Annotated in this window: 48 protein-coding genes and 2 tRNA genes (1 of these 50 only partly in view); 40 read left to right on the top strand and 10 right to left on the bottom strand. The window is 73.0% G+C overall.

All coding sequences use genetic code 11. The features are described 5' to 3' along the window. The 7 genes from ppdK to ACVCAH_RS29685 all read left to right on the top strand — a co-directional run. Window positions 1–134, top strand: partial view of a pyruvate, phosphate dikinase gene (ppdK, locus tag ACVCAH_RS29715; RefSeq protein WP_447139540.1) — the 3' end only. It extends 2,575 nt beyond the left edge of the window; the window shows 134 of its 2,709 coding nt (coding positions 2,576–2,709); its start codon lies beyond the left edge, outside the window; its stop codon occupies window positions 132–134. A gap of 236 nt (window positions 135–370) precedes the next feature. After that, window positions 371–721 carry a VOC family protein gene (locus tag ACVCAH_RS29710; protein WP_447139539.1) on the top strand — a complete coding sequence of 117 codons (351 nt, stop codon included), beginning with the start codon at window positions 371–373 and terminating at the stop codon, window positions 719–721. 12 nt (window positions 722–733) lie between these two features. Further along, on the top strand, window positions 734–2,032 hold the full coding sequence (locus ACVCAH_RS29705) for a deoxyguanosinetriphosphate triphosphohydrolase (RefSeq protein ID WP_447139538.1): 1,299 nt from the start codon (window positions 734–736) through the stop codon (window positions 2,030–2,032). 10 nt (window positions 2,033–2,042) lie between these two features. After that, entirely contained in the window at window positions 2,043–2,879 is an 837-nt protein-coding gene (locus ACVCAH_RS29700; RefSeq protein ID WP_447139537.1) for a siderophore-interacting protein, read from the top strand. Window positions 2,880–3,035: 156 nt separating this feature from the next. After that, the gene (locus ACVCAH_RS29695; RefSeq protein WP_447139536.1) at window positions 3,036–4,667 is read left to right on the top strand and encodes a BCCT family transporter; all 1,632 of its coding nucleotides are present in this window, start codon (window positions 3,036–3,038) and stop codon (window positions 4,665–4,667) included. 118 nt (window positions 4,668–4,785) lie between these two features. Continuing rightward, entirely contained in the window at window positions 4,786–6,687 is a 1,902-nt protein-coding gene (gene dnaG, locus ACVCAH_RS29690) for a DNA primase (protein ID WP_447139535.1), read from the top strand. After that, window positions 6,687–7,223, top strand: coding sequence for a hypothetical protein (locus ACVCAH_RS29685; RefSeq protein WP_447139534.1), 537 nt, complete (start codon window positions 6,687–6,689; stop codon window positions 7,221–7,223). Before dnaG ends, ACVCAH_RS29685 begins: the two co-directional genes overlap by 1 nt. A gap of 65 nt (window positions 7,224–7,288) precedes the next feature. Here ACVCAH_RS29685 and ACVCAH_RS29680 read toward each other — a convergent pair whose 3' ends face one another. Next, window positions 7,289–8,314, bottom strand: coding sequence for a TAXI family TRAP transporter solute-binding subunit (locus ACVCAH_RS29680; protein WP_447139533.1), 1,026 nt, complete (start codon window positions 8,312–8,314; stop codon window positions 7,289–7,291). After that, window positions 8,311–10,416, bottom strand: coding sequence for a TRAP transporter permease (locus ACVCAH_RS29675; protein ID WP_447139545.1), 2,106 nt, complete (start codon window positions 10,414–10,416; stop codon window positions 8,311–8,313). The genes ACVCAH_RS29680 and ACVCAH_RS29675 overlap by 4 nt, the downstream gene beginning before the upstream one ends. 411 nt (window positions 10,417–10,827) lie before the next feature. Between ACVCAH_RS29675 and ACVCAH_RS29670 the strand changes: the two genes are divergently transcribed. Beyond that, on the top strand, window positions 10,828–11,760 hold the full coding sequence (locus ACVCAH_RS29670) for an ABC transporter ATP-binding protein (RefSeq protein WP_447139532.1): 933 nt from the start codon (window positions 10,828–10,830) through the stop codon (window positions 11,758–11,760). A gap of 95 nt (window positions 11,761–11,855) precedes the next feature. Further along, complete coding sequence (locus ACVCAH_RS29665; protein WP_447139531.1) at window positions 11,856–12,386, top strand: hypothetical protein; 531 nt, start codon at window positions 11,856–11,858, stop codon at window positions 12,384–12,386. Window positions 12,387–12,572: 186 nt separating this feature from the next. On the opposite strand, the gene ACVCAH_RS29660 is transcribed toward ACVCAH_RS29665, so the two are convergent. The 3 genes from ACVCAH_RS29660 to ACVCAH_RS29650 all read right to left on the bottom strand — a co-directional run bounded on the left by ACVCAH_RS29660 (window position 12,573) and on the right by ACVCAH_RS29650 (window position 14,374). After that, window positions 12,573–13,481 (bottom strand): hypothetical protein, encoded by a 909-nt coding sequence (locus ACVCAH_RS29660; RefSeq protein WP_447139530.1) that lies wholly within the window; start codon window positions 13,479–13,481, stop codon window positions 12,573–12,575. Further along, complete coding sequence (locus ACVCAH_RS29655; protein ID WP_447139529.1) at window positions 13,478–14,002, bottom strand: SigE family RNA polymerase sigma factor; 525 nt, start codon at window positions 14,000–14,002, stop codon at window positions 13,478–13,480. The genes ACVCAH_RS29660 and ACVCAH_RS29655 overlap by 4 nt, the downstream gene beginning before the upstream one ends. Before the next feature lie 126 nt (window positions 14,003–14,128). Then, window positions 14,129–14,374: a flavin reductase gene (locus ACVCAH_RS29650; protein WP_447139528.1), complete on the bottom strand. Its 246-nt coding sequence runs from the start codon at window positions 14,372–14,374 to the stop codon at window positions 14,129–14,131. A gap of 429 nt (window positions 14,375–14,803) precedes the next feature. Here ACVCAH_RS29650 and ACVCAH_RS29645 point away from each other — a divergent pair, with 429 nt between their 5' ends. Beyond that, window positions 14,804–15,607, top strand: coding sequence for a helix-turn-helix domain-containing protein (locus tag ACVCAH_RS29645; RefSeq protein WP_447139527.1), 804 nt, complete (start codon window positions 14,804–14,806; stop codon window positions 15,605–15,607). Continuing rightward, window positions 15,598–15,786: a DUF397 domain-containing protein gene (locus ACVCAH_RS29640; RefSeq protein WP_447139526.1), complete on the top strand. Its 189-nt coding sequence runs from the start codon at window positions 15,598–15,600 to the stop codon at window positions 15,784–15,786. Before ACVCAH_RS29645 ends, ACVCAH_RS29640 begins: the two co-directional genes overlap by 10 nt. 118 nt (window positions 15,787–15,904) lie before the next feature. Here the strand turns inward: ACVCAH_RS29640 and ACVCAH_RS29635 are convergent, their stop codons facing one another. Both ACVCAH_RS29635 and ACVCAH_RS29630 read right to left on the bottom strand, forming a co-directional pair. Beyond that, complete coding sequence (locus tag ACVCAH_RS29635) at window positions 15,905–16,243, bottom strand: hypothetical protein (protein WP_447139525.1); 339 nt, start codon at window positions 16,241–16,243, stop codon at window positions 15,905–15,907. Then, window positions 16,240–16,557 carry a PadR family transcriptional regulator gene (locus tag ACVCAH_RS29630; RefSeq protein ID WP_447139524.1) on the bottom strand — a complete coding sequence of 106 codons (318 nt, stop codon included), beginning with the start codon at window positions 16,555–16,557 and terminating at the stop codon, window positions 16,240–16,242. Before ACVCAH_RS29630 ends, ACVCAH_RS29635 begins: the two co-directional genes overlap by 4 nt. Window positions 16,558–16,728: 171 nt before the next feature. On the opposite strand from ACVCAH_RS29630, the gene ACVCAH_RS29625 reads away from it, so the two are divergent. From ACVCAH_RS29625 to ACVCAH_RS29520, 22 genes are all read left to right on the top strand, one after another. Next, the gene (locus ACVCAH_RS29625; RefSeq protein ID WP_447139544.1) at window positions 16,729–17,529 is read left to right on the top strand and encodes an ABC transporter permease; all 801 of its coding nucleotides are present in this window, start codon (window positions 16,729–16,731) and stop codon (window positions 17,527–17,529) included. An 11-nt stretch (window positions 17,530–17,540) separates the two neighbouring features. Next, complete coding sequence (locus ACVCAH_RS29620) at window positions 17,541–18,350, top strand: ABC transporter permease (RefSeq protein ID WP_447139523.1); 810 nt, start codon at window positions 17,541–17,543, stop codon at window positions 18,348–18,350. A 153-nt stretch (window positions 18,351–18,503) separates the two neighbouring features. Continuing rightward, the gene (locus tag ACVCAH_RS29615) at window positions 18,504–19,553 is read left to right on the top strand and encodes an LLM class flavin-dependent oxidoreductase (RefSeq protein ID WP_447139522.1); all 1,050 of its coding nucleotides are present in this window, start codon (window positions 18,504–18,506) and stop codon (window positions 19,551–19,553) included. Then, window positions 19,546–20,577: an LLM class flavin-dependent oxidoreductase gene (locus ACVCAH_RS29610; protein WP_447139521.1), complete on the top strand. Its 1,032-nt coding sequence runs from the start codon at window positions 19,546–19,548 to the stop codon at window positions 20,575–20,577. Before ACVCAH_RS29615 ends, ACVCAH_RS29610 begins: the two co-directional genes overlap by 8 nt. Window positions 20,578–20,628: 51 nt before the next feature. After that, a complete protein-coding gene (locus ACVCAH_RS29605) occupies window positions 20,629–21,324 on the top strand; it encodes an NADPH-dependent F420 reductase (protein WP_447139520.1) in 696 nt (231 codons plus the stop codon). A gap of 159 nt (window positions 21,325–21,483) precedes the next feature. Further along, complete coding sequence (locus ACVCAH_RS29600; protein ID WP_447139519.1) at window positions 21,484–22,497, top strand: YihY/virulence factor BrkB family protein; 1,014 nt, start codon at window positions 21,484–21,486, stop codon at window positions 22,495–22,497. A 359-nt stretch (window positions 22,498–22,856) separates the two neighbouring features. Continuing rightward, window positions 22,857–24,035, top strand: a complete 1,179-nt coding sequence (locus tag ACVCAH_RS29595; RefSeq protein ID WP_447139518.1) for an ROK family protein — start codon at window positions 22,857–22,859, stop codon at window positions 24,033–24,035. Then, window positions 24,032–25,630, top strand: coding sequence for a sugar ABC transporter ATP-binding protein (locus ACVCAH_RS29590; RefSeq protein ID WP_447139517.1), 1,599 nt, complete (start codon window positions 24,032–24,034; stop codon window positions 25,628–25,630). Before ACVCAH_RS29595 ends, ACVCAH_RS29590 begins: the two co-directional genes overlap by 4 nt. Further along, window positions 25,627–26,754 (top strand): ABC transporter permease, encoded by a 1,128-nt coding sequence (locus ACVCAH_RS29585; protein WP_447139516.1) that lies wholly within the window; start codon window positions 25,627–25,629, stop codon window positions 26,752–26,754. Before ACVCAH_RS29590 ends, ACVCAH_RS29585 begins: the two co-directional genes overlap by 4 nt. Before the next feature lie 125 nt (window positions 26,755–26,879). Next, window positions 26,880–27,935, top strand: a complete 1,056-nt coding sequence (locus ACVCAH_RS29580) for a substrate-binding domain-containing protein (protein ID WP_447139515.1) — start codon at window positions 26,880–26,882, stop codon at window positions 27,933–27,935. A gap of 53 nt (window positions 27,936–27,988) precedes the next feature. After that, a complete protein-coding gene (locus ACVCAH_RS29575; RefSeq protein WP_447139543.1) occupies window positions 27,989–29,200 on the top strand; it encodes a Gfo/Idh/MocA family protein in 1,212 nt (403 codons plus the stop codon). Window positions 29,201–29,779: 579 nt separating this feature from the next. Beyond that, window positions 29,780–30,940 carry an inositol-3-phosphate synthase gene (locus ACVCAH_RS29570; RefSeq protein WP_447139514.1) on the top strand — a complete coding sequence of 387 codons (1,161 nt, stop codon included), beginning with the start codon at window positions 29,780–29,782 and terminating at the stop codon, window positions 30,938–30,940. Beyond that, window positions 30,924–31,832, top strand: a complete 909-nt coding sequence (locus ACVCAH_RS29565; RefSeq protein ID WP_447139513.1) for an SCO3242 family prenyltransferase — start codon at window positions 30,924–30,926, stop codon at window positions 31,830–31,832. Before ACVCAH_RS29570 ends, ACVCAH_RS29565 begins: the two co-directional genes overlap by 17 nt. Next, a complete protein-coding gene (locus ACVCAH_RS29560) occupies window positions 31,829–32,773 on the top strand; it encodes a sugar phosphate isomerase/epimerase family protein (RefSeq protein WP_447139512.1) in 945 nt (314 codons plus the stop codon). Before ACVCAH_RS29565 ends, ACVCAH_RS29560 begins: the two co-directional genes overlap by 4 nt. A gap of 134 nt (window positions 32,774–32,907) precedes the next feature. Beyond that, window positions 32,908–33,528: an EboA domain-containing protein gene (locus tag ACVCAH_RS29555; protein WP_447139511.1), complete on the top strand. Its 621-nt coding sequence runs from the start codon at window positions 32,908–32,910 to the stop codon at window positions 33,526–33,528. After that, window positions 33,528–34,394, top strand: a complete 867-nt coding sequence (locus tag ACVCAH_RS29550; RefSeq protein WP_447139510.1) for a TatD family hydrolase — start codon at window positions 33,528–33,530, stop codon at window positions 34,392–34,394. Before ACVCAH_RS29555 ends, ACVCAH_RS29550 begins: the two co-directional genes overlap by 1 nt. Beyond that, window positions 34,394–35,578 (top strand): metabolite traffic protein EboE, encoded by a 1,185-nt coding sequence (gene eboE / locus ACVCAH_RS29545; protein WP_447139509.1) that lies wholly within the window; start codon window positions 34,394–34,396, stop codon window positions 35,576–35,578. The genes ACVCAH_RS29550 and eboE overlap by 1 nt, the downstream gene beginning before the upstream one ends. Before the next feature lie 76 nt (window positions 35,579–35,654). Continuing rightward, window positions 35,655–37,076: an alkaline phosphatase family protein gene (locus ACVCAH_RS29540; protein WP_447139508.1), complete on the top strand. Its 1,422-nt coding sequence runs from the start codon at window positions 35,655–35,657 to the stop codon at window positions 37,074–37,076. Next, complete coding sequence (locus tag ACVCAH_RS29535; RefSeq protein WP_447139507.1) at window positions 37,073–38,140, top strand: polyprenyl synthetase family protein; 1,068 nt, start codon at window positions 37,073–37,075, stop codon at window positions 38,138–38,140. Before ACVCAH_RS29540 ends, ACVCAH_RS29535 begins: the two co-directional genes overlap by 4 nt. Before the next feature lie 298 nt (window positions 38,141–38,438). Then, window positions 38,439–41,309, top strand: a complete 2,871-nt coding sequence (locus tag ACVCAH_RS29530; RefSeq protein ID WP_447139506.1) for a PQQ-dependent sugar dehydrogenase — start codon at window positions 38,439–38,441, stop codon at window positions 41,307–41,309. Window positions 41,310–41,385: 76 nt separating this feature from the next. Then, window positions 41,386–43,500 carry a ThuA domain-containing protein gene (locus ACVCAH_RS29525; protein WP_447139505.1) on the top strand — a complete coding sequence of 705 codons (2,115 nt, stop codon included), beginning with the start codon at window positions 41,386–41,388 and terminating at the stop codon, window positions 43,498–43,500. A gap of 560 nt (window positions 43,501–44,060) precedes the next feature. Next, window positions 44,061–45,068, top strand: coding sequence for a sugar phosphate isomerase/epimerase family protein (locus ACVCAH_RS29520; RefSeq protein WP_447139504.1), 1,008 nt, complete (start codon window positions 44,061–44,063; stop codon window positions 45,066–45,068). A gap of 64 nt (window positions 45,069–45,132) precedes the next feature. On the opposite strand, the gene ACVCAH_RS29515 is transcribed toward ACVCAH_RS29520, so the two are convergent. The 3 genes from ACVCAH_RS29515 to ACVCAH_RS29505 all read right to left on the bottom strand — a co-directional run bounded on the left by ACVCAH_RS29515 (window position 45,133) and on the right by ACVCAH_RS29505 (window position 50,311). Next, entirely contained in the window at window positions 45,133–46,206 is a 1,074-nt protein-coding gene (locus ACVCAH_RS29515; RefSeq protein ID WP_447139503.1) for a sugar phosphate isomerase/epimerase family protein, read from the bottom strand. A gap of 117 nt (window positions 46,207–46,323) precedes the next feature. Then, window positions 46,324–49,653: a ThuA domain-containing protein gene (locus ACVCAH_RS29510; protein ID WP_447139502.1), complete on the bottom strand. Its 3,330-nt coding sequence runs from the start codon at window positions 49,651–49,653 to the stop codon at window positions 46,324–46,326. Window positions 49,654–49,894: 241 nt separating this feature from the next. Further along, window positions 49,895–50,311, bottom strand: a complete 417-nt coding sequence (locus ACVCAH_RS29505; RefSeq protein WP_447139501.1) for a hypothetical protein — start codon at window positions 50,309–50,311, stop codon at window positions 49,895–49,897. Window positions 50,312–50,591: 280 nt separating this feature from the next. Here ACVCAH_RS29505 and ACVCAH_RS29500 point away from each other — a divergent pair. From ACVCAH_RS29500 to ACVCAH_RS29470, 7 genes are all read left to right on the top strand, one after another. Beyond that, window positions 50,592–50,664 (top strand) — tRNA-Asn (locus ACVCAH_RS29500). 184 nt (window positions 50,665–50,848) lie between these two features. Further along, on the top strand, window positions 50,849–52,963 hold the full coding sequence (locus ACVCAH_RS29495) for an MMPL family transporter (protein WP_447139500.1): 2,115 nt from the start codon (window positions 50,849–50,851) through the stop codon (window positions 52,961–52,963). Beyond that, window positions 52,953–54,191 carry an NAD(P)/FAD-dependent oxidoreductase gene (locus ACVCAH_RS29490; protein WP_447139499.1) on the top strand — a complete coding sequence of 413 codons (1,239 nt, stop codon included), beginning with the start codon at window positions 52,953–52,955 and terminating at the stop codon, window positions 54,189–54,191. The genes ACVCAH_RS29495 and ACVCAH_RS29490 overlap by 11 nt, the downstream gene beginning before the upstream one ends. 46 nt (window positions 54,192–54,237) lie before the next feature. After that, window positions 54,238–55,191 carry a hypothetical protein gene (locus ACVCAH_RS29485; protein WP_447139498.1) on the top strand — a complete coding sequence of 318 codons (954 nt, stop codon included), beginning with the start codon at window positions 54,238–54,240 and terminating at the stop codon, window positions 55,189–55,191. Then, a complete protein-coding gene (locus tag ACVCAH_RS29480) occupies window positions 55,188–56,879 on the top strand; it encodes a M16 family metallopeptidase (RefSeq protein ID WP_447139497.1) in 1,692 nt (563 codons plus the stop codon). The genes ACVCAH_RS29485 and ACVCAH_RS29480 overlap by 4 nt, the downstream gene beginning before the upstream one ends. A gap of 63 nt (window positions 56,880–56,942) precedes the next feature. Beyond that, a tRNA-Ile gene (locus ACVCAH_RS29475) sits at window positions 56,943–57,019 on the top strand. 113 nt (window positions 57,020–57,132) lie between these two features. After that, a complete protein-coding gene (locus ACVCAH_RS29470; RefSeq protein WP_447139496.1) occupies window positions 57,133–57,435 on the top strand; it encodes a hypothetical protein in 303 nt (100 codons plus the stop codon). The last annotated feature ends 54 nt before the right edge of the window (window positions 57,436–57,489 follow it).

The following is a 57,489-nucleotide window of genomic DNA, read 5'->3' as shown; positions in this document are numbered from 1 at the left end:
GCGACCCGGAGTCGGTGCACTTCTTCCACGAGGTCGGGCTGGACTACGTCTCCTGCTCGCCGTTCCGGGTGCCGGTCGCCCGGCTGGAGGCCGGCCGGGCCGTGGTCGAGACCGCCGGCTCCGACAGCCGCTGACCCTCGATCCGTACGCCCCCGGCGGCGGACCCGGTTCCCGGGCCCGCCGCCGGGCGGGTTTCGGCGCCAGGTCGGTCACGTTCCGCATCCGTGACGCTACCGATGCGCACCGCTGTCCCGCGATCCCGTGACCGTCGGCGATCGGCCGGCAACTCTCGTCTGATCGGGGGTTGTGGGCGTCCGGACGGCACGTCGCGGGCGCGCCGTGGCGGCCGTCCGGGCGTACCCTGATCGACATGAGCAGCGCCTGGGAGAGCCTGACCGTCGATGCCCGGGACCCGGCCCGTCTGGCCCATTGGTGGGCCGAGGCGCTGGGCTATCAGGTGGTCACCGAGAAGCCGGACGAGGTGGAGATCCGCCAGTCCGCCGACCGGCTGCCCGGCATCGTGTTCGTGTCGGTGCCCGACGGCAAGGAGGGCAAGAACCGGCTGCACCTCGACCTGCGCCCCAGCGACCAGGAGGCCGAGGTCGAACGCCTGGTGGACATGGGTGCCCGGCACGTGGACGTCGGGCAGGGCGACGTCGGGTGGACCGTGCTCGCCGACCCGGAGGGCAACGAGTTCTGCGTGCTCCGGCAGCGTGACTAGGCCGGTGGCCGGTTGAGCGGCCGGCCCGGGCCCGGCCGGCCCGGTGCGGACGATCCGCCCGACGCCCGGCGCCGGGTCGAGGAGCCGCCGAAGGACTCCGGCTACGGCCGGTCGCCGTACGAGCGGGACCGGGCCCGGGTGCTGCACTCGGCGGCGTTCCGGCGGCTCGCCGCGAAGACCCAGGTGCACACGGCCGGCACCGACGATTTCCTGCGCACCCGGCTCACCCACTCGCTGGAGGTCGCCCAGATCGCCCGCGAGATGGGCGCCCGGCTGGGCTGCGACCCGGACGTGGTGGACACCGCCGGGCTGGCCCACGACCTCGGCCACCCGCCGTTCGGGCACAACGGCGAGGCCGCGCTGGACCAGCTCGCCGCGACCTGCGGCGGCTTCGAGGGCAACGCGCAGACGCTGCGCGTGCTGACCCGGCTGGAGGCCAAGGTGCTGGCCCCGGACGGCTCCTCCGCCGGGCTCAACCTGACCCGGGCGTCGCTCGACGCGGTCGCCAAGTATCCCTGGCCGCGCCGTCCCGGGCAGCGCAAGTTCGGGGTGTACGCCGACGACCTGCCGGTCTTCGCCTGGCTGCGCGCGGGCGGCCCGGGCGACGACCGGCGCTGCCTGGAGGCCCAGGTGATGGACTGGGCCGACGACGTGGCCTACTCGGTGCACGACGTGGAGGACGGCATCCACGGCGGCTACGTCACGCTGCACCCCCTGCTGACCGATGCCGACGAGCGGGCCGCCCTCTGCGCCGACGTCGCCGCCACCTACTCCGGCGAGTCCCCGGGCGACCTCGGGGAGGTGCTGGTCGACCTGCTCGCCGACCCGGTGCTCGCCCCGCTCGCCGGATACGACGGCAGCCACCGGGCGCAGGCCGCGCTGAAGGCCACCACCAGCGTGCTGACCGGCCGCTTCGTCTCCGCCGCGGTGGCCGCCACCCAGCAGCGGTTCGGCGCCGGCCCGCACCGGCGGTACGCCGCCGACCTGGTGGTGCCGCGCTCGATCCGGGCCCGGTGCGCACTTCTCAAGGGCATCGCGCTGCGGTACGTGCTGCGCCGTCCGGGCGCGCGGAGCCGGTACGAGCAGCAGCGCGAGATCGTCGCCGATCTCGTGGCCGTGCTGGCCGACCGGGCGCCGGACGCGCTCGACCCGGTCTTCGCGCCGCTCTGGCGGGCCGCCCCGGACGACCCCGCCCGGCTGCGGGTGGTGGTCGACCAGGTGGCCTCCCTCACCGACCCGGCGGCGGTGGCCTGGCACGCGCGGCTGGTGGGTGGTGGTGCCCCGATCGGGGGCGTCATCAACTTAGGCTAACCTAACTGGTATGACGGAGCGCGCCAAGAAGGTCACCACCGCCCGGGTACTGCGCACCGCGCGGCCCACCCCGCACCTGATCCGGCTGGTGCTCGGCGGCGAGGAGCTGGCCGGCCTGCCGGTGGGCGAGTTCACCGACCACTACATCAAGATCCTGTTTCCGGTGCCCGGGGTCGACCACCCGGACCCGGTGGACCTGGCCGCGATCCGTCGTGACCTGCCCCGCGAGCAGTGGCCCCGGCTGCGCGCGTACACGGTGCGGGCCTGGGACCCGCTCGCCGGCGAACTGACCGTCGACGTGGTGCACCACGGCGACGAGGGGCTGGCCGGCCCGTGGGCGGCCGGGCTGCGCCCCGGCGACCCGGTGCGCTTCGTCGGCCCCGGCGGCGCGTACGCCCCGAGCCCGGACGCCGACTGGCACCTGCTGGTCGGCGACGAGAGCGCGTTGCCGGCGATCGCCGCCGCGCTGGAGCGGCTGCCCGTCGGCGCCCCGGCCGTCGCGCTGGTCGAGATCGCCGACCCGGCCGACGAGCAGCGGCTGCTCAGCCCCGGCGCGGTGCGGCTGAGCTGGCTGCACCGCGGCGACCGGCCGGTCGGCGAGGCGCTAGTGGCCGCGGTCCGCGCGCTGGAGTTCCCGCCGGGCGACGTGCACGCCTTCGTGCACGGCGAGGCGACCTGGGTCAAGCAGCTGCGCCGGCTGCTCCGGGTGGAGCGGGGCGTCGCCCGGGAGCGGCTCTCCATCTCCGGCTACTGGCGCCGCGGCATGGACGACGAGGGCTGGCGTTCCACCAAGCCCGAGTGGAACCGCCAGGTCGAGGCGGAGGAGTCGGCAGCCGTCGCCGCCTGACCGCCCCGCCGCCCGCCCACGGCCGCGGGCGGGCCACCGCCTCGCCCGCCGGCCCCGGGGCCACTCCCGCCCTCGTCCGGCGCTGTCACGGGGCTGACGTTCCCGCGATAACCACCGGCCGCCCCCGTTCCTCAGCAGGATGGGACGGGGGTGCAGATGACCGAGCAGCAGGAGCCGGTGCGACCGGGTTCCGTCGACCGGACGGTGCTGGCGCTCGGCGTCGGCGGGGTGCTGGCCGTGCTGGCCTGGGGCACGCTGGCCCAGAACTCGCTGGCCGACTTCGGCGAGTCCGGCCTGGCCTGGGTGATCAGCACGTTCGGCTGGTTCTTCGTGGTGGCCGCCGACGCCTTCCTGGTGCTCTCGCTGGTGATCGCGGCGACGAAGTTCGGGCGGATCCGACTCGGCGCCGACGACGACGAGCCGGAGTTCAGCACCCTGGCCTGGGTGTCGATGATGTTCAGCACCGGGATGGGCATCGGGCTGATCTTCTACGCCGTCGCCGAGCCCATCGAGCACTACGCCGCCCCGCCGCCGGCCACCGGGATCGAGCCGAACACCGGGGCGGCCGGTGCGGCGGCCATGCGGTACACCCTCTTCCACTGGACGCTGCATCCGTGGGCGATCTATGCCGTGGTGGCGCTCGCGCTGGCGTACTCGACGTTCCGTAAGGGGCGCGAGAACCGGCTCTCGGCCGCTTTCCAGCCGCTGCTCGGCACCCGGACCGAGGGCCCGATCGGGCGCGGCATCGACCTGTTGGCTGTCTTCGCCACCGTCTTCGGCTCGGCGACCAGCCTCGGTCTCGGCGCGCTCCAGGTCGCCGCCGGACTGGACCTGGTGACTCCCGCGCCGGACACCGTCGCGGTGGAACTGCTGGTGATCGCCGCGCTCACGCTGGCCTTCGTGATCTCTGCCTTCTCCGGACTGCACAAGGGCATCAAGTGGCTCTCCACCACCAACGTGGTGCTGGCCGTGGCGCTGATGGTCTTCGTGTTCGTCGCCGGACCGACGATCTACACGCTGGAGGTGCTGCCGGCATCCGTCGGCGACTACCTCAGCAATCTGGTCACCATGTCGACCCGCACCGGCGCCTTCTCCGATCCGGCCTGGCTCGGCTCCTGGACGATCTTCTACTGGGCCTGGTGGATCTCCTGGGCGCCGTTCGTCGGCATCTTCATCTCCCGGATCTCCCGGGGGCGTACGGTGCGTCAGTTCGTCGCGGGGGTGCTGCTGGTGCCCAGCGGGGCCAGCGTGATCTGGTTCGCGGTGATGGGCGGCAGCGCCCTGCGAGTGCAGGCCACCGGTGCCCGGGACCTGGTCGCCGACGTCGGCCAGGGCACGGAACGCGCGCTCTTCGGCCTGCTGGAGGCGCTGCCGCTGGCGGGGCTGACCACGGTGGTGGCGATGGTGCTGGTCGCCCTCTTCTTCGTCACCGGCGCCGATTCGGCGGCACTGGTGCTCGGTTCGCTGTCCTCGCGGGGTTCGCTGCGCCCGCACCGCGCCCTGGTCGTCGTCTGGGGGGTGCTGATCGGCGCGGTGGCCGCGGTGCTGCTGCTGGTCGGCGGACTGGACGCCCTGCAACAGGCGACGATCATGGTGGCGCTGCCGTTCGTGGTGGTGATGCTGGGCCTGGCCGCCGGTCTGGTCAGGGACATGTCCCGCGACCCGGCGGTCAATCCGCCGGCCCGCAACCGCCGCTACGGCCTGGCCGCCGCGATCCGGGCCGCCCGGTCGTACCAGGAGGAGGACCCGCCGCCGGTGCGGCGCTACCTGCGCCGCCGCCCCCGGTGACGGGCGGCCGGCGCCCCCGGCCGGGCCGGCCGCCCGGCGTCGTCGTCCGGAGCGGCGTGGCGGTGGGCGCCACACCGGGGCGTCCCCCGGCGGCGGAGCGTCGGCCCGGCAGGGCAGGATGTACGCCGAGGGGGTGGCGGACATGGCTGGGCGGATCCGGGACGAGGACATCGCGCTGGTCCGGGAGCGCACCTCGATCGCGGACGTGATCTCCGAGACGGTCACCCTGAAGTCGGCCGGCGGTGGCAACCTCAAGGGCCTCTGCCCCTTCCACGACGAGAAGAGCCCCTCGTTCAACGTCTCGCCGGCCCGCAACGTCTGGTACTGCTTCGGCTGCGGAGCCGGCGGCGATGCGATCAAGTTCCTGATGGACGCCGAGCACCTGAGCTTCGTCGAGGCGGTCGAGCGGCTCGCCGCCCGCGCCGGCATCCAGTTGCGCTACGTCGAGACCGACTCGGCCGCGCCCCGGGCCGCCCGCCCGCAGCACGGGCAGAAGCAGCGCCTGGTCGCCGCGCACGCCGCCGCCGTCGAGTTCTACCGGGCCCAGCTCGGCACCGCCGCGGCCCGGCCGGCCCGGGAGTTCCTCGCCCGCCGCGGCTTCGACAAGGCCGCCGCCGAGCGGTACGGGTGCGGATTCGCCCCCGACGCCTGGGACCTGCTCACCAAGCACCTGCGCCAGCAGGGCTTCAGCCACGACGAGCTGGTCACCGCCGGGCTGTCCCGGCCGTCGCGCTCCGGCTCGCTGATCGACCGGTTCCGCCGCCGGCTGATGTGGCCGATCCGGGACCTCACCGGCGACGTGATCGGCTTCGGCGCCCGCAAGCTCTTCGACGACGACGACGGCCCGAAATACCTGAACACCCCCGAGACGCCGATCTACAAGAAGTCGCACGTCCTCTACGGCATCGACCAGGCCAAGCGGGAGATCGCCAAGCAGGGCAAGGTGGTCGTCGTCGAGGGCTACACCGACGTGATGGCCTGCCACCTCGCCGGGGTGCCCACCGCCGTGGCGACCTGCGGCACCGCGTTCGGCGCCGACCACATCGGGGTGCTGCGCCGGCTGCTGCTGGACACCGACGCGGTGGCCGGCGAGATCATCTTCACCTTCGACGGTGACGCGGCCGGGCAGAAGGCGGCACTGCGGGCGTTCGAGGACGACCAGCGCTTCGTCGGGCGTACCTTCATCGCGGTCAGCCCGGACAACATGGACCCGTGCGACCTGCGGCTGGCCAAGGGCGACCTGGCGGTGCGCGACCTGGTCGCCCGCCGCGAGCCGCTGGTCGACTTCGCGCTGCGCCACGTGATCAACCGGTACGACCTGGACACCGTCGACGGCCGGGTGGAGGCGATGCGCCGGGCCGCCCCGCTGGTCGCCAAGATCAAGGACCGGGAGAAGCGCCCGGAGTACGTCCGCAAGCTCGCCGGCGACCTCGGCATGGAGATCGAGCCGGTGCAGCGGGCCGTGCTGGCCGCCGCCTCCGGTCAGCCCGGCCAGCCTGGCCGGGCGGCCGCGCCGTCCCGGCCCGCCCGGCCCGAGCCGGCCGTGGACAGTCCGCAGTCGATGGTGGAGCGCGAGGCGCTCAAGCTCGCCCTCCAGGAGCCGGTGCTGGCCGGGCCGATGTTCGACGCGGTCGAGGCGGCGGAGTACCGCCAGCCGGTGCACGCGGCGGTCCGCGCCGCCGTGGCGGCGGCCGGTGGGGCCGCGGCGGCGACCGGCGGCGCGGTCTGGATCGAGTCGGTCCGCGACGCCTGCGAGGACCTCGCCGCCCAGGCGCTCGTCGGCGAGCTGGCGGTGGAGCCGCTGCGGATCGACGGCGAGCCGGATCCCCGCTACGTCTCGGTCACCATGGCCCGGTTGCAGTGGGGGTCGGTGACCGCCCGGATCAGGGAGCTGAAGTCCCGGATCCAGCGGATCAACCCGGTCAACAACAAGGACGAGTACTTCGCGCTCTTCGGCGAGCTGCTCTCGCTGGAGCAGCACGCCCGGGCGCTGCGCGAGCAGGCCGCGGGAGGGCTGTGATGGGACTGTTCAACCGGAAGCCGAAGCTGCCGGCCGCCGCCCGCCCGCCGCTGGCCGCCGACGAGCGGATGCTGGCCTGGGCCGCCGCCGGCAACGGCGAGGGCGACGGGGTGGTGGTGGCCAGCAACCTCGGGCTCTGGCTGCCCGGCCGGGGGCACCGGCTGGGCTGGCACGACATCCTCAAGGCGGTCTGGTCCGGCCGCGAGCTGACCGTCACGCCGGCCGAGCGGGTCGCCGAGCGCGACGGCTACCTGGTGGTCGCCGACTGCCCGGCCGAGACCTACCTGCTGCTGGATCCGGGGGAGCTGCCGCACCAGGTGCGCGCCCGGGTGACCCGTTCGGTGGCGTACACCCAGCACCACCCGGTGCCCGGCGGCGCCGGCCGGGTCGCCGCCCGCCGGGTGCCCGGCGTGGACGGCCTGACCTGGACGGTCCGGTTCGACCCCGGCACCCCGGTCGACGACGACGCGGTGCTCGCCGAGACCGACCGGCTGGTCGCCGCCGCCCGCGCCGCCACCGCACCCACCGACGGCTGACCGGTCCCGGCCGTCCGGCGCCGCCGGGCCCGGCTGGATGCGGCACCGGGCCCGGCGGCTGAGGGTCAGCGGGCGCCGAGGTCCCCCAGCGCCTTGTCCGCGCCGCGGTGCAGCGGTACGGGGTCGGTCCGGCGGGCGGTCTCCAGGCTGATGCCCTTCGCCGCCGGGTTCGCCTGAGCCAGCGCGTCCTTGCGGTCGAACACCGTCCTGGTGATCGCGCAGGCGACGTTCGCGTCCAGGTCCTTGCGCACCAGCAGCACGTTCGGCACCACGATGGTCGGCGTGTCCGCCGCCGTCCGGTACACGTCCTTGCCGATCGTGCCGGCCTGGTAGGCGGGGTTCAGCTCGGCCATCTTCGGCAGCAGTGGCGTGATGTCGAGGAACGTCACCTGGTCACCGGCGGTGGTGAAGAGGTCGGTCAGCCCTCCGGTGGGCACCCCGCCGGACCAGAAGAAGCCGTCGATGGTGCCGTCCTTGACGCCCTGCACGGTCTTGGCGAGGTCGAGCCGCTGCGCCTGGACGTCCTTGGCCGGGTCCAGGCCGGCGGCCGTGAGCAGCCGGTTGGCGATCACCTCGGTGCCCGACTTGGGGGAGCCGGTGGAGATCCGCTTGCCCCGCATGTCCGCCACCGAGGCGATGCCGGCGTCGGCCCGCACCACGACCTGGGTGTAGTTGTCGTAGATCCGGGCGAGCGCCTCGACCGGCTGCGGGGCGGTGAAGTTCTCCTTGCCCTGCACCGCGTTGACCGCGGTGTCGAAGAGTGAGAAGGCGACGTCGTACTGGCCGGCGACCAGCTGCTCGATGTTCTGCACGGACGCGCCGGTCTCGGCGGCGGTGCCGGTCAGCTTCCCGCCGGTGGCCCCGGAGAGCTGGCCGGCGAGGGCGTTGCCGACCACGTAGTAGACGCCGGTCGCGTTCCCGGTCGCGATGCCGACCCGGGTGTCTGCGGTCACCTCGCAGGTGACCTCGCTGGCGGTGTCGTCCTTCGCCGCGCCGCCCTGCCGGCCGCCGCAGCCCGCGACGGCCGCCGCGGCGAGGGCGAGCACGCTCACGCCCGCCACCAGTCGAACCCTGTTCCCGCTCACTGTCATACCTCCCTGACCTCCGGTGTTCCGGCGCGCGGCCCAGCGGCCCGGCCGGCGGTTCCGCGTCGTACCAGCACGCCCGTGGCCGCCACCGCGGCCAGCGCGACGCCGACCGCCACCGGCACGGGTTCGAGCCAGAGCAGGGTCACCCCGGCCGCCGCGCCGAGGACGCGCTCCGGGACGCCGGCCGGGCCGACGCCGGGCAGCCAGCCGCCCGCCGCGACGGCCAGCACGGCGACGCTGAGCGCGACGACCACGCCGGCGACCGCGATCCGGCGCGCGCCGCCGATGCCGAGCAGCCCGAGCCCGGCCGGGGTGAGCACGAAGGCGATCGGCGTCAGGTAGGCCGGCAGCGCGTAGCGCAGGGTCTGCCACATGGTCGGCACCAGCCGGCCCCCGGTGACCGCGGCGGCCGCGACGGCCGCGAGCGCGGTCGGCGGGGAGACCTCGGACAGCACCGCGAAGTAGAAGACGAACATCGCCACGGCCGGCGTCGCCACGCCGAGGTCGAGCAGCGCCGGTCCGATGATCACCCAGCCGATCACGAACGAGGCGGTGACCGGCACGGCCAGGCCGAGCAGGCTGAGCGCGACGGCGGCGAGCACCGCGGTGAGCGCCAGCACCAGGGTCGGGTCCGAGGCGACCACCTGCGCGCCGCTCACCAGCAGCGCCGCCGCCTGCGGCCCGAGGCCGGTCTTGGTGGTGGTGGCGGTGATGATGCCGGCGGCGGCGCAGACCGCGGTCACCGCGAGCACCCCGCGTACGCCACCGACCAGGGCGGCGCCGAGCCGGGCCGGGGTGAGCCGGTGGCCACGGTCCAGGAAGGACAGCGCGGCGGCCAGCACGGTGGCGAGCACCACCGCCCGGGTGGCGGAGACGCCGACGGCGAGCAGCACGACGATGGCCACCAGCGAGGCGAAGTGGTAGCCGAACCGGCCGAGCAGCCGCCACGGCGAGGCGGCGTCGATCCGCACCGGACGCACCCCGGAGCGGCGGGCGTCGATCTCCACGGCCAGCAGGATGCCGAGGTAGTACAGGACGGTCGGCACGGTCGCCCAGCCGAGCACCTGCAGGTACGACACGCCGAGGTACTCGGCGATGATGAACGCCGCCGCACCCAGCGTCGGCGGCGAGAGGATGGCGCCCACCCCGGCCGCCGCGAGCATGCCGCCGGCCCGCTCCGGCGGGTAGCCGGCCCGCCGCAGGATCGGCCAGGTCACCGCGCCGATGCTCACCGTGGTCGCGGCCCCCGAGCCGGAGACGGTGCCGAGCAGGAAACCGGAGGCGACCGCCGTCCGCCCGGCGGCCGTCCGCGACCGGCGGAACGCCGCGGTGGAGAGGTCCACGAAGAACCGCCCCGCGCCGGAGAGGTCGAGCACCGCGCCGTAGATGGTGAAGAGCACGATGTACGAGGCGGCCACGTCGAGCGGGGTGCCGTAGAAGCCGCTGTCGGAGTTGTAGAACGCGTCCACCAGTTGGCTGAAGTCGAGCCCGGCGTGGGCGACCGGCCAGGACTGCGGCAGCAGCCCGCCGTAGTAGCCGTAGCCGAGGAAGAGCAGGCAGACCGCGGGCAGGATCCAGCCGGTGGTCCGCCGGCACGCCTCCAGCAGCAGCAGGAGCAGCACCGTGCCCATGACCAGGTCCAGCGGCACGAGCAGGCCCTGCCGGTCGAGGAAGGCGTTGTACCCGCCGCCGCCGGAGCCGAGGCGGACCGGCAGCACGGGGTAGAGGCAGGCGACCAGGGCCAGCGCGGCCAGCGCCCAGTCCGGCAGCGTCGGCCGCGCGCCGCCCGCCGGCCGGACCGGTCCGTCCGGTCCGTCCGCGACCGACCGGCCGGGCCGGATCGCGCGCCGGAGCCGGGCCGGCAGTGGCAGGTCGGCCGGGTAGGCGAGGAAGACCAGCGGCAGCACGCCGGCCAGGAAGACGATCAGGTAGTACTTGCTGCCCTGCGGCAGCGGCCGGAACACCTGCCAGAGGGCGAGCACGGCGACCGCGAGCGCCGCGCCGGCGAGCAGCAGGCCGGCCGGTCCGCCGAGGATCCGCCCCGGCTTCTCGTCCTCGAAGCGGGCGGCCAGGTCCGGTGTCCCGGCGTCGGCGCGGGCCTCCACCCCGCCGGCTCCGCCCGCCTCACCGTCCGGTCGCGCGGCAGGGCCGCCGCCCGCGTCGGTGCCGGTGGTGTCGCCGTTCGGGCCGCCGGCGGGCTCGGCTCCGGCGGGGTCGCTGTCTGGGCGTTCGGCGCGGGCCGCGGCGCCGGCGGGCACGGTCTCCGTGGCAGGCGGCTCGGCCGGCCGGGGCGGTGGGCCGGGCGCGGCCGGCGCGGCGGCGCCGGCCGGATCGGCCGGCCGCGGGGGTGGCGGCGAACCGTCGGGGGAACGGGTTGGCGACACGATGGGACGATACACGTCGATCAACGAAGGGACGGGGCATCGATGATCCTTCGCCGCGTGTCGTCGGCGCACACCGCCGGCGGCGCGGGTAAATCGGGTGGCGGTGTCGGACCCGGCGGCTAGGGTCGGGCGGTGACCACGGCTCAACCACTCATCCAGGCGCGGGGGCTGGTGAAGCGGTTCGGCGACTTCACCGCCGTCGACGGCATCGACGTCGAGGTGCGTCCCGGCGAGGCGTTCGGCTTCCTCGGGCCCAACGGCGCCGGCAAGTCCTCCACCATGCGGATGGTCGGCTGCATCTCCCCGCCCAGCGGTGGCGAGCTGCGCATCCTCGGCATGGATCCGGTCCGCGACGGCCCGGCGATCCGGGCCCGCCTCGGCGTCTGCCCCCAGCTCGACAATCTGGATCCGGAGCTCACGGTCCGGGAAAACCTCACCACCTACGCCCGCTACTTCGGCATCTCCCGCCGGGTGGCCCGGGCCCGCGCCGCCGAGCTGCTCGACTTCGTTCAGCTCAGCGAGCGTGCCGACAGCAAGGTCGAGCCGCTCTCCGGCGGCATGAAGCGCCGGCTGACCATCGCCCGCGCCCTGGTCAACGAGCCCGAGATCGTGCTGCTCGACGAGCCGACCACCGGCCTCGACCCGCAGGCCCGGCACCTGGTCTGGGAGCGGCTGTTCCGGCTCAAGCAGCAGGGCGTCACGCTGGTGCTCACCACGCACTACATGGACGAGGCCGAGCAGCTCTGCGACCGCCTGGTGGTGATGGACGGCGGGCGGATCGTCGCCGAGGGCTCGCCGCGTGAGCTGATCGAGCGGCACTCCACCCGTGAGGTGGTCGAGCTGCGCTTCGCCGCCGAGTCGCAGGAGGCGTTCGCCGGCAAGGTCGACGGGCTGGCGGAGCGGGTCGAGGTGCTGCCCGACCGCATCCTGCTCTACGTCCCCGACGGCGACGCGGCGGTGGCCGAGGTCAACTCCCTCGGGCTCACCCCGGCCAACGTGCTGGTCCGGCGCAGCAGCCTGGAGGACGTCTTCCTGCACCTGACCGGGCGCACGCTGGTCGACTGAGGCCCGCGCCGCCGGGCGGCCCCGTGTCCGTAGCATCGGCCGGACGCCCGGCCGCCGGTGGCCCGGGCCGACGAACGGGGGTGCCGGTGTCTGCGGTGGAGGTTCGGTTACGGCGGCAGGACGGGCTGGGGGCGCTCTACCTGGGCATCTTCGCCACCGTCTGGTTCAGCGTGCCGGCCGCGGCGCAGCCGCTGCGCGGCGTGCTGGTGGCCGGCAGCCTGGCGGCGCTGCTCACCGCGATCGGCGGCGGAATCGTCACGGCCCGGTCCCGGGGCACGCACGCCGGGCCGCGCGACCGCGCGGGGGACCGGCGCTACCTCCTGATCGTCGTCGCCGAGTTCGCGCTCGCCGGCCTCGGCGCCGTGGCGCTGGCCGCCGCCGGCTGGTCCGAGTTCGTCCCGGCGCTGGTCTGCGCCGTGGTGGGGCTGCACTTCTTCCCACTCGCCCCGCTGCTGGGCGACCCGCTGCTGCGACCGCTCGGCGTGGCGATGTGCGCGGTGGCGCTTGCCGGCCTGGTGACCGGGCTGGCCACCGGGGTGTCGGCGGGCCTGGTGGTGGGCGCCGGCGCCGGCGTGCTGCTGCTCGGCTACGCGCTCCGGTCGCTGCTCCGCGCGTTCCGCGGCTGAGCGGCCCGCGTCCCGGCCAAGCGGTGCCACCCGACCTGACCGATCGGGCCGTCGGTAGGGAGGACCTCCGTCGGCGGGGCGCCCGTGAACGGTGGGAGCAAGGATCACGGCAACCCCCGTCCTGCCGACGGGGGTTGCCGCGGGGCCGGCCGGACACCCGGGCCTGATCTGACCTGTCGAACTCGGTCAGCGGGCGACGGGAGGGACCTGGACGTCGACGTCGAGCCCGTAGTCCCAGTACAGCCAGGTCACCTCCATCTCCTCGTGGTAGCTCGGCTGGTCACCCCCGTGATGGTTCGGATATTCGATGGTCGTGCTGAAGGAGATCTTGGTGATCTTCTGCGAGTTCACGCCGATCTCGATGAACCCCTCGCCCGGAATCTTCTTCGGCAGGTCCGCGTCGCTGGGCGTGCTGACGTAGCTGAACGCGTAGCGTTCGACGGCCGATTCGCCGCTACCAGCCGTGCCGAGCGCGGTGACCGTGCCAACGCTTCTCAGGGCCTCGAGCTGGGACGCCGGATTGACCGTGGTGGCCGGGTCGGCGAAGGGGACGTAGATGTGGTGGAGGCTGCGGAAGATGGCTGGCTTACCGTAGTTTCGCCAGCGGCCGCCCTTCGAGCGGTAGAGATCGCCGTCAACGATCCGCTCCTCCCCGTCGGGCCAGACCCGCCCCTTGGACGTTCTGGTCACCCGCCCGGTGGGCCCGTTCGGATCGAATTCCCCTTCGAAGGACTCCTTGGCGGAACCCGGCTTGCCGACGTCGACCCAGTTGCGGCTGGTGGAGACGCGGAACCGGAAGCTGCTCTTCGCGGTTGCCTGTGCCGCCGCGGCCAGCCGGAGTTCCGGGCTCACGGCGGCGGCGGGGCCCGGCTGAGCAGCGGTGCTGGCCGGATCGCCGCCCGGACCGATCAGGCCCACGGTGGCTACGGCCACGACCCCGAGGAGCGCGAGCGCACCGCCGGTGATAGCCACCGTCCGGCTCCGTCGCGCCCGCCGGCCCCGGGTGATCAGGTCGGCGGTCGGCGCCTCGTTCGGCGGCTGTGCGTCGGCCAGATCTCGAAGTGCGATGGAGAGGTCCCTCTCGTCGATGTTCACTTCACTGCCTCCAAGGTGGTTGCGCGGGGATGGGAAATGAGGTCACGCAGCTTCGCCATGGCGCGGCTGTGCTGCGTCTTGACCGCGCTGACCGAACAACCCAGCTCGGCGGCCACTTGCCGCTCGGTCAGGTCGACGTAGTACCGCAGCACGATCACCGCCCGCTGTTGGCGCGACAGCGTCATCAGGGCATCGCGTAGGTCCTGGCGCGCCCCGTCCAACCCCGCGTGCGGGTCGACCCGGTCGGGCAGTTCCGCCGTCAGCGTCTCCCGACGGAAACGCCGCCACCAGCTGACGTTCCCGTTGATCAACATCCGGCGCAGATACGCGTGCGGGTCGCCGTGGCCAACCTTCCGCCAGCGGACATACAGCTTGACCAGACATTCCTGCAGCAGATCCTCAGCCCGTTGCCGGTCACCGATGAGCAACGTGGCGAACTGCAGGTGACGGGGCCACGCTTCCGCGACGAAGCTCGCATAGCTGGCGTTGCTCGACGCCTGATCGGCAACTTCGTTGGTCATGTCTCTCACACGCTTGGCATCCTCGAAATGGTCTACACCGCCGTCCAACTGGCAGCAGCCGGCCAACAGCAAACCAGCCGCGATGTGCGCGCCGGCACTGGCCGGGCCGAGCCGATCGGCTGCTGGTCAACGGGCCCTTGCCCAGGTCAGGAAGCGTTCGGCCATCCCCTCCGGCGCGTTCTGCCCGTGCAGCACGGCGAGGTCGGTCATGGCCTCGTGCATCAGCGTGCCGAGGTAGATCAGCAGGCCCGTCCGGTTCTCGCGGTACTCGCCGAGCAGCGCCAGCCGGGCCGGGGAGCAGGGCCACGCGGCGCCGCAGACCCGGCAGCGCCAGGACGGGCGCGCCGCGACGTGCGGGCGGTAGCGCGGCATCAGCGCGTGCGCTCCCCGGCCCGGCGCGGCGACGGCAGCCAGTGGCCGCCGTTCGCACGCCATTCCTGCGCCCGGGTCAGCCGCCCCGGGCGTCCCGGGCCGTCGGTCGGGAAGACCTCCGTCGGCGCGGTCGCCCACGCCGGGCGTGCGTTGGGCGTACGCCGGGGGAGCGCGGCGGGTGGCGTCGGGCGCCGGCAGCGCCAGAACCTGAGTCGCATGGGGAGCCTCCGTCGAGGTGGGGAGGGGCGCCCCGGACCTCGTTGTCGCCGGGCGCCCCCGGCCTGGTTCCGCCCGCCGTCCGATCCCGTGAGCGGTTCCGCTGCGTGACAGTCTGGTGAGGACCCGACTACGGTGGGAGGTCCCGCGCGCCGACTATCAGGGCGTATGGCGGCCGGTCCCTGGCGGTACGAGGATGTACGGAGGCTGTCCGTGGAACGCTCGTCCATGTTGGACCACTTCGCGGAGGAGTTGCGGCTCGTCCGGGTCACCAGTGGTATGTCCCAGACCGCGCTGGCCGAGGCGCTGAGCTATTCGGGCGCCCTGGTCGCCAAGGTGGAGACGTGCGAGCGCCGGCCGAGCCTCGACTTCGCCCGCCGGTGCGACACCGTGTTCGGGGCGGACGGACGGTTCGAGCGCATCCAGCGACGGATCAGCCGGGAGACCGTGGTGCCCTGGTTCCGCGACTGGGCCGGCATCGAGCAGGAGGCCACAGCGCTGCGATCGTTTGAGCCGCTCTATGTGCCGGGCCTGTTGCAGACCGAGGGCTATGCCCGGGCCATCCTGGTCGGCGCCGGGCTGTTCGCGGCGGACGAGATCGAGCAGCAGGTGGCGACCCGGCTCGACCGGCAGGGGGTGCTCACCCGCGACCGGCCGCCGCTGCTCACCGCCGTCGTCGACGAGTACGTGCTGCGCCGTCGCGTCGGCGGGCCGGAGGTGATGCGCGAGCAGTTGCGGCACCTGGTGAAGGTCTGCTCGGCATTGCCCCGGGTCCGGATCCAGGTCGTGCCGCTCTCCGCCGGGGCGTACGCTGGGCTCGACGGCCCCTTCGTGATCGCCACCTCGCCCGCCGGGGAGGACGTCGTCTACCTGGAGGGGCAGCGCCACGGCCAGGTGATCGACCGTGCGGAGTACGTGCGGCAGATGGTCGAGGTGTGGGAGTCGATCCGCGGTGAGGCACTATCGCAGCAGCAGTCCCTCGACCTGATGGCGGAAGTGGCGGAGACATGGACCTGAGCGGCGCCCGGTGGCGCAAGAGCACCCGCAGCAACGGCAGCGGCGGCAACTGCGTGGAGGTGGCCGACAACCTGCCCGGCGTGGTGGCCGTACGCGATTCCAAGGACCCGGGCGGCCCGGCCCTCACCTTCGACCCCGCCGCGTGGCGGGCGTTCGTCTCCCGCGTCGCCCGGCGGTAGCTCGCCCACCACGGCCACCTGTCACTCCGAAGCAGCCAGCCTGGAGGACGTCACCTCGCCGTGCTCACTCCGCACTCCGGGTGCTGGTCCGGGCGGCCGGCGGCGGAGCGGTCGCCGGTCAGCCGGCGATGAGCAGCCCGACGCCGGCCAGCAGGGTCGCGGTGAACACGGCGGCGAGAGTGGCGGCGCGACGGCGGGCGTGCGTGCCGCCGATCAGCTTCAGGGCGAGGGCGAGCGGGCCGATGGGCTGCATGGCCGGAGGTCCTTTCGGGCTGGTGGCGGCGATCCGGACGGCGGCGCCGAGGGTGCCCGCGGCGAGCCGCAGGGGGGACATGCCGAGTTCGGCGGCGCCGTACACGTCCGCCTGCCACTGTTCGAGATGACGGGCGCGGGAGGCGCCGGGGAGCAGCGCCGCGGCGCAGCGCACGAGGAGGAGCGCGGCCCGGACGGGCGTCATCGCGCCTCCCGCAGGCGGGCCGGGCGGTGGTTCGCCGCCCGGGCGGCGGCCTGGGCGCAGACCCGGCGGGCGGCCGGCGCGCCGTCGGCGGTGAGTTGGTACATCCGCCGTCGTGGGCCACGGCGGTCGGTCTCGTCCTCCCAGTGCGAGGTGACCCAGCCGTTGCGCTCCAACCGTTCCAGCAGCGGGTAGACGCTGCCGGACGGGCGCCCGGTGGCCTTGATGATCTCCAGCCCCCAGCGCGGCCGGTCGCTGTCGACCAGCACCCGCAGGACGTCGACCGTCGCCGCACCGATGCGTCCGAGTGGCTCCACGAGGCAAGGCTACCTATGTAGATTAAGCCTGTCCAGGGAACGGAGGACCCCGCCCCGAGCGGAAACTGCCACGACACGCGCGGACGCCGGTCGTAGGGTGGCCACGGCCTGTCGTACCCCCGGGGTAGGAAGGCCGGGGTGGACGGCGGCGACGGGAGTGATCACGTGAGCGTGGCGCAACAGGCGCGGGAGCGGGCGCGACCGGCGCTGCCCCGGGTGCCGGCGCTCGCGGTGCTGGCGCACTACCTGGTGGGCTACCGGCGCACCTGGCGGGCCGGGGTCTTCTCCTCGTTCCTGCTGCCGGTGCTGACCGTGGTCGGCTTCGGGCTCGGCGTCGGGGCCTACATCGACCAGGGCGTCGACGGGGTGCCCTACCTCGACTGGCTGGTGCCGGGGTTGATCGCCTCGACCGCGCTGCAGGTGGCCATCGGCGAGTCGACCTGGCCGGTGTTCAGCAACTTCCAGTGGATCAAGACCTACTTCGCGCAGAGCGCGGCACCGCTGCGGGTGGCCGACATCCTCACCGGCCACCTGGCCTTCGTGCTGTTCCGGGTGCTCACCACGATCGCCGCATTCCTGGTGGTGACGGCCCTGTTCGGGGCGCTGCGCTCGCCCTGGGCGCTGGTCGTGCCGGCGGTGGCGGCGCTGCTCGGCCTGGCGGTGGCCGCGCCGACCTTCGCGTACGCGTCGGCGGTGGGCACCGACAGTTGGCTGGCCATGCTGTTCCGCTTCGCGGTCATCCCGATGACGCTCTTCGCCGGGGTGTTCTTCCCGGTCGAGTCGCTGCCCGAGGCGCTGCGCTGGGTGGCGTACGCGACCCCACTCTGGCACGGCGTCGACCTGTGCCGGGCGGCGACCCTGGGCGTGGCTCCGCAGTGGTCGGTCGCCGGCCACCTGCTCTACCTCGCGGCCTGGGCGCTCGGCGGCTGGCTGCTGGCCCACCGCGCGTTCCGCCGCAAGCTGGTCGTCTGAGGAAGGCTGTCGTGGTCACTCTCGTGCTGCCCCGGCTGGTCGACGTCTCCGCCGCCACCCGGCGGTCCGTGTCGGTCGCCGAGCGCAACGTCGCGGCGCTCAAGTCGGTCTACTGGCTGCTGCTCATCTCCGGCTTCGTGGAGCCGCTGCTCTACCTGCTCTCCATCGGGGTCGGGGTGGGCGCCCTGGTCGGCGACCTCACCATGCCCGGTGGGCAGGTCGTCTCGTACGCGGCGTTCGTGGCCCCGGCGATGCTCGCCTCGTCCGCGATGACCGGCGCGCTGGCCGAGACCACCTTCAACTTCTTCGGGAAGATGAAGTACATGAAGCTGTACGACGGGGTGATCGCCACCCCGGTGCAGCCGTTCGAGATCGCTCTCGGCGAGCTGGGCTGGGCGATGCTGCGGGGCAGCGCCTACTCGGCCGCCTTCCTCGGTGTGATGGTGGCGATGGACCTCACCACCGCCGCGCGGGCGCTGGTCGCGTTCCCGGGCGCGGTGCTGGTCGGCTTCGCCTTCGGAGCGCTCGGTATGGCGATCTCCACCTTCATGCGCAGTTGGCAGGATTTCGACCTGATGGGCTCGGCGCAGTTCACCCTCTTCCTCTTCTCCGGCACGTTCGTCCCGGCCGAGGCGTACCCGTCGGTGCTGCGCTGGCTGGTCGAGGTGACCCCGCTCTACCGGGCGGTGCACCTGATCCGGGGCGTCACCGTCGGCACCTCCGGCTGGTCGTGGCTGCCCGACGTGCTCTACCTGCTCGCCGTGATGGCCGTCGGGTTGCTGGTGGCTTCGCGCCGGATGGGCAGGTTGCTCTACAAGTAGGTGGTTCGCCGACGCCTGAGTCGTCGCCTGGTGTGTCGTCCGTCATGCCCTCGCCAATTGCTTGACTGGTCAAGGACGGAACATAATTGACGCGTCAAGTGCCTGGCCACGCGGCGGTGCGCGGCACCGCCAGGGCCGGCGCAGGAGGTAGTCATGACCACCGGAACCTTCGAACTGGGACTCGACTCGTTCGGTGAGGTCGCCACCGACGGTGACCGCGTCCTGTCCGACGCCGAGACCGTTCGGCTGATCGTCGAGGAGGCGCGGCTCGCCGAGTCGGTCGGCCTGGACGTGTTCAGCGTGGGTGAGCACTACCGCGAGGGCCACAACGACGCCGCCACACCGGTGCTGCTCGCCGCGATCGCGACGGCGACCGAGCGGATCGGCCTCGGCACCTCCGTCACGGTGCTGAGCACGAACGACCCCGTGCGGCTCTACCACGAGTTCTCGACTCTCGACGCGGTGTCGAACGGCCGCGCCCAGATCGTCCTCGGGCGCGCCTCGGCGACGGAGTCGTTCCCGCTGTTCGGCTACGACCTGGCCGATTACGAGCGGTTGTTCGAGGAGAAGCTCGACCTGTTCACGCGGCTCCAGCGGGAGGAGCGGGTCACCTGGTCGGGTACCGTCCGGAGCCCGCTGGTCGAGCAGCGGCTGCACCCGCGGATGCGGCCGGGAGGCATCCCGACCTGGATCGGGGTGGGCGGCAGTCCGCAGTCGGTGGTCCGCGCCGCCCGGTACGGGCTTCCCCTCATGCACGCGATCATCGGTGGGCGCCCGCAGCGGTTCGCCGGGAACGTGGAGCTCTATCTCCGTGCGCTCAAGCAGTTCGGGCACCCCGCGCAGCCGATCGGGCAGCACTCGCTCGGCCTCGTCGCCGACACCGACGAGGAGGCCGTCGAGACCTGGTGGCGGTACTGGCAACCGGTCGTGGCGCGCACCGCTGCCGAGCGCGGCTTCTACGCGCCCACCCGGCAACGCTACGAGGCCGAGCTCGACCGCGGGGCGCTCTTCGTCGGATCGCCCGAGACGGTCGCGCAAAAGATCGCCACCGTGGCTCGCGACCTGCGGCTGAGCCGCTTCGACCTCAAGTACGACATCATGCGCCTGCCCCGCGAGGCCCGCGCCCGCACAATCGAACTGCTCGGCCGCGAGGTCGCCCCGCGCGTCCGGGAGCTACTCACCCTGGAGGCCAGCCATGCCTGATCTCGAGTTCGGACTCGACACCTTCGGCGACGTCCCGCAGGACGACTCCGGTGCGCCGGTCTCCTACGCCGCCGCGATCCGGCAGGTCGTCGACGAAGCGGTGCTGGCCGAGCAGGTCGGCGTCGACGTCATCGCCCTCGGCGAGCACCACCGGCCCGAGTACTCCGTCTCGACCCCGGAGACCGTGCTGGCCGGCATCGCCACCCGCACCTCACGGATCCGTCTCGCCTCCGGGGTGACGGTGCTGAGCTCCGACGACCCGGTCCGGGTGTTCCAGCGCTTCGCCACCGTGGACGCGTTGTCGAACGGCCGTGCCGAGGTCATCCTCGGCCGTGGCTCGTTCACCGAGTCCTTCCCCCTGTTCGGCTACGACCTGAGCGACTACGACGTGTTGTTCGAGGAGAAGATCGAGCTGTTCGTCAAGCTGCTCGACGAGAAGCCGGTCACCTGGAGCGGCACCAAGCGCGCCCCGCTCGAGAACGCCGACGTCTTCCCGAAGACGGAGTCGGGGCGCCTCACCACCTGGGTGGGCGTCGGCGGCACGCCGCAGTCGGTCGTCCGCACCGCCCACTACGGCCTGCCGCTCATGCTCGCCATCATCGGCGGCCAACCGGGACGCTTCGCCCCCTACATCGACCTGTACCGTCGCGCGAGCGCACAGTTCGGCACGACAGCGCACCCGGTCGGCATGCACTCCCCGGGCTTCATCGCCGACACCGACGAGGAGGCCAAGGAGATCTACTGGCCGCACTACCGGATCATGCGTGACCGGATCGGCGCGCTCCGCGGCTGGCCGCCCATCCGACGGGCGGAGTTCGACTCCGAGATCGACCAGGGGTCGCTCTACATCGGTTCCCCGGAGACCGTCGCCCGCAAGATCGCCCGAGCGGTCAGCACCCTGGGCGTCTCCCGGTTCGACCTCATCTACACCGCGGGCGCCCAGCCGATCAGTGCGCGGCTGCGGGCCGTCGAGTTCTACGGCACCAGGGTGATCCCCATGGTCCGCGACATCCTCGCCGGCTGACCTGCCACTCGACAGCATCCGGCAGCGGAGAGAGAAGACCCGGAGAAAGACATGAACGACGTCGCCCAGCAGGGCCCACCGACCCTCGGCATCCTCGGCGCCGGCAAGGTGGGCACCGTGCTCGCCCGGCTCGCCCTGGCCGCCGGTTACCAGGTGCTCATCGCGGGCTCCGGCGACCCTGTGAAGATCGCCCTCACCGTCGACGTACTCACGCCCGGAGCGGTCGCCGTCACCGCCGCCGAGGCCGCGGCCCGCGCGGACCTCGTCATCCTCGCCCTTCCGCTCGGCAAGTACCGCACCATCCCGGCGGACGCGCTGCGCGGCAAGCTGGTCGTCGACGCCATGAACTACTGGTGGGAGGTCGACGGCATCCGCGACGACCTCACCGACCCGCGCACCTCGTCCAGCGCGACCGTCCAGGCCTTCCTGTCGGGGTCCCGGGTGGTCAAGGCGTTCAACCACATGGGCTACCACGACCTCGAGGACGAGGCCCGTCCCGCGGGCGAAGCCGGCCGTAAGGCCCTCGCGATCGCCGGTGACGACCCCGCCGACCTCGACACGGTCGCCGCGCTGGTCGACGCGCTCGGCTTCGATCCGGTCGTCGCCGGCCCCCTCGCGGCAGGCGTCAGTCTCGAACCGGGCACCGACCTCTTCGGCGCCAACGTCGACGCCGACGAGGTCCGCGCCAGGCTCGACCGGTTTCCGCAATCGGAACGCGGGCAACTCATCGCCCGCGCGCGTGCCTGAAGCCGGCACTCGCTGACAGGTGGTGGCCTGCCTGGTGGTGCCGCCGGGACGCCGGCGCCGGCGTCCCGGCGGATGAGCAGGTTGCGCCACCGCCAGGTGGTTAACCGGCCCCTGCCTCGGGGCATGTCGGGGGATGACGCCGACGACGAGGGAGGGGCGATGGCCGCCGACGAATCTTCCGCCCGCGAGGGGCGGGACCGTGCCGGGCCGGTCGGGCCGGACGAGGGGCCGGAGAGCCCCGCCCAGCTGCCGGGCACCGGATGGAAGGCGGCGCTGCGCCGCACGGTCCGGGAGTTTCAGGACGACAACCTGACCGACTGGGCGGCGGCGCTGACCTACTACGGCGTGCTCTCCATCTTCCCCGGCATGTTGGTGCTGATTTCCATCCTCGGTCTGCTCGGGCCGCGGGCCACCCAGGGGGTCAAGGACACCGTCAACGACGCGGTGCCGCAGGAGAACATCCGGGAGATCATCGACACCGCGATCGGCCAGGCCCAACAGAGCGGCGGGCTGGCCAGCGTGGCCGCGATCGTCGGTCTGTTGGCCGCGTTCTGGTCCGCCTCCGGCTACATCGCCGCGTTCATGCGCGCCTCGAACACCATCTACGACGTGCCGGAGGGGCGGCCGATCTGGAAGACGCTGCCGATCCGGATCGGCGTCACCGCGGTGATCGGGGTGATGCTGCTGGTCAGCGCGGTGATCGTGGTCTTCACCGGTGGCCTGGCCGAGACGGTCGGCGGGGCGATCGGGGTCGGCTCCACGGTGGTGACGGTCTGGAACATCGCCAAGTGGCCGGTGCTGCTGATCCTGGTGAGCCTGATGTTCGCCATCCTCTACTGGGCCTCGCCGAACGCCCGGCACGGCGGGTTCCGCTGGGTCAGCCCCGGCGGGGTGCTGGCCGTGGTGATCTGGCTGGTGGTCTCCGGCCTGTTCGCGCTCTACGTGAGCAACTTCGGCTCGTACAACAAGACGTACGGGGCGCTGGCCGGCGTGATCATCTTCCTGGTCTGGCTCTGGCTCAGCAACATCGCGATCCTGCTCGGCGCCGAGTTCGACGCCGAACTGGAGCGCAGCCGCGCGATCTCGGCCGGGCACTCGGCCGACGAGGAGCCGTACGTCGAGCTGCGCGATGACCGCAAGCTCCGCAAGAAGCGCAACGCCGGCCGCCGCTGACCCCCGGGCGCACCTGTCGCCCCGGATCGACTCCCTGCCCCGACAGGTTGATGCCTCAGAGTCATCAAAATGGCTCTGAGGCATCAACCTCGTCTCCGCATGTCTCCGGCCGCGCCCGGATGTCGGCCCGTCGCGGCGTTCCCGCTTCCGGAGGTTGACCGGCAGGTCGGAGCTGCGCGGATGTCCTCGCCAATCGGCGCTTCTTTTCTTGATCCACTATTAGCTTTTGTTCGGACGGACAAAAGTTGGAGTCAGATTGGCCGAAGCTCTGGACACGTGGCACGGAACGCTCCTACTGTGTCGGACACAACACCTCGGCGTTGCGCCGACGTGGACGAGCCCCTGAAGAGGTGAGCCCGGTGCGGACCGTCGACCCCCTGCACGTACGGCTGTTGCGGTTGCTCCGCGACGAGGGGGCGGTGTCCCGGGCCGAGCTGGCCGACCGGTTGCAGATGCCCCGTCCCCGCCTGCTCGCCGAGCTGGAACGCCTGGTCGGCCTCGGCTACGTCGCCGAGGCGGGGCTGGCCGCCTCCCGGGGCGGCCGCCGGTCCACTCTGGTGGAACTCAGCCCGCACCTGCGGTTCGCCGCGGTCGACCTGGGCGCCAGCTCGATCGACGTCGAGGTGGTCAACGGCCGGCTGGAGCCGGTCGCCGCGTACGCCGAACCGGCCGACATCCGCTCCGGCCCGAAGCTGATCCTGCAGCGGGTCAACGAGCTGCTGCACAAGGCCAAGGTGGACGGCGCCTACGAACGCCTCGACGCGGTCGGCATCGGCGTGCCCGGGCCGGTCAGCTTCCGCGACGGCGTGCCGGTCTCGCCACCGATCATGCCCGGCTGGGACCGCTTCCCGGTGCGCGAGCTGCTCACCCGCGAGCACGGCTGCCCGGCGGTGGTCGACAACGACGTGAACATCATGGCGATCGGGGAACGGCACGGCGGGGTGGCGCATTCGGTGGACGACTTCCTCTTCGTCAAGATCGGCACCGGCATCGGCTGCGGCATCTACCTCAGCGGCGAGGTCTACCGGGGCACCGACGGCTGCGCCGGCGACATCGGCCACATCCAGGTCGACTCGCACGGTCCGATGTGCTCCTGCGGCAACGTCGGCTGCCTGGAGGCGCTGTTCAGCGGCGCCGCACTGGCCAAGGACGCGACCGCCGCCGCGCGCAGCGGCGCCTCGCCCGCGCTGGCCGAGCGGCTGGCCGCCCGGGGTGAGGTGACCGCGCTGGACGTCGCCGAGGGCGCCGTCGAGGGGGACGTCACCTGCATCCAGTTGATCCGCGACGGCGGGCGGCGGGTCGGCGGGGTGCTGGCCGGGCTGGTCAGCTTCACCAACCCGTCGATGATCGTGATCGGTGGCGGCCTCGCCCAGCTCGGTCACATCCTGCTGGCCGAGATCCGCAGCGTGGTCTACCGCCGGTCGCTGCCGCTGGCCACCGGCAACCTCCCGGTCGTCCTGTCCGAGCTGGGGCCGCGCGCCGGCGTCGCCGGCGCCGCCGTGCTCGCCAGCGACGTGGCCTTCGGCGAGGCGTCATGAGCGAGCAGAGCGAGCAACCCGAGGAGGCCGTGGTGACAGATGCTCCGCTGGTCGAGGCGCCCGCCGACGCCGTCGCGGGCGAGGTGGTGCTGCGCCTCACCGACGTGGTCAAGACCTTCCCGGGCGTACGGGCCCTGGACGGGGTGCAGCTGGAGGTGCGCGCCGGCGAGGTGCACTGCCTGCTCGGGCAGAACGGCGCCGGCAAGTCCACCCTGATCAAGGTGCTCGCCGGGGTACACCGGCCCGACTCGGGGCAGGTCGAGTGGCGCGGCGAGCCGGTAACCTTCGCCAACCCACAGTCCGCCATGCGCGCCGGCATCGCCACCATCTACCAGGAACTCGACCTGGTCGAGGACCTCTCGGTCGCGGAGAACACCTTCCTCGGCCACGAGCCGCGCCGGTTCGGCTTCGTCCGCCGCGGGCACATGGCCCGGCGGACCCGGCAGATCCTCGGCCGGCTCGGCCACGCCGAGATCCCGCCCGGGCGGATGGTCCGCGCCCTGCCGGCCGCCGGCAAGCAGGTGGTCAGCATGGCCCGTGCGCTCTCGCACGAGGCACGACTGATCATCATGGACGAGCCGAGCGCGGTGCTGGCGCACGACGAGGTGGGCAACCTCTTCCGGATCATCCGCGAGCTGACCGCCCAGGGCATCGCGGTCATCTACATCTCGCACCGGCTGGAGGAGATCCGCGAGATCGGCGACCGGGTCACCGTGCTCAAGGACGGCCGGACCACGGCGGCGAACCTGCCGGCCCGGGACACCCCGACCCGCGACCTGGTCAGCCGGATGACCGGCCGCACCATCGAGTACGTCTTCCCGGACCGCCCCGACGCCGACGCCGGCGGCGAGGAGCTGCTGCGGGTCGAGGGCCTGACCCGGGCGGGGGAGTTCGCCGACGTCTCGCTCAGCGTCCGGGCCGGGGAGATCGTGGGCATCGCCGGGCTGGTCGGCTCGGGCCGTTCCGAGCTGCTGGAGACCATCTACGGCGCCCGTCGGGCCGAGGCCGGCACGGTCACCATGGCCGGCCGGGCGCTGCGTCCGGGCAGCGTGGGCGCGGCGGTACGGGCCGGCATGGGCATGGCCCCGGAGGAGCGCAAGAGCCAGGCCCTGCTGCTCGGCGAGCCGATCTACCGCAACGTCACGCTGGCCACCTTCGGCCGGTACGCCCGGTTCGGCTTCACCGACGTCGGGGCGGAGCGGGCCGAGGCGGACCGGATCGCGGCGAGCCTGGAGCTGCGGCCCCGGGACGTCCGCCGGCCGGTGCGCACCCTCTCCGGCGGCAACCAGCAGAAGGTGGTGGTCGGGCGCTGGCTGCTCGGCGACACCAAGCTGCTGTTGCTCGACGAGCCGACCCGGGGCGTGGACGTGGGCGCCCGGTCGGAGCTGTACCAGGTCATCCGGGGCCTCGCGGCCCGCGGCGTCGGGGTGCTGCTGGTCTCCAGCGAGGTGCCCGAGGTGCTCGGTCTGGCCGACCGGGTGCTGGTGATGCGGGAGGGGCGGGTCGTCCGCGAGGCCCCGGCCGGCGAACTCGACGAGAACACCGTGCTCGACCTCGTCATGGCGGGGTCCCTGATGGAAGGCGCACCGGCATGAGCGATGTGACTCCCACTCCCACCGCGGCGGCGCCGGAGCGGGCGGCGCAGCTGCCGGCACAGTCACCGCCGGTGGACCCGGCGGAGACCGCGGCGGCCGCCGAGAAGGCGACCACCGGCCGGCTCTCCTGGTGGCGCGGCGACGGCGGCGAGGGCGCCCGCCGCAACCTCGGCCTGATCGCCGTGCTGGCCGCGCTGATCGTGATCGGCGCGTTGACCCGCTCCGATCTCTACTCCAATCCGGACTGGGTGTGGGACAACGTCCTGAGCATCCTCAAGCTGGCCTCGGTGGTCGGCGTGGTCACCGTCGGGATGACCTTCGTGATCATCGGCGGTGGCATCGACCTCTCGGTCGGCGCGATCGTCGCGCTCGCCGGGGTCTGGTGCACCACGGTCGCCACCCAGAGCTACGGCGCCGGCGGCATGATCTTCAGCGCGCTCACCGTCGGGCTCGCGGTAGGCCTGGTCAACGGGCTGCTCATCTCGTACGGCCGGCTGGTGCCGTTCATCGCCACGCTGGCGATGCTGGTGGCCGCCCGCGGCCTGGCCGCCGAGATCTCCGACAAGCAGACCCAGGTCTCCGACAACACCTTCATCAACGGTCTGGCCAGCAACAGCCTGCTCGGCATCCCGCTGCTGGTCTACATCCTCGCCGCGGTGGTCGCCGCCGGCTGGGTGCTGCTCAACCGCACCACCTTCGGCCGGCGCACGGTCGCCGTCGGCGGCAACCCGGAGGCGGCCCGGCTCGCCGGCATCAACGTCAAGCGGCACACCGTGCTGCTCTACGCGCTCTCCGGGCTCTGCTGCGGGATCGCCGCCATCATGCTCACCGCCCAGGCCAACTCCGCCCAGGCGGCGATGGCGAACCTCTACGAACTGGACGCGATCGCCGCCGCGATCATCGGCGGCACGCTGCTCAGCGGCGGGCGGGGCACCATCATCGGTTCCCTGCTCGGGGTGGTCATCTTCGCCACCATCACCAACCTCTTCGCCATCAACGGCCTCTCCACCGAGGCCCAGAACATGGTCAAGGGCGGCATCATCGTCGCGGCCGTCCTGGTCCAGCAGGTCAAGTTCCGCAGCCTCACCCAGTTCCTGGGCCGCAACCGGGCCACCACCACCTGACCCACCTCCGCACCCGAGCTACGCACCATCCGGACCACCGGAGAGCCGGTGGCCGGGCCCCGCACACCCTTTTTCCCTGCACGCGAACCCCGTTCCCTCCACCACCGCGAACACAGGAGGTCGTCATGACCCAGCACAGTCGCGACCTGTCGCGCCGCCGACTGCTCTTCGGCGGGGCTGCCGTGGGCGCCGGCGTACTTCTCGCCGGGTGCACCAGCAACGAGGAGCAGCCGACCGAGGCGCAGACCAAGGCGGCCGGCGCGCCGGGCGGCAACAGCGAGCCCGGCAAGCGGGTGACGATCGGCTTCTCCGCGCCGGCCGCGGACCACGGCTGGATCGCCGCCATCACCAACAACGCCAAGGCGCAGGCCGGGACGTACTCCGACGTGGAGTTCAAGACGGTCGAGGCCGGCGCGGACGCGGCGGCCCAGCGGGCGGCGCTGTCCACCCTGATCTCGCAGAAGCCGGACGTGATCGTGCTGCTGCCGCACGACGGCAAGGAACTCAACGCCTTCGGCCTGGAGGCGATGACCGCCGGCATCCCGGTGGTCAACCTGGACCGGGCGTTCCCGGACGCGCGGGCCTACCGGCTGCAGATCAAGGGCGACAACTACGGCATGGGGGTGGCCGCCGCCACCTACATGATCGCGCAGTTCAAGGCGAAGGGCGTCAGCAACCCGGTGATCGCCGAGATCGCCGGCATCGACTCGCTGGAGCTGACCCAGGAGCGGTCGAAGGGCTTCGCCGACACCCTGACCGCGGCCGGCTTCCGGATCGCCAACCGCCGGGCGGCGGAGTTCACCGCCGACTCGGGGCAGCGGGAGGCGTCGCAGCTGCTCCAGGCGCTGCCGAAGATCGACGCGCTCTGGAACCACGACGACGACCAGGGCATCGGTGTGCTGGCCGCGATCAACCAGGCCAACCGCAAGGAGTTCTTCATGGTCGGCGGCGCCGGCTCGAAGAAGGCGATGGAGGACATCCAGGCGGACAACACCGTGTTGAAGGCGACGGTCACCTACAGCCCGTCGATGGCATCCTCGGCCATCTCGCTGGCCCGGCTGATCGGCCAGGGCCGGGGCATGTCCGACCTGGTCGAGCTCCAGGTGCCGAAGGAAATCATCCTCGCCTCCGAGACGATCACCAAGGAGAACGCGAGCAACTACCTCAAGCTCGGGTTCTGACACACGGGGGGAGACCCACCTTGTCCACGACAGACAAGCAACTGCGGGTCGGCATGGTCGGCTACGCGTTCATGGGCGCCGCGCACTCGCAGGCGTGGCGCACCGTGAACCGGGTGTACGACCTGCCGGCGCGGGCCCGGATGGCGCTGATCTGCGGCCGGGACACCGGGAAGGTGGCCGACGCCGCCGACCGGCTCGGCTGGGCGGCGTACACTACGGACTGGCGTGACCTGGTCAGCCGGGACGACATCGACGTGGTGGACGTCTGCACGCCGGGCGACAGCCATGCCGAGATCGCGCTCGCCGCGCTGGCCGCCGGCAAGCACGTGCTGTGCGAGAAGCCACTGGCCAACACGGTCTCCGAGGCCCGGGAGATGGCCGCCGCGGCGGCCACCGCCCAGGCCGCCGGGGTGCGGTCGATGTGCGGGTTCAACTACCGCCGGGTGCCCGCGGTCACCATGATGCGGCAGCTGATCGCCGACGGACGGCTCGGGGTGATCCGGCACGTCCGGGCGACGTACCTGCAGGACTGGATCGTGGACCCGCAGTTCCCGCTGGTCTGGCGGCTGCAGAAGGACAGGGCGGGCTCCGGCGCGCTCGGCGACATCGGCGCGCACATCATCGACCTGACCCAGTTCGTCACCGGGCAGCGGATCACCGGCGTCAGCGCGGTCACCGAGACCTTCGTCAAGGAGCGGCCACTGCCCGCCGGGTCGAGCGGGCTCGCGGCCACCGTGGACGGCGCGGGCCCGGTCGACGGGCACGGCTCCGTCGACGGGCACACCCCGGCCACCGGCCCGGTCACCGTCGACGACGCGGCGGTCTTCGTGGCCCGGCTCGACGGCGGCGCGCTGGCCACGTACGAGGCGAGCCGGTTCGCCACCGGCCGCAAGAACGCGCTCCGGGTGGAGATCAACGGTTCGCTCGGGACCGTGGTCTTCGACCTGGAACGCCTCAACGAGCTGGAGTTCTACGACGCGACGCGACCCACCGCCGAGCAGGGCTTCACCCGCATCCTGGTGACCGAGGGCGAGCACCCGTACATGTCGGCGTGGTGGCCGCCCGGCCACATCATCGGCTACGAGCACTCGTTCACCCACCAGATGCGGGACTTCATCGAGGCGATCGCCACCGGCGTCGACCCGGCTCCCTCCTTCGCCGACGCGTTGCAGGTCCAGCTGGTGCTGGACGCGGTGACCCGGTCGGCGGAGCTCGGCTCCTCGTGGACCGAGGTGGAGCCGGCGCTGGCCCCGGTGGCCGCCTGAGCCACCTTTGGGACCGACCGGCGAGGGCCCGGCCGCGGTTTGCGCCCCGCGGCGGGGACGAGGTCGTTCCCGGAGGACGTGCAGCCGGGCCGTACGGCCCGGTGGCGCACGAGCAGGACGGTCGTCCGGTGCGGCCGGACCGGGATTCCCCGGCCGCACCGGAGGACCGCCACCAACCCGGCGATCCGGAGGACCAGATGGCATTCCCACCCGCTTCTGCCACCCCCGTCGACCGTTCCCGCCACCGCTGGCGGTCGGCACCCCGGGCATCGACCGTCCCGGCGGGCCGCGCCGGCTGAGACGTCCGGCCGGAGCGCGCCGTCGCTCCGACCGGCCGGATGCGGGGGAGGCAGGGTCGAGACGCCGACCGACCCTGCCTACCAGCCCCGTCCGTCCGGCCCGCACCGGGAACCGGTCCGGCGCCGTTGCCGCCGACTTCGACGCCGGCCGGTCAGCTCCACCCGAGGTGGACGGCCGGACGGGGCCATCCGCTCCGCCGAAATTCGATCTTCCGAATTACCAGAAATATCTATATAATTCGATTTACGGCCAGTTCCTCCTGACCCGGGAAGGAGCACCATGCGTACAGGTGTCTGGCTGGTGGGGGCGCGCGGCTCGGTCGCGACCACCAGCATCGTGGGGGCGCTCGCCCTGCGGGCCGGCCTGGCCGGCCCCACCGGCTGCGTCACCGAGCTGGCCGAGCTGCGGGGCCCCGCCCTGCCGTCCTTCGCCGACCTGGTCTTCGGCGGTCACGACGTGGTCGCCACCCCGCTGGCCAAGCGGGCCGAGGCGCTGGCCGCCGCCGGGGTGCTGCCCGGGCGGCTGGTCGCCGCCCTCGCCGACGAGCTGGCCGGGGTCGAGCGGGACCTGCGTCCCGCCCCGGCCGGCGGCAGTCAGGCCGACCGGGCCGCCGCCACCGTCCGTGACCTCGACGACTTCCGCCGGCGGCACGAGCTGGACCGGGTGGTGGTGGTCAACGTCTCGGCCACCGAACCGGTCGCCCGGCCGCACCCGGCGCACGCCGACCCGGCCGCGCTGCGGGCCGCGCTGGCCGGCCCCGACGAGGTGCTGCCGCCCAGCTCGCTCTACGCGTACGCGGCGGTGACGGCGGGCTGCCCGTACGTCGACTTCACCCCGTCCACCGGGCTGCGGCTGCCGGCGCTGCGCGCGCTGGCCGACGAGCGCGGCCTGCCGTACGCCGGGCACGACGGCAAGACTGGGGAGACCCTGGTCAAGTCGGTACTCGCCCCGATGTTCGCGATGCGGCACCTCGCGGTGCGCTCCTGGTCCGGGGTGAACCTGCTCGGCGGCGGCGACGGCGCCACGCTGGCCGACCCGGCCGCCAACGCCGCCAAGGTGGAGAGCAAGCAGCGGGTGCTCGGGGAGACCCTCGGCTACGAGCCGCAGGGCGGCACCCGGATCGAGTACGTCGAGGACCTCGGCGACTTCAAGACCGCGTGGGACCTGGTCACCTTCTCCGGTTTCCTGGGCACCGGGATGCGGCTGGAGTTCACCTGGCACGGCTGTGACTCCGCGCTGGCCGCGCCGCTGGTGCTCGACCTGGCCCGGCTCACCGCCGCCGCGCACGCGGCCGGGCACCGCGGGCCGCTGGCCGACCTGGCCTTCTTCTTCAAGGATCCGCTCGCCGCGCCCACCCACGCGCTGGCCGAGCAGTGGAACCGGCTGCGGGAGTTCACCCGCCGGCTGCACGCCGGAGGCAGCGATGCCCAGCCCGGCTGACCTGGCGGAGCTGGTCCGCGCGCCGGCCGCGCTCTCGGTCCCCGGGGACGTGCTCGCCGGGGCCGCGGCGGCCGGCACGCTGGGCCGGCGCACCCCGGCCCTGGCCGGCGCCTCGGTGCTGCTCTACTGGGCCGGCATGGCCGCCAACGACTGGGCCGACCGGCGGCTGGACGCGGTCGAGCGACCGGAGCGGCCGATCCCCAGCGGCCGGGTCAGCCCGTCCGCCGCGTTCGGCCTCGCCGCCGGCCTCACCGCCGCCGGGCTCGCGCTGGCCACCGCCGCCGGCGGCCGGCGCGCCGCCGCTGTCGCGCTGCCGCTCGCCGCCACCGTCTGGGGGTACGACCTGGCGGCCAAGAACACCGCCGCCGGGCCGGCCGTGATGGCCGCCTGCCGCGGGCTGGACGTGCTGCTCGGCGCGACCGGCGGGCGGCTGCGCCGGGCGGTGCCGGCGGCGGTCACCGTGGCCGCGCACACCTGGACGGTCACCGCGCTGTCCCGCCGCGAGGTCAGCGGCGCCGACACCCGGCTGCCGCTGCGGACGCTGGCCGGCACCGCCCTGGTCGCGGCCGCCGCCGGGGTCGGCCCGGCCCGTGGCCGCCCCGAGGGGGACAGTCAGGGAAGCGCCGCCCCGACCCGGCGCGCCCGGGTCGCGGCGGCCCTGCCGGCCGTGCTCGCCGGCTGGTACGCCGCCCGCTACGGCCGGGCACAGGCGCGGGTGGTCGCCGATCCCTCGGCCGGCCGGGTGCGCGCCGCGGTGGGCGCCGGGATCACCGGGCTGCCCGCGTTGCAGGGCGCGCTCGCCGCGCGTTCCGGCGCCGGGCTGCTCGGGCTGGCGGTGGCGGCGGCCGCGCCGCTGGGCCGCCGGCTGGCCCGGAAGGTCTCCCCGACATGACCGCCCGCCCCGATCCCGCCCCCGCGGCCCCGCCGCGCGCCACCGACCTGCGGTTCGGCTACGGCACCAACGGGTTCGCCAACCACCCGCTCGACGACGCGCTCGCGGTGATCGCCGACCTCGGCTACACCGGCGTCGCGCTCACCCTGGACCACGACCACCTCGACCCGTTCGCGCCCGGGCTGACCCGGCGGGTGGCCGCCGTCGGCCGCCGGCTGACGGAGCTCGGCCTCGCCGTGGTGATCGAGACCGGGGCGCGGTACCTGCTCGACCCCTGGCACAAGCACGCGCCGACGCTGCTGCACGACGACCCGACCCGGCGGGTGGAGTTCCTGCGCCGGGCCGTCCGGATCGGCGCCGACCTGGGCGCCGAGGCGGTCTCGTTCTGGGCCGGCGTACGCCCCGAACCGGTCGCCCCGGCCGCCGCCTGGGACCGGCTGGTCGCCGGCTGCGCGGTGGTGGTCGACGCCGCCGACGCGGCCGGGGTGCCGCTCGGCTTCGAGCCCGAGCCGGGCATGCTGGTCGAGGACATCGCCGGCTGGCGCCGGCTGCGCGACGCGCTCGGCGGGCCGGGCGTCTTCGGCCTCACCCTCGACATCGGACACTGCCGCTGCCTGGAGCCCCGCTCGGTGCCGCAGTGCGTCCTCGACGTGGCCGAGCACCTGGTCAACGTGCAGATCGACGACATGCGCCGGGGCGTGCACGAGCATCTCGAGTTCGGCACCGGCGAGATCGACTTCCCGCCGGTGCTGCGCGCCCTCGCCGACGCCGGCTACCCCGGCCTGGTCGCCGTCGAGCTGCCCCGGCACTCGCACGCCGCACCCGCCGTCGCGGCCCGCTCGATCGACTTCCTGCGCGCCGCCGCCCAGGCATCCACCGGTGCCCTCTGCTCTGCATCCACCGACGCGACGCCGGCCTGGAAGGCCCCGGTGCGTATGTAGGTGCAGAGCAAAGGGGGTCCGGAGGGTGTCACCGGGCCGGCGCGCCGGCGGTTGGCGGCGCTGCCGCCGGGCCCTGCGGGCAGCCACGGCGAGACCGCGCAGGCTCCACCGGAGCGGCGCCGAGGGGAGGCAGGATGACACCGGATCGACTGCGGGCTGCACTGCGCGAGGTGCCCGATCCCGACTGGCTGGCCGAGGCCCTGCGCCGGGTGGCCGCCGAGCCGGACAGCATCGGCCGCTGGTTCCCGGCCGCCGGCCGGCGTTGCGGCCGCCACGAGCTGGCCGACCTGCCCGGCTGGACCGCCGACGAGGCGGCCCGGGTGCTGTTGCTGACCACCCTGCAGGCCCACCACGCCGAGCACGCCGACGCTCTCTACCGGCACGGCGACGCGGCCGAGAAGCGGGCCGTACTGAAGGCGCTGCCGCTGCTGCCGATCGGCACGGCCGGGGTGCCGCTGCTGCACGACGCGATCCGCACCAACGACACCCGACTGGTCGCCGCCGCCCTCGGCCCGTACGCCCGGCACCTGGACCCGGCGACGTGGCGGCAGGCGGTGCTCAAGTGCGTCTTCACCGGCGTGCCGCTGGCCGTCGTGGCCGACCTTGACGGCCGCGCCGACGCCGAGCTGGCCGCGATGCTGGCCGCCCTGGCCGCCGAGCGGCACGCCGCCGGCCGGAGCATGCCGGCCGACGCCACCGACCTGCTCGACCGGCTCACCGCCGGCTCCGGCCGACCCACCGCCAGGGAGGCGTGATGCGCATCTTCGACCCGCACATCCACATGACCTCACGCACCACCGACGACTACGAACGGATGGCCGCGGCCGGGGTACGCGCGGTGGTGGAGCCGGCGTTCTGGCTGGGCCAGCCCCGCACCAGCGCCGACTCGTTCGCCGACTACTTCGATTCGCTGATCGGCTGGGAGCCGTTCCGGGCCGGCCAGTTCGGCGTCCGGCACCACGCCACGATGGCGCTCAACCCCAAGGAGGCCAACGACCCGCGCTGCCGCCCGGTGCTCGACCTGCTGCCGCGCTATCTGGAGAAGGACGGCGTGGTGGCGGTCGGCGAGATCGGCTACGACTCGATGACCCCGGAGGAGGACGACGCGTTCGCCGCCCAGCTCGCCCTCGCCGTCGCGCACGACCTGCCGGCGCTGGTGCACACCCCGCACCGGGACAAGGCCCGGGGCGTCGAGCGGAGCCTCGCGGTGGTCGCCGAGAGCGGCATCGAGCCGGGCCGGGTGGTGCTCGACCACCTCAACGAGGTGACCGTGAAGCTGGTCCGGGACACCGGCTGCTGGCTCGGCTTCTCCATCTACCCGGACACCAAGATGTCCCCGCCCCGGATGGTGGAGCTGCTGCGGTCGTACGGGACGGAGCGGATGCTGGTCAACTCGGCGGCCGACTGGGGCCGCTCCGACCCGTTGCTCACCCGGGCCACCGGCGAGGCGATGCTGCTCGCCGGGTTCAGCGCCGACGACGTCGACCGGGTGCTGTGGCGCAACCCGGTGGAGTTCTACGGCCAGTCCGGTCGGCTCGACCTGACCGACCTCGACCTCGCCGACGTCGACCCGCCCACCGGCACGTACGCCGGCAACTCGATCCTGCGCGGGGGCAGCTGATGCGGCTGCGGCACGCCGGCGGCACCACCGTCCACCTCGGCTACTGCACCAACGTGCATCCCGCCGAGGAACTCGCCGGCGTCCTCGCCCAACTGGACCGCTACGCCCTGCCCGTCCGGGAGGCGCTCGGCACCGACCTGCTCGGCCTCGGGTTGTGGCTGGCCGCCCCGGTCGCCGCCGAACTGGCCGCCGACCCCGCGGCCCGCCGCCGGCTGCGCGCCGAACTGACCGCCCGCGGGCTGGAGGTGGTCACCCTCAACGGCTTCCCGTACGCGGCCTTCCAGGCCCCGGTGGTCAAGGGCGACGTCTACCACCCGGACTGGACCACCGGGCGGCGGCTCGGGTACACCCTCGACCTGGCCCGGGTGCTGGCCGACCTGCTGCCCGACGACGCGGCCCGGGGCTCGATCTCCACCCTGCCGCTGGCCTGGCGGCAGCCCTGGGACGCCACCCGGGCGGACGCCGCCCGCCGCCGGCTCGACCAGCTCGCGGCCGGTCTCGCCGCCGTCGAGCGGAACACCGGCCGGCCGATCCGGGTCGGCTTCGAGCCGGAACCCGGCTGTCTGGTGGAGAGCACCGGGCAGGCGGCCGGGTTACTGTCCGGTATGGACACCGACCGGCTCGGCGTCTGCCTCGACCTGGCACACCTCGCCTGTGCCTGGGAGGAGCCGGCCGAGGCGCTGGCCCGGCTCCGGGCCGCCGGCCTGCCGGTGGTGAAGGTGCAGGTGTCCGCCGCCATCGAGGCGCCGGACGCCGCGACGCCCGCGCTGCGCCGCTGGGTGGAGCCGCGCTTCCTGCACCAGACCCGTGCCGCCGGCTGCGCGGGCGCGGCCGACCCGGCCCACCCGGCCCACGCCGCGGACGACCTGGACGCCGCCCTGGACGCCCGGCTGCCCGGGGCCTGGCGGGTGCACTACCACGTGCCGCTGCACGCCCCGCCCGAGGAGCCGTTGGGCTCGACCCTGCCGGTGCTGCGGGCAGCGTTGGCCGCGCTCTACGCCGGGCCGGAGGCCGGCTGCGACCACCTGGACGTCGAGACGTACACCTGGGGGGTGCTGCCGGAGGCGCGGCGGCCGCGCACCGACGCGGAGCTGGCCGCCGGCATCGCCGCCGAGCTGGCCTTCGCCCGCGACGAACTGGCCGCGCTCGGCCTCGCCCCGTTGAAGAGCGAGGTGCCGGCATGAGCGAGCGTCAGCGAGCGAATCATCGACACAGTGTCGGGGTGCCTCATGGCGGCGCCGAGCGAAGCGAGGTGCCGGCATGAGCAGGCGACTGGTGGTGCTGGACGTGGTCGGGCTGACCCCGCGGCTGCTGGCGCACATGCCACGGCTGCGCGCGGTCGCCGACGCCGGGTTCCGCGCCGAACTCGGCACGGTGCTGCCCGCGGTGACCTGCTCGGTGCAGTCGACCTTCCTCACCGGGGCGCTCCCCGCCGAGCACGGCATCGTCGGCAACGGCTGGTACTTCCGGGATCTCGGTGAGGTGCTCCTCTGGCGGCAGCACAACGCCCTGGTCGGCGGCGAGAAGCTCTGGCAGGCGGCCCGCCGGGCCGAGCCTGGCTACACGGTGGCCAACGTCTGCTGGTGGTACGCGATGGGCGCGGACGTGGACTGGACGGTCACCCCCCGCCCGGTCTACCACGCCGACGGGCGCAAGGACCCGGACTGCTACACCGACCCGCCGGAGCTGCACGACGTCCTGACCGAACGGCTTGGCACCTTCCCGCTCTTCACCTACTGGGGCCCGGGCGCCGGGCTGGCCTCGTCGCGGTGGATCTGCCGGGCGGCCGAGCAGATCCTCGCCGACCAGGCCCCGGACCTCACCCTGGTGTACGTCCCGCACCTCGACTACGACCTGCAACGCTTCGGCGCCTCGTCGCCCCGGGCCGCCGCCGCGGCGGCCGAACTGGACGCGGTGCTCGGGCCGCTGCTGGACGCCGCCGCGGCCCGGGACGCGACCGTGGTGGTGCTCTCCGAGTACGGCATCACCGACGTCTCCCGCCCGGTCGACGTCAACCGGCTGCTGCGCGCCGAGGGGCTGCTCCGGGTGCACACCCAGGCCGGGATGGAGTACCTCGACCCATGGACCTCGCGGGCGTTCGCGGTCGCCGACCACCAGGTCGCGCACGTCTACGTCCGGGACCCGGCCGACGTGCCGGCGGTGGCGAAGCTCTGCGCCGGGCTGCCCGGGGTGGCCGAGGTGCTCGACGCCGACGGCAAGGCGGCGCACGGGCTGGACCACCCGCGCGCCGGCGAGCTGGTGCTGGTGGCCGAGCCGGACGCCTGGTTCACGTACTACTACTGGCTCGACGACGACCGGGCGCCGGACTTCGCCCGGCTGGTGGAGATCCACCGGAAGCCGGGTTACGACCCTGCCGAGCTCTTCTTCGACCCGGCCGCGCCGGCCGCGGCGAAGCGGCGCGCCGCGGTGGCGCTGGCCCGCAAGAAGCTCGGCCTGCGCTACCTGATGAGCGTGGTCGGGTTGGACGCCGGTGCCCGGGCGGTGCGCGGCTCCCACGGGCGGCTGCCGGCCGACCCGGCGGACGCCCCCGTGCTGCTCTGCTCCGACCCGGCGGCGGCCCGGGACCGGATCGCCGCCACCGAGGTCAAGGCGCTGCTGCTGGAGCTGGCCGGGCTGTCGCCGGCGCGGCCGGCGGGCGAGCCGGAGGGGGATGCGCCGTGACGGTGACCGTGGCACCGACCGACACGAGCGGGCTGCGCGCCCGGTTCGACGCCGAGTTGGCCGCGTTCCTCGAACGGCAGGGCCCGGAGTGGCCGGACGGCGCGCCCCGCGGCGTCTTCACCGCGCTGCACCGGTTCGTGCTGGCCGGCGGGAAGCGGCTGCGCCCGCTCTTCTGCTACTGGGGCTGGCGCGGCGCCGGCGGCGCGGACGGCACCCCGATCGTGATCGCCGCCGCGGCGCTGGAGCTCTTCCACGCCTTCGCGCTGATCCACGACGACATCCTGGACGGCAGTGACCGGCGCCGCGGCGAGCCGTCGGTGCACCGACTCTTCGCCGACCTGCACGCCCGCTCGTCCTGGCGGGGCGACCCGGAGGCGTACGGCCGCAACACGGCGCTGCTCTGCGGGGACCTCTGCGCCGCCTGGTCGGACCAGATGTTCCACGAGTGCGGGCTGAGCACCGAGCAGGTGCACCGGGGGTACGCGGTCTTCGCGCTGATGCGCACCGAGGTGATCGCGGGGGAGTACCTCGACCTGGTCTCCGGGGTGGGCGACGGGTCGGTGGCCAGCGCGCTGACGGTGATCCGGATGAAGGCGGCCCGCTACACGGTCACCCGGCCGTTGCAGATCGGCGCGGCGCTGGCCGGCGCCGGGCCGGAACTGCTCGCCGCGCTGGCCGAGTTCGGCGACCCGCTCGGGGACGCGTTCCAGCTCCGCGACGACGTGCTCGGGGTCTTCGGCGATCCGGCGGTCACCGGCAAGTCGGTCCTGGACGACCTGCGGGAGGGCAAGCCCACGGTGATGATGGCGCTGGCCCGCAGTGCCGCCGACCGGGCGCAGACGGCCCGGCTGCGGGAGCTGTTCGGCAATCCGGCGCTGGACGCCGACGGCGCGGCCGAGCTGCGCGGGATCATCGAGAGCACCGGCGCCCGCGAGCGGATCGAGCAGATGATCCGGGTCCGGGCCGACGCCGCGCTGACCGCGCTGGCGAGCGCCCCGCTGGACGGCGAAACGCGGGCCGCGCTCGAGGGCCTGGCCGGCCAGGCGGTGAACCGCCGGCTCTGAGCCCCGCGAGTCAACTTTCGCACGGATCGACGAAAGTCCATTCTGGATCCGCAGAAGGTGTGGACACATCGATGCCCACGATTTAATGTCGTGCCCAACACGAACCTGTTTCGTCGAGGTGAACCGGCGGCGCGGTAACCCATCGACTGGTGACCTCCGAGACGTGGCCCCACCGACCGGTGGTCACGGCCGGCCGGAATCGGCACCCGGCGGGCCGCCGCATCCCCCGCTACGGCATCCGGCGCGACGGCGCGCGCCCCGCCCTGGCAGTCACTCGTCAGGAAGGGACAGCTCAACGATGTCCACCACGGACGGCTCCAAACACCGACCCCGACGATGGTTCTCCGCCGGCTCGGCACTGCTCCTGGTCGCCGCGGCCGGCACGGTCACGCTCGGCGCCGGCCCGGCCGCGCTCGGCGGCCCGGCTCCCGCGCAGGCCCACCCGATCAACGGCACCGACTTCCAGCAGGTCGAACTCGCCCGCGGCGTGGCCGAGATGGGCGAGCCGATGTCGCTGGCCGTGCTGCCGGACCGCTCGGTGCTGCACACCGCCCGCAACGGCACCCTGCGCCGCACCGACTCGGGCGGCACCACCTCGATGATCGGCACGATCCCGGTCTACACCCACGACGAGGAGGGCCTGCAGGGCGTCGGGGTCGACCCGAACTTCGCCAGCAACCGGCACGTCTTCCTCTACTACGCGCCGCCGCTGTCCACCCCCGCCGGGGACGCCCCGGCCACCGGCAGCGACTTCTCCGCCTGGCAGGGCGTGAACCGGCTCTCCCGGTTCACCCTCAACGCGGACTTCACGCTCAACCAGGCCAGCAAGGTCGACGTGCTGGACGTGCCGGCCGACCGGGGGCTCTGCTGCCACGTCGGCGGGGACATCGACTTCGACGCCGCCGGCAACCTCTACCTGTCCACCGGCGACGACACCAACCCGTTCGACTCCGCCGGGTACGCGCCGATCGACGAGCGCACCAACCGCAACCCCGGCTACGACGCGCAGCGCAGCGCGGCGAACACCAACGACCTGCGCGGCAAGATCCTGCGGATCAAGGTGAACGCGAACGGGACGTACTCGATCCCGGCCGACAACATGTTCGTCGACTCCGACGCGCGGACCCGGCCGGAGATCTACGCGATGGGCTTCCGCAACCCGTTCCGGATCAGCGTGGACAAAGCCACCGGCATCGTCTACGTCGGCGACTACGGGCCGGACGCCGGCTCCACCAGCGCCACCCGCGGCCCCGCCGGCCAGGTCGAGTTCAACCGGGTCACCGGCCCGGGCAACTACGGCTGGCCGTACTGCACCGGGACGAACACCAGCAGCGAGACCTACAACGAGTGGAACTTCGCCACCAATGCCGCCGGCCCCAAGTTCAACTGCACCGGCGGGCCGACCAACAACTCGTTCCGCAACACCGGGCTGCCCACCCTGCCCGCGGCCAAGCCGTCCTGGATCCGGTACGGCGGCGACGCCGGCACCCCGCCCGAGTTCGGCGGCGGCTCCGAGTCGCCGATGGGCGGGCCGGTCTACCGGTACAACGCCGCGTCGACCTCGACCACGAAGTTCCCGCAGTCGTTCGACGGGCAGTTCTTCGCCACCGAGTTCGGCCGTGGCTGGATCAAGCCGATCCACGTCAACGCCGACGGCTCGCCGGGCACCATCGACACCTTCCCCTGGACCGGCAAGCAGGTGATGGACTCGGCCTTCGGGCCGGACGGCGCGTACTACGTGCTCGACTACGGCACCGGCTACTTCAACGGCGACGCCAACTCCGCGCTCTACCGGTTCGACCACATCGGCGGCGGCAACCGGGCGCCGACGGCGGCGGCCAGCGCGAACCGGACCTCGGGCCCCGCCCCGCTGGCGGTGACCTTCTCCTCGGCCGGCTCGTCCGACCCGGAGGGCGGCGCGCTGACCTACGCCTGGGCCTTCGGCGACGGCACCAGCTCCACGGCGGCCAACCCGACGAAGACGTACACGGCCAACGGGACGTACACCGCCACGCTGACCGTGCGCGACCCGCAGGGTGCCACCGGCAGCGCCAGCGTGGTGATCAACGTCGGCAACACCGCGCCCACGGTGACCATCAACAGCCCCGGCAACGGCCGGCTCTTCTCCTACGGCGACACGGTGCCGTTCAGCATCACCGTGACCGACCCGGAGGACGGCACGATCGACTGCACCAAGGTCAAGATGACCTACGTGCTCGGCCACGACCAGCACGGACACCAGATCACCTCGCAGACCGGCTGCTCCGGCGCGATCACCATCCCGGTTGACGGCGAGCACGACGAGGCGGCGAACATCTTCGCCATCTTCGACGCCGAGTACACCGACGCGGGCGGGCTGACCACGCACACCCAGCACACCCTCCAGCCCCGGCACCGGCAGGCCGAGCACTTCAAGACCTTGTCGGGGATCAACACCTTCGACAAGGCCACCGCCGAGGGCGGCAAGACCGTCGGTGACATCAACAACGGCGACTGGATCGCCTTCCAGCCGTACCAGCTCGGCAACGTCACCTCGTTCACCGCCCGGGTCTCCTCGGCCGGCGCGGGCGGCACGCTGCAGATCCGGGCCGGCTCGGCCACCGGCACCGTGCTCGGCTCGGCCACGGTGCCGGTGACCGGCGCGTGGGACACCTTCACCACGGTGACCGGAACGGTGGCCGGTGCGCCGGCCGGCACCACGACGCTCTACCTGACCTTCGCCGGCTCGGGCACCGGGGCGCTCTACGACGTGGACGCCTTCACCCTGAACACCGGCACCGGCAGCGGCGGCACCGGCCCCATCCGAGGGCTGGCCGGCAAGTGCCTGGACGTGCGCAACGCGGCCACCGCCGACGGTACGCAGATCCAGATCTACACCTGCAACGGCACCGCGGCGCAGACGTGGACGGTGGCGCCGAACTCGACGGTCCGGGCGTTGGGTAAGTGTCTGGACGTCTCCGGTGGTGGTTCGGCGGACGGTACGAAGATCCAGTTGTGGACGTGCAACGGCACGGGTGCGCAGAACTGGTCCGCGCAGGCGGACGGCACTGTGCGCAATCCACAGTCGGGCAAGTGCCTGGACGTCTCCGGCAACAACTCCGCCGACGGCACCGCGGTGCACCTGTGGACCTGCACGGCGGCCGCCAACCAGAAGTGGACCCTGCCCTGAGTTGACCGGAGGGGCCGCCCGCCCCGGCGTACCGTCGGTACCGGTGGCCCCTCCTGACCGGAATTGGGAGAGCGACATGCGCAGACTCCTCCGACCCGTCCTCGGCGCGGCCACCGCCGTCCTCGCCGTCCTCGCCTGCACCACCCCGGCCACCCCGGCCAGCGCCGCCGACGCCCCGTACGACGTGCTGGTCTTCTCGAAGACCGCCGGGTTCCGGCACGACTCCATCGCGGTCGGCACCCAGGCCATCCGCGACCTCGGCGCGGCGAACAACTTCACCGTCACCGCCACCGAGGACGCCGCCCAGTTCACCACCGCCAACCTCGCCCGGTTCGAGGCGGTGGTCTTCCTCAACACCACTGGCGACGTGCTCAACGCCAGCCAGCAGACCGCCTTCGAGTCGTACATCGGCGCCGGCGGCGGGTACGTCGGCGTGCACGCCGCCGCCGACACCGAGTACGGCTGGTCCTTCTACGGCAACCTGGTCGGGGCGTACTTCGCCTCGCACCCGCACATCCAGCAGGCCAACGTCAAGGCGGAGAACCGGGCGCACGCGGCCACCGCGCACCTGCCGCAGACCTGGACCCGCACCGACGAGTGGTACAACTACCAGACCAACGCCCGCTCCACCGCCCGGGTGCTGGCCACCCTGGACGAGTCGTCCTACTCGGGCGGCTCGATGGGCGCCGACCACCCGCACGCCTGGTGCAAGACCTACAGCGGCGGCCGAGCCTTCTACACCGGCGGCGGGCACACCCAGGCGTCGTACGCGGAGCCGGCGTTCCGCGCCCACCTGCTCGGCGGCATCCGATACGCGGCCGGTCGCACCAAGGCCGACTGCCGGCCCGAGACCGGCTACACCACGCTCTACAACGGCTCGACCGGCGGCTGGTCCCAGGCCGGGCCGGGCAGCTTCAGCAACACCGACGCCACCCTCACCTCCGTCGGTGGGATGGGTCTGTACTGGTACAGCGCGAAGCAGTTCACCAACTACTCCCTCAAGCTGGACTGGCGGCTCGCCGGCGACGACAACTCCGGCGTCTTCATCGGCTTCCCACCATCGAGCGACCCCTGGTCGGCGGTGAACAACGGCTACGAGATCCAGATCGACGCCACCGACGCGGCCGACCGGACCACCGGCGCGGTCTACACCTTCAAGTCCGCCGACATCGCCGCCCGGGACGCCGCATTGAACCCGCCCGGGGAGTGGAACACCTACGAACTGCTCGTCGAGAGCGAGCGGCTCCAGGTCTTCCTCAACGGCGTGAAGATCAACGACTTCACCAACACCGACCCGGCCCGCTCGCTCGCCGGCCACATCGGCCTCCAGAACCACGGCACCGGCGACGACGCCTCGTTCCGCAACATCCGGATCAAGGAACTGGGCACCACCCCGCCGCCGACCGGCAACACCACCGTCCAGGCGGAGGCGTTCAGCTCGGCCAGCGGGGTCACCCCGTTCAGCAAGGCCGGGGCGAACGGCGGCCAGACGCTCGGCTACATCGACCCGGGCGACTGGGCCGCGTACAACGGCGTCGACCTGACCGGGGTGACCTCGTTCCGGGCGCGGATCGTCTCCGGCGGCCCGGGCGGCACCATCCAGGTGCGCACCGGCTCCACCACCGGCACGGTGCTCGGCTCGGTCGCTGTGCCGAACACCGGCAGCTGGACCACCTTCGCCGACGTCACCACGAACCTCTCCGGCGTCCCGGCCGGCGCCCAGAACCTCTACCTGACCTTCACCGGCTCGGGCTCGGGGCTCTTCGACGTGGACGACTTCACCCTGGTGAAGTCCAGCGGCGGCGGCACCGGCACCGGGCCGATCCGGGGGCTGGCCGGCAAGTGCCTGGACGTGCGGAACAGCGCCACCGCCGACGGTACGCAGATCCAGATCTACACCTGCAACGGCACCGCGGCGCAGACGTGGACGGTGACGCCGAACTCGACGGTCCGGGCGTTGGGTAAGTGTCTGGACGTCTCCGGTGGTGGTTCGGCGGACGGTACGAAGATCCAGTTGTGGACGTGCAACGGCACGGGTGCGCAGAACTGGTCCGCGCAGGCGGACGGCACTGTGCGCAATCCACAGTCGGGCAAGTGCCTGGACGTCTCCGGCAACAACTCCGCCGACGGCACCGCGGTGCACCTGTGGACCTGCACGGCGGCCGCCAACCAGAAGTGGACCCTGCCCTGATTCCCGCCCCGCATCGGGCCCCCTGCGCAGGGGGCCCGTCGCCGGCCTGCCGGGCGAACGGTTCGCCGCGTTGGGCCGGGAGCTGACCGGCGGGGCACCGGGTGGTGGTGACCGGCCGCCACGGGTCGCGCTGTTCCGGGCGCTGATTCGGGCGGCGGCACCGGGTGGTGGTGACCGGCCGCCACCGGTCGCGCTCTTGCGGGAGCGTGATGACTCAGCGGCATATTCATAACTCCGCGGTATCACGCCCAGCGGGATTTCCCCGCCCGGACCGCGACACGCCGGGCAGGCGTCCGCCCGACCCGGACCGCCCGGGGTCGCCCGCCGCCCGCCGCCGGGTCCGGCCCGGCTCCGGCGGGGCCTTCCGTGCCGGTCGCGGCGGACCTAGAGTGAGGGCGGCGACCGTGGAGGTGGCCGGCGACCCGGCGGGAGGCGCAACCCTCCGGGCTCAGGTGCGGCACGCACCCGCCGGCATCCCGCCGCGCTCGCCGCGCACCACCGGTCACCCTCGCCCCGGTCCCGCAGGTACGGAATCCCCATCACGACAGGGGAGAAGAACAATGGCGCGACCCATCACGCTCTTCACCGGCCAGTGGGCCGACCTTCCGTTCGACGAGGTCTGCCGGCTCGCCTCCGAGTGGGGCTACGACGGGCTGGAGATCGCCTGCTGGGGCGACCACTTCGAGGTCGACAAGGCGCTGGCCGACGAGTCGTACGTCGACCGCAAGCGGGAGACCCTCGCCAAGCACAACCTGAAGGTGTACGCGATCTCCAACCACCTGGTCGGCCAGGCCGTCTGCGACCACCCGATCGACGAGCGGCACCAGGACATCCTGCCCGCCCGGATCTGGGGCGACGGCGAGCCGGAGGGGGTGCGCCAGCGGGCCGCCCAGGAGATCAAGGACACCGCCCGGGCCGCGGCGAAGCTCGGCGTGAAGACCGTCATCGGCTTCACCGGCTCGTCCATCTGGCACACCCTGGCGATGTTCCCGCCGGTGCCGCCGTCGATGATCGAGAAGGGCTACCAGGACTTCGCCGAGCGGTGGAACCCGATCCTCGACGTCTTCGACGAGGTCGGGGTGCGCTTCGCCCACGAGGTGCACCCGAGCGAGATCGCCTACGACTACTGGACGACGAAGCGGACGCTGGAGGCGATCGGCCACCGGCCCGCGTTCGGGCTGAACTGGGACCCGTCGCACTTCGTCTGGCAGGAGCTGGACCCGGTGAACTTCATCTTCGACTTCGCCGACCGGATCTACCACGTCGACTGCAAGGACGCGAAGGTGCGCACCGGCGACGGCCGGCGCGGCCGGCTCGCCTCCCACCTGCCCTGGGCGGACATGCGGCGGGGCTGGGACTTCGTCTCCACCGGCCACGGTGACGTGCCCTGGGAGGACTGCTTCCGGGCGTTGAACGCGATCGGCTACGACGGCCCGATCTCCATCGAGTGGGAGGACGCCGGCATGGACCGGCTGGTCGGCGCCCCGGAGGCGCTCCAGTTCGTCCGCCGGCTCGCCTTCGACGCCCCGGCCGCGGCCTTCGACGCCGCGTTCAGCAGCAAGGACTGACGAGTGACGCGAGGGGCCGCGCCCGGTGTTCCCGGACGCGGCCCCTGTTGCGGTGTCGGGTCCGTCAGCCCCGCAGACCCGACATGTGCTGGAAGCTGACCTCCGCGTAGCGCAGCGACCGGCCCGGGTCGGCGGCGCCGCCCGGCGCGTTGTCCTGCTCCCACATCGGGTTGTGGTAGCCCTTGGCGCCCATGTTGGCGAAGAAGTTCCCGTAGTCGATGTCGCCCTGGCCGAGCGGCACCATGTCGTACCCCGCGCTGCTGGCCGGGTTGAACGCGCCGTCCTTGGCGTGGAACAGCGGGAACCGGATGGGCTGTGCGGCGACCACGGCCAGCGGGTCGAAGATGCTGGTCTGGGTCACCCCGTCCGGGTCGGTGTAGCTGCGGAACCGGTGCTGGGCCACGTGCGCCCAGTAGATGTCCATCTCGAACCAGACCCACTCGGGGTTGGTGTGCGCGATGAAGTACTCCAGCTTGCGGACGCCCGAGGACCGGGTCGGCCGGCCCTGCGCGTCCAGCGGCCCGCTGTCGAGCAGGAAGTTGTACGCCGCGTCGTGGTTGTGCGTGTAGAGCTTCAGCCCACGGGCGGCGGCCATCTCCCCGAAGGTGTTCCACCGGTCGACGGCGGCATCCCAGTCGGCCTTGTAGTTGCTGCCGGTCGGGTCGCTGCCGGTGCCGATGTGGCTCATGCCGAGGATCTCGGCGGTGTCGAGCGTGCGCTCGAACGCGGCGATGGTGTCGGGCGTGACGGTGCCCGGGATCGAGGCGTGCGAGCCGTTGGCCCGCAGCCCGTTGTCGTCGAGGATCTTCCGGATCTCCGCCGGCGTGATCTGCCGGCCGAGGATGGAGGTGTGCTGGGTGTAGCCGGCGAACTCCACCTCCTTGTAGCCGATCTCGGCGAGCCGGGCGAGCACCCGCTCGAAGCCGTACGCCACTCCGCTGGTGTCCGGTGCGGCGCCGATCCGGTCCCGGACGCTGTAGAGGATGATGCCCCGCTTGCCGGCGGGGACGAGCAGGCCGTTGCCGTTGGCGCCGGCGGCGGAGGCCCAGCCGGTGGCCCCGACGGCGGCCGCGCCGGCGACGCCGGCGAGGGTGCCGAGCATCCGGCGACGGCTCATGCCGTGCTGACTGTCGTTCATGCTGCTGCCTTTCTCGGTGCTGGGACGGGGGCCCGGGCCGGGTCACCGTCGGTGACCCGGCGCACGGGTGGATCCGGATGTGCCGGGGCCGTCGGGTGACGGCCCGCGGTCACGGCGTCAGGGCGCGACGCCGATGCCCTGGCCGGCGAACTCGACCCAGTTCAGGTTGCCGAAACCGCTGGCCGGGCCGCCGGGGACGGTGGTGAAGACGAGGTAGAGCCGGTGCGTGCCGCCCGGGTCGGTGATCGGCACGGTGGTGCTGGTGAAGGCGTTGTTGCCGGTGGTCGCGTTGACCGTGGCGGTGCCCAGCAGCGGGCCGCTGGGAGAGTCGAGCCGCAGCTGGACGGCGAACCGGGGCTGCCCGGCGGTGGCGGCGCTGCCACCGGAGGTGCGCAGCGTGACCGACTGCATGTTGTGCAGGTTCACCGTGTTGTTGATCGCGATCCAGTCGCCCGGGTCGAGGCTGCCGCGTTGCTGCCCGCCGCCGGTGTCGGCGCTGGTGCCGACGGTGGTGCCGGACTGGTCCGTGGCGAACTCGACCTCCTGCCGCTTGGCCTGGATGATCTGCTGGTCCACCGTGGTCAGCGCCGGCTGGCCGTTCGCCCCCTGGTCGGTGTAGGACGCGCTGACCACGCCGTAGATGTAGCCGCCGTGCGAGGCGTCGTCCGGGTCGGTGGGCAGGACGCCGGAGCAGCCGAACTGGTTGGCCTCACCGTGACCGTGGCTGTCGTGGCCGAGGACGAAGGTCACCTCGACCTTGGCGCAGTCGACCGGGCCGTCCTCCGGGTCGGTGACCGTCACCGACCACGGGATCCCGTCGCCCCACTCGAAGAAGCCGCCCTCCAGCGGGGTCTCGACGGTCACCGTGGGTGCGGTGTTGCCGACCGTGATCGTGGTGTTCGCCGACGCGCTCTTGCCGCTGGAGTCGGTCACCGTGAGCCGCGCGGTGTAGACGCCGTTGGCGGTGTAGGTGTGCGTCGGGTTCGGGTCGACGGAATCCACCGTGCCGTTGCCGTCGAAGTCCCAGGCGAACGAGATGGAGTCCGCCGGGTCCGGGTCCTTGGACCCCTCGCTGGAGAAGGCGACCGTCAGCGGTGCGTGACCGTTGGTCGGGGTCGCGTTCAGCACCGCGTTCGGCGCCCGCAGGCCCTTGACGTAGCTGAACTTCAGCATCGCCGCGTCCGGGTTGATGTTGAAGAACCCGTCGCCGTACGTCAGCAGGTAGAAGTTGCCGTCCGCGCCCCACTTCATGTCCATCGGGTTGTCGCACAGGAACGGCTTCGCCGGCGTGGTCGGCGCCTGCCCGCAGTTGAGCACATTGTTGATCTTCAGGATGTCGCCCTGGCCGTCGAGCCGGATTTCCTTCAGCGTGTCCCGGGTGAACTCACCGAAGAAGATCGCGCCGTCGAAGTACGCGGGGAACTTCGTCTCCGACCTCAGCTCCGGGTCGTAGTCGTAGCGCGCCGCGCCGTGCGGCCCTACGCCGCCCGTGCCCAGCTCGGGGAAGAGCACCGGGCAGGTCTGCGTCGGGGTGGACAGGTAGGACTCCGGGCACGGGGTCGGGGCCTGGAACGAGTACCAGAGCTCCGACTTCTCCACCGCCGGCAGGTCGGTCAGGCCGGTGTTGTGCCGGGAGGTGTTCTTCGGCGCCGCGCAGTCGAACGGCGCCACCGGGGAGATCGGGCTGGTGGTCCAGTTCATCTCGATGTACGGCAGGTTCGGCTGCACGCACATCGGCCAGCCGTAGTTGGCCGGCTTGTCGACCACCATCATCCGGCCGGTGCCCGCCGGTCCCCGGCCCACTGCGGCGGTCGAGGAGTCGGGGGAGTAGTCGGTGATGTACGCGACGTCGTTCTTGTCGAGGGTGATCCGGAACGGGTTCCGGAAGCCCATCGCGTAGATCTCCGGCCGGGTCTTGTCGCCCGGGTCCTGCGCCTCGGCGAACATGTTGCCCGCCGGCACCGTGTAGCTGCCGTTCGCCTGTACGGAGATGCGCAGGATCTTGCCCCGCAGGTCGTTGGTGTTGGCGGAGCTGCGCCGGGCGTCGACGAAGGGCGCCTGGTAGACGCCGGTGGCGCTCACCGAGTCGTTGTGCGGGGAGAAGCCGCCGGAGCCGCCGCCGCCGGCCGGGGTGTCGTCGCCGGTGACCAGCCAGAGGTTGTTCTTCGAGTCGAAGGCGATGTCGCCGGCCACGTGGCAGCAGGCGCCCCGGTCCACCGGCACCTGGAGGATCTTCTGCTCGCTGGCCAGGTCCAGCGAGGGCGTGTCACCGTCGACGAACTTGAACCGGGACAGCTGGAAGTACCCTTTCCACCGGTCCCACGCGGTCGGGTCGGTGCTGGTGGTCGGCGCGCCACCGGTGGGGGTGTCCAGCGGGGGCGCGTAGAAGAGGTAGACCCAGCGGTTGGTGGCGAAGTCGCGGTCGATCGCCGGGCCGTACATCCCGTCCTCGCTGTGGGTGTAGACCGGGATCTGGGCCAGCACGGTGGTCTCGTTGCTCCGCGGGTCGTGCAGGCGTACGCCGCCGCGCCGGTCGGTCTGGATCACCCGGCCGTCGGGCAGCACGTCGAAGCCGATCGGCTCGTTGACGTTGGGCTGCGCCCCGATGACCTCCATCTGGTAGTTGGCCAGCACGGTGGCGCCGCAGTCGCCGTTCGTCACGCCGGCCGCCCACTGGATCGCGCCGGCGAGGTGCGCCCGCAGGTCGGTGCTGCCGTAGCTCTCCGGCGTGGCGCCGAGTCCGGTGTAGAAGGAGCGGCCGCCCTGGTAGTCCTTGCACCAGGTGACCGGGTGGTCGAAGCCCATCGTCCCGCCGGCGTACGACTTCTCGTCCACGGTGGCCAGGACGTGCGAGACGCCCCGGACGTTGGCCGCGAAGTTGTACCACCGGTCGGTGTGGTTCCAGCGCTCCGGCAGGGTCGCGGAGGCCGGGTGCACCCGGTCGGCGACGGTGACCGTGGCCGGGGCCGCCGCCGACGCGGCGCCGACCGCACGGGTGCCGAGCACGTTGTCCAGGAAGGACCAACCGGGCTCGGCCTCGATCGCGGAGTGGACGCCGACGAAGCCGCCGCCGTCGCGGTAGTACCGCTCGAACGCGGCCTGCTGGGCGTCGGTGAGGACGTCGCCGGAGGTGTTCAGGAACACCACCGCGCGGAACTGCTTGAGGTGCGGCTCGTCGAACTTGCGGGCGTCGTCGGTCACCTCGACCGTGAAGCGCCGGTCGTTGCCGAGCTGGCGGATCGCGTCCACCCCGGCGGCGGTGGCGGCGTGGCCGCCGCCCGCGGAGCGGGTGAAGACGAGAACCTTGTACTCGATGCCGTTGCTGGTCGGTGCCGGCGCGGCGAGCGCCGGCGTGGGCTGCTGCTGGTCGGTCGCGACGAGCGTCGCGCCGACGAGGGTGAGCAGGCTGAGGAAGGTAGTGGCCCTTCGGCCGATCGGTCTGCGCATCGAACCTCGCTCTGGTCGGGCGGGTCCGCCCCAGCGGCTCGGGACGTCGCTGAGGAGGTCGCGGGGGAGTACCAAAGAGCCTGGCCAGGTTCTACGCAGGACGATATTTGCGCCTAGGACTAAAGAGAAGAGGCTGGCGGCAGAAGTTTTCGATGTTTGGGCCGAACTTTTGCTCCAAACAGGCGAAAGTGGTGAGCGGCACCCGGCCGTACGGCCCTGACGTGCCCGCTCGCGGATGAGCTCAGAGAGTGCTGCCGCTGGTGCCCGAGCTGGAGGGCTTGCGGGACGTGGCGCCGGCCGACGTCGACCCGGAGATCGAGCCGGTCGAACTCGAGCCCGAGCTCGACGAGCCGGAGCCGGACTTGGCGCCGACGGTGGCCGGCGTGCCGGCGAACGCGTCGTCGGCGGCGGTCAACTCCTGCTTGCTGCCGTTGCCGCTGAGCTTCTCGCCCAGCTTCGACTGGCCGAGCTTGTCCTTGCCCTCGCTGTAGAGCCGGGTCGCCTGGGCCTGCGCGACGCCCGCCGCCTCCTGCACGGTGGGGTGGTCGAGCACCTTGCGGCCCCGGATCACCAACTCCTCGTACTTCTCCCGACCGGCACGGGCGCCCAGGACGAATCCCGCAGCCAGCCCGCCAAGAAACATGATCTTTCCGCGCATGGCGGCTCCTTCCGTACCTGACGCGCCGTCGTCCCGCCGGTTACCCCGGCGGGAGTGACCAACTCGCGCCTGCGTCCTCTGTCCGCAGCTAACTACCCATCCTGCTCTCCGCTCATACCTCCTTGTGCCGCGATGACGATTTGTCCGTATTATTTGAAGTCGGCCCGGCGAGCCCGGCACCCCGGATCGGTGGGTAACCCCCTCGACCAACACCCCCCGGAGTCCTGTACTCTTGTCCCGTCGCACGGCGAAGGAGAGATCCGGAAGCCGGGCAACACGGTCCCCCGTAGCTCAATTGGCAGAGCAGCCGGCTGTTAACCGGCAGGTTTTTGGTTCGAGTCCAAACGGGGGAGCCTCTCCACTCGACGCCCGTCGGCAGTGCCGGCGGGCGTTCGTCGTTCCCGACCGAAGGCAGTCCCCACACGGGCTGGCCCGTCCCGTTTCGCCCACCCCGATCCCGCTCACCCGGCAGGATGGTCGATGTCGACTTAGACTCCGGCTGCGTCGATTGGTGCGTCGATTGTTGGGGTGGGGCGGATGTCCGGACGAGGCGGCAGGGTCACGCTGATCGCGCTGGCCGTCGTGCTCGCGTGGCTGGTCGCCGGCGCGCTGGCCGGCCCCTACTCCGGCCGGCTGGGCGAGGTCGCCACCAACGACAACGCCGCGTTCCTGCCCGCCGACGCCGAGGCGACCCGGGCCCAGGAACTGTCCGGGCGGTTCGTCGAGCGGCAGAGCACCCCCGCCCTGGTGGTCTACGAACGCACCACCGGCATCACCGACGCCGACCGGCAGCGGGTGGCCGCGGACGCCGCCCGATTCGCCGACGTGCCCGGCGTGATCGGCCCGCTGCCCCCGCCGATCCCCAGCCAGGACGGGCAGGCGTTGCAGGTGGTGGTGCCGATCGACGACGCCGACGGTGAGCGGATCGGCGTGGTGGTCGAGCAGGTACGCGACATCGCCAGCGGCGACCGGGACGGGCTGACCGTCGACGTGGCCGGGCCGGCCGGCCTGCTCGCCGACCTGATCGAGGTCTTCGCCGCCATCGACGGCACGCTGCTGCTGGTCACCCTCTGCGTGGTGCTGGTGATCCTGCTGGTCGTCTACCGCAGCCCGATCCTCTGGATCTTTCCGCTGCTCGCCGCCGGAATGTCCTTCGCGCTGGCCGCCGCCTTCGTCTACCTGCTCGCCGACACCGGCGTCATCACGCTCAACGGGCAGGCGCAGGGCATCCTCACCGTGCTGGTCTTCGGCGCCGGCACCGACTACGCGCTGCTACTGGTCGCCCGCTACCGGGAGGAACTGCACCGGCACGCCCGGCCCTGGGACGCGATGCGCACCGCCTGGAAGGGCGCCGCCCCGGCGATCATCGCCTCCGGCGGCACCGTCATCCTCAGCCTGCTCTGCCTGCTGCTGTCCAGCCTGAACTCCAACCGGGCGCTCGGCCCGGTCGCCGCCATCGGCATCGCCGCCACCCTGCTGGTGATGCTCACCTTCCTGCCCGCCCTGCTGGTGCTCGGCGGGCGGTGGGCGTTCTGGCCGCGGCGGCCCCGCGAGGACGAGGCCGAACCGCGGGCCGAGCACGGCCTCTGGCGCCGGATCGCCGGCTTCGTGGCCCGCCGGGCCCGACCGGTCTGGCTGGTCACCGCGGTGGCACTGGCCGTCCTGGCGCTCGGCCTGATCCAGCTCAACGCGACCACCCTCGGCCAGTCCGACCTGTTCACCGAGCGCACCGACTCGGTGGCCGGGCAGGAGGTGATCGCCCGGCACTACCCGGCCGGCACCGGCAGCCCGGCCACCATCGTCACCAAGGAGCAGACCGCCCGGCAGGTCGCCGAGGCGGCCCGGGGCGTGCGCGGGGTGGCCGCGGTGCGCCCGGTCACCGAGCAGCGGGCCGGCCCGCCGGCGGAGAACGCGCCGCCGAAGGTGGTCGACGGCACGGTGCGACTGGAGGCGACGCTGGCCGACCCGCCGGACAGCGACGGCGCCGAGCGGGCCATCCGCGACCTGCGCGCGGCCGTGCACCGGGTCCCCGGCGCCGACGCGGTGGTCGGCGGCTTCACCGCGATCAACGTGGACACCGCGGACGCCTCGACCCGCGACCAGAACGTCATCATCCCGGTGGTGCTGGTGGTGATCGCGATCATCCTGGCCCTGCTGCTGCGCGCGTTGCTCGCCCCGATCCTGCTGATCGCCACCGTGCTGCTCTCGTTCGCCGCGACGCTCGGGCTCTGCGCGCTGATCTTCCGCCACGTGCTCGACTTCCCCGGCGTGGACGCCTCGTTCCCGCTGTTCGCGTTCGTCTTCCTGGTCGCCCTCGGCATCGACTACAACATCTTCCTGATGAGCCGGGTGCGGGAGGAGTCCGTCCGGCGGGGCACCCGGGCCGGGGTACTGGCCGGCCTCGCGGTCACCGGCGGCGTGATCACCTCGGCCGGCGTCGTGCTCGCGGCGACCTTCTCGGCGCTGGCGGTCCTTCCGCTGGTGGTGCTCGTCGAGCTGGGCGTGGCGGTCGCGGTGGGCGTGCTCATCGACACCATCGTGGTCCGCTCGCTGCTGGTGCCGGCCCTGGCGTACGACATCGGGCCACGGGTCTGGTGGCCGGGCCGGCTGGCCCGGGCGAACGGCGAGCGGGAGGCGCGCCGTGCTGGCTGAGACCGACGTGGTGATCGTCGGCGGCGGCCTGGCCGGCCTCGCCGCGGCCCGGCGGCTGCACCGCGCCGGCGTGCCCTGGCGGCTGCTGGAGGCCGGCGGCCGGCTCGGCGGCCGGATCGCCACCGACGCCGTCGACGGCTACCTGCTCGACCGGGGCTTCCAGGTGCTCAACACCGCCTACCCGCGACTCGGCACGCTGCTCGACGTCGACCGGCTCCGGATCGGCCAGTTCACCCCCGGCGTGCTGGTGCGCCGGGGCGACGCCCTGGTCCGGCTGGTCAACCCGCTGCGCGAGCCGGCCGGCGGGCCGCGCACCGCGCTGGCCGGCATCGGCTCGCTGCTCGACCGGCTGCGGTTCGCCGCGCTCGCCGCCGGCTGCGCCACCCTGCCGTCCGAACGGCTGCTCGCCGCGCCGGAGACCACCACCGAGGCGGCGCTGCGCCGGGCCGGCCTCTCCGACGCGATCATCGAGGAACTGCTCCGGCCGCTCCTCTCCGGCGTCTTCGTCGAGCGCGAACTGGAGACCTCCAGCCGGGTGTTCGCGATGGTGCTGCGCTCGTTCGCCCGCGGCCGGATCGGCCTGCCCGCCGAGGGGATGGCCGCGCTGCCCCGGGCGATCGCCGACCCGCTGCCCGCCGACCTGATCGAGCTGGACACCCCGGTCTCCCAGGTCGCGCCCGGCCGGGTCCGCACCCAGGCCGGCGACATCGGCTGCCGGGCCGTCGTGGTCGCCGTCGACCCGCCGGCCGCGGCCACCCTGCTGCCGACCCTGGCGAGGGTACGCATGCACAGCTACACGACCTACTACCACAGCACCGCGGAACCGCCGCTGGACGAGCCGATCCTGCTCGTCGACGGCGACCGCCGCGAGATCGTCGCCAACACCGTGGTGGTCAGCCGGGCCGTGCCCGCGTACGCGCCGGCGGGGCGGCACCTGGTGGCCACCTCGGTGGTCGGCCCAACGGCCCCGCCCGAGCCGACCGTCCGGCTCGAACTGGCCCGGCTCTACGGACGGTCCACCGCCGACTGGACCCACCTGACCACGGTGTCGATCCCCGCCGCGCTGCCCGCCGCGCCGCCGCCGCAGGGGCGGCTGCGCAAGCCGGTGGCGCTCGGCGACGGCCTGTTCGTGGCCGGTGACCACCGGGACAGCCCGTCCATCCAGGGGGCGCTGGCGAGTGGCTGGCGGGCCGCCGGGGCGGTGCTGGCCGAGCTGCGGTCCGGCTGAGAAAGCGGGGTCCCCGGCGGGTTGATGATCACTTATCATCCTCGCCATGCCTGCACCCCTCCCGCCGCCCAACTTCGACGCCGCGGCGGCGTACCCCCAGGTCAGCGCGGTGCGCGCGGCGCTCGCCGCGCGGGACTGGCCGGCCCTGCGCGCGCAACTGGCCGAGCCGGACTGGCACGGCCGCACGGTCCTGGTCGGCGAGGTCGGGGAGACCACCGACATCGAGGAGTTCCTCCGCGGGGTGCTGGCCCAGCAGCCGGACGACCCGCTGGCCGGGACCCTGCTCGGCGCGTACCTGATCCGCGCCGGCTGGCGGATCCGCTCCGCCCGCCGGGCCCAGTACGTCAGCCGGGAGCAGTTCGCCCAGTTCTTCGACCACCTGCGCCGCGCCGAGCAGGTGCTGATCGAGGTGACCGCCCGGCACCCCGACGACGCGGCGGCCTGGACCCAGCGGATCACCAACGCCCGGGGCCTGCAGCTCGGCCAGGCCGAGGCGCGCCGTCGCTACGACCGGCTCGCCAAGCACCACCCGCACCACCTGCCCGCGCAGGCGTCGCTGCTGCAGCAGTTCTGCCCGAAGTGGAGCGGCACCTGGGAGCGGGCGCACGGCTTCGCCCGGGAGTGCGCCGAGGCCGCCCCGGCCGGCGCGCCGAACGCGGTGCTGGTCGTCGAGGCGCACCTGGAGCAGGCGCTGGACCAGGACACCCTCGGCAAGGCCGGCGCCCACCTGCGCAGCCCGCAGGTCAGCCGGGAGATCCACGAGGCGGCGCAGCGGTCGATCTGGCACCCCGACTTCCGCAACGGCTGGGGCTGGGTCTGGGTGCGCAGCACCTTCGCCATGGCGTTCTGCCTGATGGAGGAGTGGCCGTCGGCCGCGCAGCAGTTCCAGGCCATGGGGCCGCTCGGCCACGAGTCGATGTTCGGCTACATCGACGGCGACGAGACGAAGCAGTTCCAGCGGTTCCGCGACAAGGCGTACGCGAAGGGCTGCGTGGCATGATCCAGCACCTGGACGTGGACGGGGTGCCCACGCTGCTCGCCCCGACCGGTGGGCCGATGCGCGCCGGGCTGACCTTCCGGGTCGGCACCGCCGACGAGACGCTGGCGCGCAGCGGCGTCACCCACCTGCTGGAACACCTCGCGCTCGCCCCGCTCGGGATGGCCGACTACCACTTCAACGGGGCCACCTCACCGGTCTTCACCACCTTCCACATGCAGGGGTCCGAGCAGGACATCGCCACCTTTCTCTCTGCCGTCTGCGCCAACCTGACCGACCTGCCGACCGGGCGGCTGGAGGTGGAGAAGGAGATCCTGCGCACCGAGTGGAGCAGCCGGGGCGGCTCGCCGGTGGAGGCGGTGCCGCTGTGGCGGCACGGCGCCCGGGACTTCGGCCTGACCAGCTACCCCGAGTGGGGGCTCGGCGCGCTCACCGGCGACGACCTGCGGCAGTGGGCCGCCCGGTGGTTCACCCGGGAGAACGCGGTGCTCTGGATCGCCGGGGACCGGGTGCCCGCCGGGCTGCGGCTGGCGCTGCCCGCCGGCGTACGCCAGCCCGTGCCGGCCGCGTCGTCGGCGCTGCCGCGCACCCCCGCGTACTTCGTCAGCGGCTCGCGGGCGGTGGTGCTCGACGCGGTGGTGCGGCGCCGGACCGCCGCGAGCCTCTTCGCCGACGTGCTGGAGCGCGAGCTGTTCCGGTCGCTGCGGCAGGAGGGCGGCCTCTCCTACACCACCACCGCTGGCTACGACCCACGCGGAGACGGGTACGCCAGCCTGCGCGCGCTCGCCGACGCGCTGCCGGAGAAGCAGGACGCGGTGCTCGGCGGCTTCCTCGACACCGTCGCCAAGCTCCGGGTCGGCCGGATCGAGCAGGGTGACCTGGACGCCTGCGTGGCCAAGCGGGAGGACTTCCTCGGCACCGCCGAGGTGGACGCGGCCCGGCTGCCGGCGTACGCCTGCAACGTGCTCACCGGGGAGCGCAACCTCACCGTCGAGGAGCACCGGGCCGAGCTGAAGGCGGTGACCGTCGCCGACCTGCACGAGGTGGCCCGGGAGGTGGCGGGGTCGGCGCTGCTGATGGTGCCGGAGGGGAACACCGCCGACTGGGCCGGGTTCGTCGAGGCGCCCATCTGCTCGGAGCGGATCGTCGACGGCACCGCGTACCGGGAGAGGGAGGGCGACGGCGAGCTGCGGGTCGGCGTCGACGGGGTGAGCTACGTCGGGCCGGGCGGGCCGCTCACCGTCCCGTACGCCGACTGCGCCGTGCTGCTCGCCTGGCCGGACGGCGCCCGGCAGCTGATCGGGCCCGACGCCATCTCGATGCGGATCGAGCCCACCATGTTCGAGCTGCACCCCGGCGCCATCCGGGTGATCGACTCGCAGGTGCCGGCGGACCGGCAGGTGGTCATGCCGGCCCGTGACCCGGAGCGCATCCCGCAGCCCCGCGCGGCGGCCGCGGCGGCCCCTCGGGAGCCGGTCAAGCGGTCCTGGTGGGAGATCCCGCTGATGGTGGTCAGCGGCCTGGCCGCGCTGGGGATCGGCGGGCTGACCTTCCTGCTCACCCTCGGCATGTTCATCACCGAGACGGCGGAAAGCGACGAGGGCTGGCTGTGGGGCGTCATCGTGGTGGGCTGGCTGCTCACTGTTATCCTCGCGTTGCCCATCGTGCTGCTGCGCCGACGACGCCGATGAGCGACGGTGCCGGTTCGTGCTGGCTCGTGATCGACCGGCCGGGATAAGATCCGGCCCGGTACCGGGGCGGTAGCTCAGCCGGTTAGAGCAGGGGACTCATAATCCCTCGGTCGCGGGTTCGAGTCCCGCCCGCCCCACCACGGAAACCCCTGGTCAGGCACGCCGCCGACGACCCGGACGAACGGCGTCAAGATCGGGACCAACGCCAGTTGAAGTGCGACATGTGCCAGATCCTTCTGCCAGGATGGCGGCCATGTTCGACGGGGAGTTGGCGATCCAAGGGTACGAGCTGCCGGACGGCGCGCGGCTCGTCGACGGCAATGTGCTGCTTGAGCGGCCCGGGTTCTGGCCGGTTTACCTGGCCTACATGGGCGGGGCGGTATATGACACGTCGGCGTTCGACGTGCCTGAGTCCGCACGTTTCGACATGGAGCGGACGCTGCTGGACCGGGCGCAGTGGCCGGTGTTGTCGGTCCGGCTGACACCGGCGCATGGGAAGTGGTGGCGGTGGTTACGCATCGTCAATCGCAACACCCTCTTGGTCAGGATGGGGTGAGACACCGCGTGTGAGTGCGGGGTGCTGACCGAGGGCGGGATCGGAGATCCTGGT

Source organism: Micromonospora sp. LZ34 (assembly GCF_052981855.1).
Note: the sequence above shows the minus strand (reverse complement) of the source record. Positions and strands in the feature narration are given on the sequence as shown.

What these genes read in the sequence shown, in the direction of transcription:
- ACVCAH_RS29695 (WP_447139536.1), top strand. Translation starts at nt 3,036, where the DNA reads ATGACCGAGCAGCAGGAGCCGGTGCGACCGGGTTCCGTCGACCGGACG.
- ACVCAH_RS29710 (WP_447139539.1), top strand. Translation starts at nt 371, where the DNA reads ATGAGCAGCGCCTGGGAGAGCCTGACCGTCGATGCCCGGGACCCGGCC.
- ACVCAH_RS29470 (WP_447139496.1), top strand. Translation starts at nt 57,133, where the DNA reads ATGTTCGACGGGGAGTTGGCGATCCAAGGGTACGAGCTGCCGGACGGC.
- ACVCAH_RS29530 (WP_447139506.1), top strand. Translation starts at nt 38,439, where the DNA reads ATGTCCACCACGGACGGCTCCAAACACCGACCCCGACGATGGTTCTCC.
- ACVCAH_RS29605 (WP_447139520.1), top strand. Translation starts at nt 20,629, where the DNA reads ATGAACGACGTCGCCCAGCAGGGCCCACCGACCCTCGGCATCCTCGGC.
- dnaG (WP_447139535.1), top strand. Translation starts at nt 4,786, where the DNA reads ATGTACGCCGAGGGGGTGGCGGACATGGCTGGGCGGATCCGGGACGAG.
- ACVCAH_RS29680 (WP_447139533.1), bottom strand. Translation starts at nt 8,314, where the DNA reads ATGACAGTGAGCGGGAACAGGGTTCGACTGGTGGCGGGCGTGAGCGTG.
- ACVCAH_RS29510 (WP_447139502.1), bottom strand. Translation starts at nt 49,653, where the DNA reads ATGCGCAGACCGATCGGCCGAAGGGCCACTACCTTCCTCAGCCTGCTC.
- ACVCAH_RS29575 (WP_447139543.1), top strand. Translation starts at nt 27,989, where the DNA reads ATGGTCGGCTACGCGTTCATGGGCGCCGCGCACTCGCAGGCGTGGCGC.
- ACVCAH_RS29565 (WP_447139513.1), top strand. Translation starts at nt 30,924, where the DNA reads ATGCCCAGCCCGGCTGACCTGGCGGAGCTGGTCCGCGCGCCGGCCGCG.
- ACVCAH_RS29590 (WP_447139517.1), top strand. Translation starts at nt 24,032, where the DNA reads ATGAGCGAGCAGAGCGAGCAACCCGAGGAGGCCGTGGTGACAGATGCT.
- ACVCAH_RS29520 (WP_447139504.1), top strand. Translation starts at nt 44,061, where the DNA reads ATGGCGCGACCCATCACGCTCTTCACCGGCCAGTGGGCCGACCTTCCG.
- ACVCAH_RS29580 (WP_447139515.1), top strand. Translation starts at nt 26,880, where the DNA reads ATGACCCAGCACAGTCGCGACCTGTCGCGCCGCCGACTGCTCTTCGGC.
- ACVCAH_RS29570 (WP_447139514.1), top strand. Translation starts at nt 29,780, where the DNA reads ATGCGTACAGGTGTCTGGCTGGTGGGGGCGCGCGGCTCGGTCGCGACC.
- ACVCAH_RS29585 (WP_447139516.1), top strand. Translation starts at nt 25,627, where the DNA reads ATGAGCGATGTGACTCCCACTCCCACCGCGGCGGCGCCGGAGCGGGCG.
- ACVCAH_RS29525 (WP_447139505.1), top strand. Translation starts at nt 41,386, where the DNA reads ATGCGCAGACTCCTCCGACCCGTCCTCGGCGCGGCCACCGCCGTCCTC.
- eboE (WP_447139509.1), top strand. Translation starts at nt 34,394, where the DNA reads ATGCGGCTGCGGCACGCCGGCGGCACCACCGTCCACCTCGGCTACTGC.
- ACVCAH_RS29560 (WP_447139512.1), top strand. Translation starts at nt 31,829, where the DNA reads ATGACCGCCCGCCCCGATCCCGCCCCCGCGGCCCCGCCGCGCGCCACC.
- ACVCAH_RS29485 (WP_447139498.1), top strand. Translation starts at nt 54,238, where the DNA reads ATGCCTGCACCCCTCCCGCCGCCCAACTTCGACGCCGCGGCGGCGTAC.
- ACVCAH_RS29635 (WP_447139525.1), bottom strand. Translation starts at nt 16,243, where the DNA reads ATGACGCCCGTCCGGGCCGCGCTCCTCCTCGTGCGCTGCGCCGCGGCG.
- ACVCAH_RS29555 (WP_447139511.1), top strand. Translation starts at nt 32,908, where the DNA reads ATGACACCGGATCGACTGCGGGCTGCACTGCGCGAGGTGCCCGATCCC.
- ACVCAH_RS29600 (WP_447139519.1), top strand. Translation starts at nt 21,484, where the DNA reads ATGGCCGCCGACGAATCTTCCGCCCGCGAGGGGCGGGACCGTGCCGGG.
- ACVCAH_RS29540 (WP_447139508.1), top strand. Translation starts at nt 35,655, where the DNA reads ATGAGCAGGCGACTGGTGGTGCTGGACGTGGTCGGGCTGACCCCGCGG.
- ACVCAH_RS29640 (WP_447139526.1), top strand. Translation starts at nt 15,598, where the DNA reads ATGGACCTGAGCGGCGCCCGGTGGCGCAAGAGCACCCGCAGCAACGGC.
- ACVCAH_RS29610 (WP_447139521.1), top strand. Translation starts at nt 19,546, where the DNA reads ATGCCTGATCTCGAGTTCGGACTCGACACCTTCGGCGACGTCCCGCAG.
- ACVCAH_RS29615 (WP_447139522.1), top strand. Translation starts at nt 18,504, where the DNA reads ATGACCACCGGAACCTTCGAACTGGGACTCGACTCGTTCGGTGAGGTC.
- ACVCAH_RS29505 (WP_447139501.1), bottom strand. Translation starts at nt 50,311, where the DNA reads ATGCGCGGAAAGATCATGTTTCTTGGCGGGCTGGCTGCGGGATTCGTC.
- ACVCAH_RS29650 (WP_447139528.1), bottom strand. Translation starts at nt 14,374, where the DNA reads ATGCCGCGCTACCGCCCGCACGTCGCGGCGCGCCCGTCCTGGCGCTGC.
- ACVCAH_RS29550 (WP_447139510.1), top strand. Translation starts at nt 33,528, where the DNA reads ATGCGCATCTTCGACCCGCACATCCACATGACCTCACGCACCACCGAC.
- ACVCAH_RS29685 (WP_447139534.1), top strand. Translation starts at nt 6,687, where the DNA reads ATGGGACTGTTCAACCGGAAGCCGAAGCTGCCGGCCGCCGCCCGCCCG.
- ACVCAH_RS29480 (WP_447139497.1), top strand. Translation starts at nt 55,188, where the DNA reads ATGATCCAGCACCTGGACGTGGACGGGGTGCCCACGCTGCTCGCCCCG.
- ACVCAH_RS29655 (WP_447139529.1), bottom strand. Translation starts at nt 14,002, where the DNA reads ATGACCAACGAAGTTGCCGATCAGGCGTCGAGCAACGCCAGCTATGCG.
- ACVCAH_RS29515 (WP_447139503.1), bottom strand. Translation starts at nt 46,206, where the DNA reads ATGAACGACAGTCAGCACGGCATGAGCCGTCGCCGGATGCTCGGCACC.
- ACVCAH_RS29700 (WP_447139537.1), top strand. Translation starts at nt 2,043, where the DNA reads ATGACGGAGCGCGCCAAGAAGGTCACCACCGCCCGGGTACTGCGCACC.
- ACVCAH_RS29495 (WP_447139500.1), top strand. Translation starts at nt 50,849, where the DNA reads ATGTCCGGACGAGGCGGCAGGGTCACGCTGATCGCGCTGGCCGTCGTG.